This window comes from Nonomuraea ceibae (genome assembly GCF_019396325.1).
In the GTDB taxonomy this organism is placed as follows: Bacteria; Actinomycetota; Actinomycetes; order Streptosporangiales; family Streptosporangiaceae; genus Nonomuraea; species Nonomuraea ceibae.
This window is the reverse complement of the sequence record NZ_JAHKRO010000058.1, coordinates 1-56,273: the sequence shown is the minus strand read 5'-3', so window position 1 is coordinate 56,273 and position 56,273 is coordinate 1. Positions and strand designations below refer to the sequence as shown.

Genomic DNA, 56,273 nt, shown 5'->3' with positions numbered 1-56,273 from the left:
CCGGACCGACCTCGCGTCCCCGAAGCTGCTCGGGCGACATGAATCCAGACGTGCCGACCACGCTGGTACGGGTGGTCTGCATGGTCGCATCGAGCGCGCGGGCGATACCGAAGTCGATGATTCGAGGCCCGTCCTGAGCGAGCAGCACATTGCCGGGCTTGAGGTCCCGGTGGACGACCCCCCGCTCGTGAATCGCCATCAGCCCTTCGGCCAGGCCCGCGCCGAGCCCCGCGACCGCCGCCGCGGAGAACGCGCCGTGCTCGCTGACGACCTCGTACAGCGACGGCCCCGCGATGTACTCGGTGACGAGCCAGGGCGGATCGGCGTCGGCGCGAGCGTCCACCACCTGCGCGGTATGGATACCTCCGACCCGCCGCGCTGCGGCGACCTCCGCCTCGAACCGTCGCCGGAACTGCCTGTCCTCCGCCAGGTACGGATGGATCACCTTGACAGCGACCGGCCGGCCACCCTTCGAGCGGCCGAGGTAGACACGACCCATCCCGCCCGCACCCAGCCGCGCCAGCAGCCGGTACCCATCGACCATCTGGGGGTCGCCCGCCTCAAGCGGCTTCAGTTTCTCGTCGGGCACTCGCAGGTCCTCCCACACCCACTTGTGATCTCGAACGTACCCTTCCACACAGGACGATATGAGATAACTCCTAGAATCTCAGCCGTCTCTACCGCCCTGGTCGCCCGCTGCTGCATCCCGTCAACCGTTGAGACGGTCCGCCACAGCAGCCGGCCTCGTTCCACTGAGCCGGTGTTTGCGCTCTACCCGTCCGAGGCGAGGAGCGCCCACCTGTCCCGGGTCGGCAGCGTTTCCACTGGATCGTGCACACTCTGCGTACGCCCAGTGCCGGAGTACGCCATGAGCAGCGGGGCAGGCCCGGCGGCGCTGTACGAGCGACTGGTGTTTGATCGTGGTGACCGTGCGCACGTGCTCGCTGGTCGGGCTGACGTGCTGGCGCCCGTCTCCCCGGCTGCGGTTGTTGCGCATGAGGAGTGACGGTGGCGGTTCCCACACGGGGGAGGGACACCGCGCCCGTGGTGGAAGCCGCTGGCCATGACCGCGTGCGTGGAAGTCCTCGAAAGCGGGCCGCGACTTGAACTCGTCACCACCGCCTCGGAACGGGAACATGAGCGGCAACCTGCCGTCCTGGAAGTCCGGGTCAGTGGCCCCCTTGGCGCCATCCGAGACGAGGGTCGCCAGCAGGTCCGTGGTCGGGTTCGTGTTGTGCCCGTCGAAGGTTCAGGCAGGCCGGCCCGATCTGGTGTTCTGGTCTGCCCGCGGGACTTGGCGGCGGATGCGCCGGCTTACCAGCCCGGCCGCGGCCAGGACGGCCAGACCGCGCTCAGCTGGGCCGGGTTGTAGGGGCCATACGGTGCGGTGGCGTCGTGGTGGCCGAGCATCTGCCGGCCCGCGTGCAGCGGCAGCAGCGCCTGGCGGGACTCTTCAGCGCGCAGCGCGGAGATCGCCGCCTGGCCGTGGTGGACGGCGCGGACGCTGCGGTGCGCGCTTCGGGAGCGGGTGAAGACCGTGATCACGGTGAGCGGGCGCGGTTCGGTGAGGAACAGGCCGCTGGCGGACAGGGCCAGGTCGTCGTGGTGGGGTTCGATGACCGCGACCGGGCGGCCGGAGGGCGTGCGCTCCTCGATCAGGTAAGGATGATCTCCGTAGGGGGCGATCACTTCTATGAGGGTGCGATCGCTGCCGCGGCGACGCCCGGCCAGCTGGTCTTGGCGGTCGCGATGGGCGGCGGCAGATCGTCGGCGAAGGTGTAGACGCCGGCGGCGTCCGGGAGAGGAAGCTGCACGCGGGCCTCTCCTTCGGATCAGCGGACGGTGGTGTCGTACCAGTTGCGCCAGAAGAGGCGGGACTTCTGGAACAGGTGTGCGGTGATCGGGTTGGCCCACCAGAGCATCTTCAGGCTCGACCACTGCTCGAAGCGGCGGTTGGATGGTCGCACCCGCAGGTGCCTGACGTGAACGACTGGCTTGGTGACGATGCCGGCCGAGCCGGGTCAGGCGGTTGAAGAAGTCCACGTCTTCGCTCATGTACAGATCCGGCTGGTAGCCGGCGAGGGCGAAGAACGCCTCCCGGGTGCAGAACTGGGTGACGCCCTGGGCGCCGCCGAAGTGCCGGCGATACATCGCCCAGGCGGCCACCAGCAGCCGTGTGCCGGTCTTGGTCGGCTCGTACAGAGGTGGGATGGCGCCGCCGACGCACCTGCCTGAGCTCAAGTGCCGCATCGCCTCGGTGATGCCTTCCAGCGGGAAGTCGACGTCGGCGTCGATGAACACCAGGTATTGGCCGACTGGCACCGGCGCCGCTGTTGCGGGCTCGGCCGATGCCGCGTGTCGGCTCGGCGATGACGCGTGCTCCGAGGTCGGCGGCGACCTGGGTGGTAGCGTCGGTGCTGGCGTTGTCCACGACGATCACTTCGCCGTGCAGGCCGCTGGCCTGCTGCCAGTGTGCGAGGGCGGCGCGCACGGTGGGCATGTAGTGCGGCAGGTATTTCTCCTCGTTGAACGCGGGGATCACCACCGATAGCACCGGGTCATCCATCATCAGGGGCGTCCTTTCATCCGTCGTCGGCTCATCCGTCGTCGGCTCATCCGTCGTGGGCGGGGTGGCCGAGCGCGATGCGCAGCCGGGCCCGCCACAGGGCGAGGTGGCGCTGTTCGTGGAGCGCGGCCCACCGCCAGCCGCGCACCGCCTGGAAGGCGATCAGGTCGGCCAGCAGAGGGCGCGACAGGCCCGCCGGGTAGGCGGCCAGGAGCTCGGCCTGGCTGTGGAGATCGAGCAGGTCGGTGGTGACGATGGTCTGCGCCATGTCGTACTCGGCCGCGGCGAGCGTGGCCTGCTCGAGTCGGTCAGGTGCGCGACGCGCCGGCCGCCGGGTTGGGCGGGCATCAGCACGTTGTTCGGATGCAGGTCACCGTGGCACAGCACCCGCGGACGCGCCGGGTACCGCTCGATCGCCCGCTGGAGCGGGGCCCGGGCGATGGCCCACAGGCCGGGCGGCAGGTGCCGGCGCAGGTCGTCGACCTGCCGGCTAGGTCCACTGGCTGGAGCAGGCCCCCTCACCGGATGGCGGGCACGGCAGCCGATGGACTTGGGTCAGGAGTCGGCCGAGCAGGCGCAGCGTGTCGCGGCGCGGGACGTGGCCGTCCTCGGCCAGGTCGTGCAGGGTCGGCGCGAGATCACACATGATCAGCGCTGTGACGTCCGCTCCGGGAACGGGGCCGCCGGCCAGCGCGTCCCCGGAGCGGTTCAGTCACGGACTCCATGTCATGGTGGCGTACACCCGATCGAAGCGTCCCGCCTCCAGGTCCTGCCGAGCGATCGACCAAGAATATTCGGCCCATTCCATGCCGCGGATGTAATGCCACCACTGGGCGAGGCACACCCAGTCCTCGGGGCCTATGCCCGTCTCGGATTGCGGCAGCTCGCCTGGCGCCTTCGCCTGCGTTGCCTCCCGTCCCGCCTTTACGGCGGGGTCCTCGTCGTGGTACTCGTCCCTGGCGTATCCACCCAGCTGAAGCCCCGGATGGAAGACGTCGTTCGCCTCCAGCCAGACGTCAACCAGTTCGGCGGCATAGGGATGCCCCGGGATCCGCTTGCGAGCGTGAGCAGACCCTGGGTCGTGGACCTCCGAGTGGCAGGGAAGGGAGATGTCGCTGCTCAAGCGCAGCTGACCCGCCGGGTACTCCGCCACGCCGTGGTACTCGTAGACCGGATCCCAGCGGATGTGCACCTGGCGTTCCTCGACGGGCGTACCGGCAGGGACGTAGAGCGCACTGCCCAGCGTCTCCTCGCCCATCATGTCAGGGTCGGGGCAGGCGAACAGCAGCAGGTGGCCGTCGGGCGGCAGCGGAAGGTCTGTCGCCTCCTCAGGCAGCGCGGCGAGATCGACGGTGGCGGCGAGTTTGCACCAAGGATCGGGGACATCGGCGGGGAGCAACAGGGCACCGCCGAGCCGGCCCACCACCGGCCCGTCACCTCCCACCGATCTCAGTGTCGCGCACGGTCGCGCGGTGCCCGTCCACCGTTCGACATCGTCCAGAGGAATGCCCTTCGCCAAGGCTCTTTCACGGAACCGGCCGAGCTTGTCCAGCATCTCAGGGGTCATGCGAATCTCCATGAGGTCAAGGCCCGGCTGCGCGGCGTGCTTCGTGTCGGTCGAGCGTACTGGGTAGTTAGATCCCATCAGCTCCGACGTGACGTCACCCTCCATGCCTGGAGATCGATCAGCACGGGTTCGAAGGTTCCTGACACCACCACCTTCGAGGCCGGCCTTGCCCTGCGGGAAGGAGCCGCATCACGGTTCCTGCGGCCCATGCGCGACAGCCATGGCCAACCCACGTGCCTGACAGGTCTTCAAGCAGCTGACCAGCTATTTCGCTTGACTACCCAAGATAACGATCGCGCCGTCCACGGCGGACCGTCATGCCCGTGCCAGTGTGAAGCCGATGCCTGCGCCGTTCGCAGGGTTCAGGCCCGGTTCGGTGATGGCCTGGGTGAGGTCTTGTAGGTGGGTCCTCCGGGGACGGTGTCCGTGTCACCGATGAGCGTCATAGTGGCCTTTGCACCATTCCCGAGTCGGCCGACCGCATCGCCGTCCGGAAGCGGCGGGGCAGCCGCGGTGGCTTCGCGCGGGTCAGCGGGTGCCCGTCGTCTATGGAAGTGCGGATGGCGTATCCGAGTTCTTCGAGGTCGGCTACACCGGGGGGCGGATTGCCGCAGGTAGGCGCTCCGGCAGTGTGGGGTCAGGTAGGGCAGTCCCGGCCGAACTTGTCCAGGTGGCCGAGATCGGGCGGGTGCAGGGAGATGATCTGCTGCGATTGATCCTGGTGTCGGGCAAGATCGCCCTATGGGCCTGCCTCGCAACCGCCGCGCTCTGCTCTTCACCGGGGGGATCGGACTCGCCTCCCTCCTGACGCTCTTTGAGGTGAGCACTCCTGGCCTGTCCGGGTGGGCCTTGGCGTTGGTGCCGTACTGGCTGGCGCTCGCCATTGCCTGGTCGTGGATGTTGGGTCGAGGGCCGGGTCGGCGGGGTTGGGCGCTTTGGATGTTCGTCCCGCTTGCACTGGTGCTGGGCACGGTGCTGCTCGTCAAGATCGACGCCCCCTTGCACGCGCGCTTCGCCTTGTCAGAGCCGAGCCTGGAGCGCTACGCCCGGTCAGTGAGCAGCGACTATGCCAGCAGTCGATGGTGGGGCCTGTATTGGGTGGACGAGGTGGAGAAGATCCCCGGGGGAGCGAGGTTCATGGTCACCTCGCTCACGATGGATTGGAAGAGGTACGGCTTCGCCTACATCCCGGATCGGGCACCGGATCCAGAAGAGGGGAGGTATGAGCACTTCAAGGGCCCCTGGTACATCTGGTCTGACGGCCCATGAACCTCACGTGGTGCATGACCTCCCGATCCATGCCGATGTGTGCCGCACGCAGAGCGCTGTCAGTACCTGAAGGCACCGAACAGCTGGGAAGCGATCATCACCGTGACCGACTCGGTGCAGGTCACGCTCATTCGTGAACACCCCAGGTGGGGCCGATCGCTGCATCTGTCCGGCCGGGCGGCGTCTTCTCCCGTACGGCCATCAGCATCATGACGGGTCCTGGTTCGTCTTGTCCGGGTGGTCGTTCGTCGGCCGCTCGCCAAGGCCCCCGCCAACTGATTCAAAAGCGCGCTGGCGTACCTGACCGAGGAACTGCACGGCGCGGCCAACACGCTCAGGCCGAACGCCGCCGCGCCGACATCCCAGCCACCTGCTGGCAAGCCCTGACCAACCATCTCACCGACGCCACAGAGCGAACCGGAGTTGGCGACGCCGCCCGATGCCGGATTCTGTATCGCTACGCCGACCAGCTTTGGCGCAGCGCTGCTCAGTTGGGGAGCTCGGGCGCCGACTTTCTGTGGGTCGAGCTGCTGGCGGCGCTGATGCCGCCGCTCCTCGGTTGATCACGGCGTTCTTCGACCGAGGACAGGTGGACGAGGCTGAGCGGTTGCGGCGAGATGGACTGGAGGCGGACTGATCGGGGGGGGCAGACCAGACAGTGCCTCGCTGCTGTCTGATCAATGCTTCGGCGCGGCCCATGTCCGTCGTATTCCGGTGGCACCCCTGTACCGTGCAGGAGCAGCACGACCTCGAGTGCGAACAGACGCTCACCGTACGCGTCCAGAACCAGCTTTGTGGGCGTCCGGTAGCAAGCGGCGAAAATCCAACGGATATGCCCCTGATCTGTGGTGATTGAGTCCTCTGGTGGAGCAGACGGGATAACTGACTATCGCAGGGTTCGCATCCGACGCGGGAATCGAGCGCGAGCGTCGGATGCGAACTGGAGCTCTCCTGAGCGTCAGTTCGCCTGGCCGGGGAGGGTCAGGCGGAAGAGATCGCCGTGGTCGGCGAGCAGCCGGGCCTTGCCAGTCGTGATGTCCAGCGCATACGTCTGCCCACCCTTGGCGCCGTTCCTGACGGTGACTTCCGTCTCGCTGAGCCACACGGTGGCCATGAGGTCCCCGGGCAAGGCAGGAGTAGGCACCTTCCGCAGGGCCTTGCCGGTCTTGACGTCGAGCACGGTGAGCACTGGCTTCTTCTTCGGGGTCCCGGTCATGTCGAGCGCCACCACCGTCCGGCCGTCCGGCGCGACCTCGCTGAACCCGACGAACACGCCGTCGAAGCGCACCGGCTCGCCGCCACCGGTCACGGGCATCAGCCACAGATCGGTCTCGAGATACCTGACCAGTCCGAGCACTCCGTCCTTGATGGTGACCGGCTCGAAGTCGCGCTTCAACATCGTCCGCTCGCCGGTCCGCATGTCGATGAGCATGCCGGGGTAGTCGTCGAACTCCTGCGGATCGTCGAAGACCAGGTAGCGGCCGTCGTCGGAGACCAGGAGAATCGCGCCGCGTGGGATCTTCTTCTCCGGCACCTTGACCGGCGAGACCGCCTCGGCCCCGGTCTCCATGTCGCGTACCACGTGCGCCTGCGCCTTGCGGCTGTAGTAGGCCAGCACGCGCCCGCTCCGGCTGATCGCCACGGGCACGGTCGACCGGTCAGCGGTACGCGGAAGCGCCCCGGGCACGCGGTATGCCGTACCGTCGGAGGTCACCACCCGCCACTCCGCGTCGTCACAGTCCGTCTCGCACTTCGCCTGGTACGCGTGGCTGAGCCTCCCCACCGGCCCCTCAGGCAGATCGGGTACCACGACGGCCCGATCCACGGCCGGCGTGGTCGGCGCCACCGTCTGCACGGCCGGCTCGGTGACCATCCGCCACGGCGTCGCCAAGACCACGCCGCCGACGCCTATCACCACGGTGGTCGCGACCGCGGCCAGCGATGCCGTGACGAGTCGCCTGCGCCGGTGGCGGGCGATGGCCGCGTCGGCCAGATTCACCAGAGGCGCCTCGGCGGCGATGCCGTCCAGCGCCCGATGCAGTCGCGTCATTGAGCCGCCTCCTCGATCTCAGCGTCTGATAGCAGGTGTGCCAGCTCGGGCGCGATCGTCCGCAGGCGGGTCAGCGCGTGATGGGTCTGGCTCTTGATGTTGCCGATGGAGCAGCGGAGCACCTCGGCCGTCTGCGCTTCGGTCAGGTCCTCCCAGAAACGCAGCACAATCACCGCGCGCTGCCTCGGGGTGAGCCTGGCCAGCGCTTGGCGCAACACAATGCGGTCGAGCGTGGCGTCATCGTAGGAAGCGCCGTGCTGAGGCACATCGGCGCTAGGCAGCTCGGGACGCGACCGACGTCTCCAGGATATGTACTGGTTGATCAGCGACTTGCGGATGTACGCCTCGGGGCTGCCGCCCCTGGACAACTTGCCCCACTGTCCCACAACCTTGGCCAGGACGCTCTGCAGCAAGTCCTCGGCGAGATGGGCGTCTCCCGTGAGCAGGTACGCGGTCCGCATCAGCGCTTGCTGGCGGGCGAGCACGAACTCACGGAAGCCGTCGTGACGGTCCAATGTGATCTCCTCTCGCCTGTTCCCAACGCCATCCGCCGGACGAAAGGTTGCACCCGAAGCCTCGCCATCTGTGGCGAATCCGTAGGTGAAGGCCGCAAGCAGATGTCCCGTAGCTGACGACGGAACCCACGGATGCAGGTCTGAGCTGAGGTTTCTCACGCTCCATGACACTTGTTGATCATCTCCGCGGCGGGAGACCGGGCGAAACCACGGAAAGTGAAGTGCTTCCGGTGGCTCCCAGTGCGGTTTCGACCCGCCGCCTGTCAGCCGGGTGCTTGCCGATGCTCGGCGCAGTGGATAGGCGGGCGCGATCGGTCGCCGTCACACGAGGGCGAGGTGCCGCGCCCCCGGGACGCCGCTCCGCCATTCGGCGTCCGTCATGCGCAGTACGCGCCATCCGATCCAGCCGTAGGCGGCCAGGTGCAGCAGGGCGCCGGTGGACTGGACGACGGGCGTCTGGTCCATGGTCAGGAACGGCACGAGGGTGCCGGCCAGCGCGGCGGCCGGGACCCACCAGGGCACGGACTTGACCTTGGCCAGGGTCACCAGCAGCGCGAGGAGGGCGAGGTGCAGCGCGAACCCGGGCAGGAGCATCCCGTACACGAAGCCCGGCAGGCCGTTGGCCTGCTGGATGACCGCCTCGGCCTGGGCGTCGGGCAGCGTCTGGGCCAGGGCCAGGTCGTAGAAGTCGGTGGTGAACAAGGTCAGGCCGAGGCCCGCGCCGATCAGCCCGGCCGCGGTCGCGATCCCGCTCGTCACGGGGGCGCGCCGGCGCAGGAGGTGTCCCAGGGCCAGGACGACCGGGATGAGGCTGAGCGCCGCCCAGATGTAGAGCAGGGCGCTGACCTGGACCGCCGTCGCGCTCGCGCGGAAGACGGCCGGATCGTGCTCGGCCCCCGGCGGGGAGGTGAGGAAGGCCAGGAACTCCAGCACCGGCCAGGCGAACAGGGCGATTCCCGCGGCCACCCGCCGGAACGCGTCAGGATCCTTCATCATGCGCCGGCCAACCGTCAACCGGTCCCGGACCGCGCGGGGCCCTGGCCTCGATGCCCGGGAGGAATGTCCCGGGCGCCGGGTCCGGCGTGGGCAGCCTGCGGCCGCACCGACAGGGTGCCCGAGGTGAGCAGGGCGCCCACGGCGAGCCAGTACACGCCGGCGATCAGCCCGCCGCCGAGCTGAGCCAGGATGATCTCGCACAGCCACAGCACCGGTAGTGCGGCGGCAACGAGCCGGGGCACCGTCCCGGCTCGCCACAGCGACACCGCCATGGTGATGGAGCCGGCGAGCATGGCCAGGTTCGCCGGGACGGCCACGTACGCGAACCATGCGTAGTCCTCGCCGTTCAGGTTCGACGCGGTGGCGCCGAACGCCAGCAGGAGGTGGCCGGCCGAGACGACGCCGGCGGCCATGCGGGCGGCACGGGCGCCGCGACGGGCCAGCGCGAACAGGCCGGGGATGAGCAGAAGAAGAGAGGCCGCGAATAAGGCGAGGATGAGGTGTTCCTCGCCGAGCACTCGTGGATCGGTGTCGGTGGGCCGTACCGCCTGCATCACGCCGGTGGCAGCCATGGCCAGCCCTCCGAGGGAAGCCAGCAGGCCCGCTGCGGTGCGCCTTCGCGCCGTCTCCTGAGATGTCATGGCATAACGGTAGAAATCATCCGGTTTCGGGCGCGTCCGACTGGAGGCGCGATCGCCTACCACCGGAAGCTGACCCGGCTACCTCAACCGGCTGACGCTCATGGCCCGGTCCGGCAGTACCGTTCTGCGTGTGGACCCCCTCGCACGGCTGGCCCAGGTGCCCCGGCGCCCGCCCCGCTCGGACCTGGCGCTCGCCGTACTGCTGGCCGTCTGGGCCGTCGCCGAGGTGCTGCCACCGGGCCCGGACCCGCTCTGGGCCGGGATCGCCTTCGCCCTGGTGACGACGGTTCCCCTGGCGGTACGGCGGCACGTACCGCTGCTCGTTCTCGCTGTCATCGTGGCCGCGCTGCTGCTGCGGGCGGCCACTGCCGACGGCCCGCCCGCCACGGTCGCGCCGTTCCCGGCGATGCTGGTGGCCGCCTTCTCCGCCGCGCTGCACACACGGTCTCTGCCGGTGGCGTTCGGGGCGTGGTGCGGCGCTGTCGGGGGCATGGCCGGCGCGATCGTCCTGCAGTTCTACGACACCCGGCCGGACGTCGGCTCCGCCGTGGTCATGGTCTTCTTCGTCACCGGCGCGTGGATGGCCGGGCGGCTGCTGCGTCGCCGGGAGGTCCAGTTGCGCGACGCGCACGAACGTACCCGAGAGCAGGCTCAGGAGGCGGTCGCCGCCGAGCGGCTGCGGATCGCGCGGGAGCTGCACGACGTGGTCGCGCACTCCCTGTCGATCATTGCGGTGAACGCCGGAGCCGCGCGTGAGCTGGCCGTGGCCGAACCGGAACGGGCACGCGACCACATGGACGCGGTGGCCGACATGGCCCGCGAAGCGCTGACCGAGATGCGCCACCTGCTGGAGGCTCTGCGCGACGACGGCGACGACGCCCTTACGCCGCAGCCCACCCTCGACCGGCTCCCCGAGCTCGTGGAACAGGCACGCACAGGCGGGCTACCGGTGCGACTGATCGAGCAAGGAGGGCGACGCACGCTGCCTGCCGGGCTGGAACTGGCCGCCTACCGGATCATCCAGGAGGCGCTCACCAACGTCCGGCGCCATGCCGGTCCGGCCGACACTGAAGTCCGCGTCACGTACGGAATCGGGCAGCTCGACCTGGAGGTCGTCAACGCGCCGCCCGGAACCGGACACGCGCCGCCGGCCTCGGCTCCGCCCGGGCACGGCCTGGTCGGAATGCGGGAGCGTGCCCGCCTCTACGGTGGAACACTTGAATCCGGTCCCGCCGCGGACGGCGGCTACGCCGTCCGCCTGCACCTGCCTGTGGAGCCCCCATGATCCGGATCCTGATCGCCGACGACCACGCATTGGCGCGCTCCGGACTGTCGGCCATGCTCGGCGTCCAGCCCGACATCGAGGTGGCGGGCATGGCCGCGGATGGAGCCGAAGCGGTCACCGAGGCCTCTCGCCTACGGCCCGACGTGGTGCTGATGGACATCCGGATGCCCATGTTGGACGGCATCGAGGCCACCCGGCGCATCCGCGCCCAGGCCGATGCCCCCACGGTGCTGGTGCTCACGACGTTCGATCTCGACCAGTACGTCTACGAGGCGCTGCGGGCGGGCGCCGGCGGCTTCCTGCTGAAGGACGCCCCGCCCGGCCAGCTCGCCGAGGCCGTACGAACGGTCGCCGCCGGGCAGGCGCTGCTCGCGCCGGCGGTGACCCGGCGGCTCATCGAGCGCTTCCTGACGGTGCCGCCCGGAGGCGGGCGGGCCCTGGAACGCCTCACCGACCGTGAGCGGGAGGTGCTGGCCCACGTCGGGCGCGGTCGCTCGAACGCGGAGATCGCCCAGGCGCTGCACCTGTCCGAGGCCACGGTGAAGACACACCTGTCCCGGGTGCTGACCAAGGCAGGGTTACGTGATCGGGTGGCCGCGGTGGTCTTCGCCTACGAGCAGGGCCTGGTCAGGCCCGGCGAGACGAGGCGCTGACTGCCATCCTGCAGCGGACGGTCCGTCCCCCAGCTGCCCGAACCATCACGACAAGGGCCTGGCAGAAACAGCGACATCATCCGTGGCGCGTCACAGACCAGGCGCGGGCGCTGCGGCCGCGCTCGGCAGTGGCCACGCCGATGGACTGCGACATTGCAAGAGGGCCCCGTCGGTTCGGGGACCTCGCAGCGGTGCCGATGCTGGAACGCGTACCAGGTGGCCGGTTCCCGGTTCTCCTGGCGGGCGGGCCGGCGCCATCGCCCAGGGGCTGCCATTCACGGTGTCGCACGCCACCGGCCGCCGCCGGATGAATCCCGTGCCTCCCAAGCTCCAGGCCGTCCTGCGCGGAGTTCGACGATTTTCTGTCAGTGGTGGCGTGGAGCGTCCCGTCCCGTAGTTGGCAAAGGGCCCGCCCTCGCTTCCAGGGGCGGGCCCGCGTCCTTCCGTAGCGCCGAGCTCGCCGCCGCGCTCCCCGCGTTGACCACTGCGGGGAGCGCGGCTCCGGCATCTATCCCCGGGGTCGCGCTGCCCTTGGATGTCACTGGCGCGCCAGATGGTGGAGTTTGTCGGGGTTGAGGATTCCGTAGATCTCGCGGACACGTTGTCCACCGGGATCGGGGACGGCGACCAACACGGCGAACGGCGAACCGTCGGCCAGCAGCAGAGCCGTGGGCGGCCCGGCATCTGTCACCCACCGGGCGCGCACGAGCCGGTCGGTCGGCGCGACCTGGGCCATCAACCGGCTCACCTTGTCGCTGCCGTGGACCGCGCGCAGCGCTGCCGGAACACGGCCGCCGCCGTCGGTCCACAGGGTGACGTCGGGAGCCAGGACGTCCATCAATGCGCTGACGCTGCCTCCCAGAGCGGCGGCGAGGAAACGTTCGGCGGCGGCTTGCGCCGTCGTCTGGTGGGCGGCGAAACGGGGGCGGCGGGCCTCGACGTGCTCGCGCGCGCGGTGGACGAGCTGCCGAACGGCCGCGGGGGATCGGTCCATGATCTGGGCTATCTCCGCGTGCTCGTACCCGAACGCCTCACGCAGCACGAATGCGACCCGCTCCAGAGGACTGAGCGACTCCAAGACCACCATCAGCCCGAAGGCGATCGCATGCGAACGATCCACGTCCTCAGCCGGGTCGGATCCCAGCACCATCGGTTCAGGCAACCACGGACCGACGTAGTCCTCGCGCAAGGACCGAGAACGGTTCAACTGGTTGAGAGCGAGCCGGGCGGTGACCCGAACCAGGTAGGCCCGGGGATTCTCCACCTTGGCATGGTCCGCGCCCGACCACGCCAGCCAGGCCTCCTGCACCACATCTTCCGCGTCCGCCACCTTGCCGAGGATGTCGTACGCGAGAGTGAACAGCAGGTTCCTATGCGCCTGGAAGGAGCGGACAACCTGCGCCTGCGACTGCGCGTGCCCGCTGCTCACAGCCCGGTCCGTCCCGTGCCGGACAGCGCGCGAACAGCACCCTTCGCTGCGAGGATCGCGCTGTTGATGGAGATCTCTCCACGCATCCCCGGCGCGGCGACCATGTCCCCGGCCAAGAAGACCCCGTCCCCGCGGTCGATCGCGGGCCGGTCACGCCAGGTGTGACCAGGCAGGTCGAGCGCTCCGGTACGGCCCTTGGCCGCTCCCGTCCGCTGCCACGTCACCCGCTCCCGCCAGCCGGGCACGGCGAGATCGGCGAAAGCCTCCACCCGCGAGATGGCCGCACGCCTGCTCTCCTCGCGCCGTATGGGCATGTCGATCTGGAACAAGGTCTCGCCGCGTGGGGCGACTGTTGGATCCTGCATCGAGTAGCTCTCGTGAAAACCGCCACCGTCGAGGTCCCAGCAGATAAACCGGTCGTGTGGGCCCTCGCGGACCGCCAGGTCGAGCATCACGCAGTTGCCGCTCTCCCAGCGCAGCGAGTCGTCACCGAGCAGTGCCCGCGTCGACGACAACTCGGTGGCCACGATCGTGGGACGGTTCGGCAATTCGGTGACCCGGGAGCTCTTCTCGATACGCACGCCCACTTCTGCCGCACGCGCGGCCAGGCGATCGATGACCGCCTGCCAACCGCCGATGACCCAGCGCACGGCCGGCGGCTTGGGCGCGAACACGCGCCGCAACAGGTCCCACACGAAAGCCGCCGACAGCCGGCCGGTGTCCGCGTCAAGAGTCACCACGCTGATCGCGTTGGCCGCGACCCGTGCGGTGTCCTCCCCGTACATGCCGGCCGCCCAGCTGAAGAAGTCCTGATCGACAGGCGCCTTCTTGCCTCGTCCCAGCAGCATCATTCGGACGAAGTTCGCGGGAGGAAGGTGCCGTAGACGTCCATGCCGGACGAAACCGACACGCGCCGCGTCCCGGATGGACGGTCTCCCAAGCGGCTCGGTCAGCCCGCGCTCGGCAAGCCAGGTCCAGTGCGGCCCGTCGGCGTAGAAGACGTGTGCGCCTTCATGGGCGATGTACGGCCTGGCTGTCGCACGGCCCCGCCCGCCGAGAGTCGAGTGGGCCTCGTGCAACGTCACCCTGGCTCCCGCCTCCGCACACTCGATGGCCGCCACCAGCCCAGCCAGACCGCCACCCACAATCGTGATAGTCCCCAGCATGTCCCTGCCTTCCTTGTCCTCTCCTCATGAAGAGGCGAATCCACGGGGCATATGTGACATGAGACTGATTATCCCCGCCGACCTGCACCAGGCCGGGCCCTCTGACCGGTGAGCGACGAGGGCCCCGGCCGCACCGCCTACCGACAATGCCGTCCGGCCGGGTCATGGCCTCGCGAAGCCGAGACTGGCATAGCGGTCTCCACCCGTCCACGCAGGAAGCTTTGTGCGGCATGATGATCGAGGCATTTCCACCCTGATCGCGCAGATCAGCAGAGGCAGTGCTGGGCCCCGGTCGGCATGGGAAGAGGCACTCGGGTGTCCAATCACACCCTGATCCGCCTGGCCGAGCTGATCCGCATCCGGCGTGCCGAGCGCCGCTGCCGGTGGCGGCGCCTGGATGCGTCCCGGCAAGCCCTGCTGGTCCTGGCTCACCTGCGCAACGGCGACACCTATGCGCGGCTGGCCGTGGGCTTCCACGTCGGCACCAGCACCGTCTGGCGCCACGTCTGCGAGGCGGTCGACCTGACCACGGCACGTTCCACCGGCCTGATCGACGTGCTGACCGCCGCAGAGGTGAAGACCTTTGCCGACAAGGGATAGCAAGGCGCGGGCGGCAGCATCCGCACGCCGTTCAAGGGCCATCGGCTGCGGCCGCCGCTGTCGCGCCATCAGCGCTCTGTCGACCACGCGCACGCTCGCATCCGCACCCGCGGGGAACGCGCCAGGGCCACCTCGAAGCGGGACCTGGAAGGTGCTGACCCAGCCGCGCTGCTGCCCGCACCGCGCCACCACGATCGTGCAGGCCATCCTCGTCCTGCAGTTCATCGAAGAAGGCTGCCGCTCAGGATGAAAAGTGCTCGATGTAGCGCGCCGGTGTGGCCGAGCAGCGCGGCGTGCTCTTCTGGGAGTGGTCATCCAATTCCGCCCCGCCCGTGAAATCGCCTGGTCGGATAGCGGGATTCAACTGATGCGCTAATGAGCTTTTCCTGTACCCAGTAGACGAGTGGCAGAAGCGTCCGCAGTGACAGGATTGCGGGACCGATCCACACCAGCACGGGAGCGCGCGATGGGTAGCAATTCCAAAGGAGCTGGCTGCCTGGCCATATTGGACGTCCTGGTCATCGTGGGTGGCTGTATGCAGATGTTCGGCTACGAGAGCGAGCCTGAAAAGCCATCAAGGCGGCCGAAACCGCCCGCACAGCCGGTCTGCCCCGACCTGGTGGGCAAGACACTCGTAGAAGCGGAGAACGCGGCCAGGGCGATGGACATTCAACTCGATGACGAGGGCATCGGCCCCGCTACCTCTTGTGATGACAAGACCGATTGCGCCGTCTTCCGCATGTCACCCCAGCCCGGCACAGTGGTGGAAAAGCACGGGGAAGTCGCCGTTACTTGGATTACAGGTGATGAGTCTGCCTGGTACAACCGCGGAGGTCGACAGCCTGCGTTTCGGCGATACGCGCCCCGGTTCGGGCCTCGGTAAGTTGCCCGCCCAGTTCCTCGGCGCGCGTCCGCTCGGAGGCCAGCGCCGTGACGGCTTGGTCGCGCTCTACGGCCAGGCGGTCCCGCTCCCGGGCGTGCCCGGTGAGCAGCCTGTGCCGTATGCGGGGAGAGACCCGCCCGGACAGGCACTGCGGGTCGACCTGGCATCAGCTGCGCCTGAGATGCGCTCCGCGTCCGAAGGGCGCTAGAGGCCGCCATGTTCGACAAGGCGATTCGATCAGGCGGAGCGGACTCGGGAGCGTGGCGCCGCCAGGTGCCCCGGGGCCGTCGGCGCTCGCCGCCGACCCTGGGGCACGGGCGCATCGGCCGGTTCCGTCCTCGAGGACACCTGACGGCGGTCGATCAGCTGCGCTGTACCTGATAGGAACTCTCAGGTGCCGTGTGTGATGAGGCGGGCGGTTTCGTTCTGCTGAGTCTTGTGCCAGCTGTACTTGACCTTGTGGCCGCGGGGCACTACCGCACCGGCCTGGAACCGCCCGTGCCGCCAGCCGCTCTTCCAGCCGCGGTTGCTTTGGACGTAGGTCCAGCTATGGCCTGTGCACCCTCCCTGTATTTTCCGGGTGTGGGCACCTGAGTGGCTGCTGTAGAACAGCCAGGTGCAGCCGCTGCGGCGCTTGGTGATGATCTTTCTATGGGCCGCGGTGCTGTCCACCGACGCACCCGCCGCCACAGTGGCCGGCTGTACCTGAACGTGCGCCTGCACAGGTGGGATGGCAGGCAGGCCCGCCCCACAGGCGAGCGCTGCGATTCCCAGGATTGCATACTTGGCGATTCGCATTCCTCAGAACTCCTCTCTGCGGGAAATGTGCCAGTTCTCGTACGGCAGGCCACAGAACGGAGCCAAACGAGCCACGAGCGTAACGGCCAACGATGAAAGGTTGAGCGAGGCTCATGAATTCGCTCCTCACTCCTTTCCATTGAGGGGATTCGCCGCCTGCGGACCCACAGTCAGTTTCTACACCGGGCAGGATTATTCGGCAAGACCCCTCGCCTGGACAAGCGAATGCAGCACCCAGTCCCGATACTCGGGCGGTGTCGGCGATGCGCATAATCGTCGATGATTCTCCAGGAGTACGCATCACAGGGCCGGAGCAGGCGAGCTGCATGAATACCAACTACAGCTGGGGCCCCCAAGCGCAGTTGACCTGCGATGACCAGATCAAGCTTGCTCAATTCCGCCCGCCTTTACAGACAGTAAATTCCAACGAGCCAACAGAGGTAACCTGCGACACACATCACTCAGCGAGCAAGATCAAGAAGTTTCTGCGGTTGCAACAGAATCGCCGCGACCAACAACACCTCGCCGCCACTAAGATCAACTTCGTTTTTGAGCAGCCGCGACAGCCCCTATGCCGACCCACTATTCACCGATACAGACAGGCGGTCGCACGACCCCAACCCAAGAACGCCGGGCCGCCGGAGCACGTTTCCCCGAATTGCGGCAAGAGCGTATTTGCTCCTCTCGATTGATGAACCAAAAGGACCGCTCCGCCAGAATCATCGAGCAGGCTGCCCGCCCAATTGTCCTTTCAGAAAAATTTTAAGGGGCGAAGTGCGAAACCCGCCGCTTCGCGTCCACCGATCAACTCACCTGCTTTCCGATCACAAGCGCGCTTCTGGCTACGCGCCTCGCTTTGACCGCAAGAACACGGAGCACTGCTAGCCACCGGCGGAGGAAACGACGGCCGCGACTGAACGACGGGCCAGGTCCGCGTGGTGATGAGGACCCGCTGGTTGGATCACCGAACTCTTGAACATCTGGTACGCCTTCACCTTCCGGCGGATCGGACACTTCTCGTAGCTGGTCCCCTTGAGGCCGCTAGCGATCGACGTCGGTGAACGCTCTGTGCCGGCCTACGAACCAGGCTGCACCAGCTCCGAACGGGCCTCTGCGCAGCCCCGCAGCCTTCTTCCTCGCACGTTCCTGGCGTTCCGATGGCGGCGCGCCTATGCGAGAGACCATCGAAGATGTCCGCTCCCGGTGAAGGAGACTCCGTATGGTCGAAGTGGCCGATTGGATCGCTGACCGCTACCACGCCCTGCAGCAGTGGTCGCGAGAGCGGTTCGCCGACGATCCACGCAAGGCTGAGATCGCCAAGTACTCCACTCTGGCCGTCTGTGTCGCCGGCGTGGCTCTCGTTGTGATCGCGCTGTTGTGGCTGACCCTCACTGTTCTTGGCGCCATCCTCCAAGGCGTGTTCCATGCGCTGACGACCGGCGGTACGTGGGCCCTGGAACGGGGGCCGAATGGCAGCTAACCGAGGTCATCACCCCACCGGTTCACACCTACATCACCACCCACGCCACCGGACTGCCCACAAGTGCGGAGGTGATCTGGTCGGCCTGGGCACTGACCGGGCCGATCCTGTGGCTGCTCTGCTGGCTGACGGGGTCTTCCTGAAGCGCCCGCCTAGCCTGGCTGCTGTACGGGGCCGGCACCGTCGCGATGGTCTACAGTGCCAGCCCACCCCATGGACGTATGCTCGCTGCCGGTATCGCCGTTCTGTACTGGGGTGTGCTGTCCGTGTTCGCCTTGCGAGGCATTCGCCTCCGACCGCCGGTGCACGTCCACCCGGCTCCGGCGCCCACCGCAGCCCTGGAACAGCTGCGCGCGCACCTGGATGACCAGTTCGGCGAACTGCACGCGCGCCTGACCGGCATGGAGGCGGCAGCCAACGATGAACTCGCCACGCGCCGGGCAGACCAGCGCGATCGCTGATCGAGTGGGTGTGCCCTGCTACAAGACGTCGACGGCGGAGGCTGCGGCAGGCTCTACGGCAGACCGCGCAGGCTGCCGGCTCGGCCGACATCAACGACTCAGCCGATGCAGTATCGGCCGGGAGAGCTGACCTGTTTAGAAGAGGTACGGGCAAGCTCGTTGCCGAAGGGCGCAGGAGAGCTTTGAGCTCGTACGATTGCCTTTTCAGTGTCGCTTGCTGTGAGGCAGGGGGCGCTGAGCCTTTTGCCAGAAACCGGTCTACTCGAGCGCTCGAGCACGTCCGTCAGGGTAGAAGCCACATTGTGTGATGAGTTCAGCGTGCGGCTGGACAGCTTCCGTGGTGACCGGCCGCACGACACCCTGTGCGAAGCGGCCCCGCGGGCCGGGCCACAGTGTGTCGTGCGGCCGCTTCGACGAGCGCTCACAGGACGAACACCATAGAGGCGTACGCATCGCCACCGTCGGCTGCCATGCGATTCTCTTGTCGCGCTCCTGATCCCGCGCGCTCGCGAGGAATCGGCCGTGAGCAACCTCTCTTGCTGCGCTCCTGGAACGGGACCGGTTCTCCACTGCCGCAGCTGCTCCCGAGCCAGCAGCGATGTTGTGAGAACGCTGGCCAACGGACCGGCCGGCGACCAGCATGAAGGACATGTAGGACGAGTATCGGGTGGTCCCTCTGGCACCCGGGTTCATTCCCGAGGAGTTCGGCAGTGACTACACCGACGCGTGTGAGGCCTGACACTGGACCCGCGTCCCAGCGGCTACGCCCATCTGACGTACGCGACCTGACAACAAACTTGGCGAGCAATAACAGAAACCTGCATCGGAGATATCAGGTCCCGAACACGAATTATGGCTGAGGAGCCACCGGCATGTCTCACCTCTCATCGCGCTGGGCCCCGAAGCCGCGATGAAGGGGCTACCGCGTCCGCTACACGCTGGCCACCGAGCTCTCAGCTGCGCGGGCGTGCGGAACCGAGGGGCAGCGGACGTGCGCCCTGAACGTTTCGCGTCCGTCACCGAAGCCGCGCGACGGACCGGGATCAGCGAGGCCGCAGATCCCGGTTCCCACACCGCTCACCTGGACGTACGCACCGCCCAGTTCAACCACGCCGCCGCGTATATGGTCACCGGGCCGGGCGCTGGCTTGGTGTCCCTGATCATCTGGTGGACTGTCCCGATCATGGCGGTTCGGTCCTCGGCGAACGGCGCGAGCCCCAGCCATCCCGCCACGATCTGCCGGTATCCGGTCGTCACCCCGGAGCCGTCCACCCAGGTGCTGGTCACCGGCCTGCCGTCCTGCGTCTTGAACACCTTGCGCGTCAGCGTGTTCGCCAGCATGCGCAGGTCGGGCGTGCTGAACAGCACCCCCGCCTGGTGCGCCGTCACCGCCATGGTCACCTCGATGTGCCCGTGGGAGATGTCCTCGCCCCGCGTCCCGGCACCGATGGCCGGCATGTTCTCCGAGATTCCGCTCTCTCGGGTCCACCCGCGGTAGCAGTCGCCGCCGGTCCAGTAGTAGGTCCATGATCCGGTGCCATCCGGCAGCCGCCGGATGTCGTCGCGGAAGTTGCGCACCAGTGCCTCCGCCCGCACCCGCGGATGCGGATCACGCCCGGCCATGGCAAGCTCCAGCCATCCGCGCGCCATGCTGGTGGAGTAGTTGTGCGGCAGGTCAGAGCCGTCGAGGTTGACCGGGTCGCCCTTGTGGTAGCCGTACAGCGCGCCAGCGGTGGAGGTGGTGCGGATTTCGTCGTCGTGGATGTGCAGGGCCGTGCTTGCGGCCTCGTAGTAGTCGGCCGCCCGCGCCCGCAGAGTCCGGCTGCGGCGCAGCTGCGGGGAACGCGCGACCAGCCGGGCGTACTTCGCGATGGGATAGGTGATCTGCCCGGTGTGGACCGAGGAGTGGAAGTACGGTGCGGCCATGGTGGCGGCCAGCGGTGCCGGGTTCGGCCCCGGGCCCGGCTGTGGCCGCAGATCCTTGGCGGTAAGCCCCACGTCGCTGACGCTGAACTCGTCCCACAGCCTGCGGATCACGTAGTCGGGACTGGACGGGTCCATCGACAGGTTGTCGTGCGTCTCCTCGCACGGGTCGCCCGGCTTGTTGAAGCTGGGCAGCGGGTGCTTGGCGTACAGTTTGAACGTTCCGGGGGCGGTGCCCTCGCCGACCGTGACCTGGATGAGCGTGGAGTAGGCGCGCGGCGAGCGCAGCCGCAGGATCCGGTCGCCAGAGGCGTCGGTGAGGAAGAGCTCGCCGCACGAATACGGATGGCCGAGGCGCCAGCCCGGCAGCGAGCGGTCCTTCCAGTCGGTGACGCCTCGCAGGTGATCGCGATTGGCGAGCACGCTGTCGATGTGGTCGGCCGCCTTGTCCAGGTAGTGGGTGTCGCCGTGCGCCTCGTACATCAGCAGATAGGCCTGCAGGATGTAGGACTCGCCCCAGCCGAGCTGGCCGAAGCTCTCGTTGGTCTCGTTCTTGAGCCCGTCACCGCCGTTGAAGCCTAGATCGAGGGCGTCGAACGCTGCCCGGGTCGTGTAGTCGGCGGTGTCGGCTCGCGCCGGGGCCGCGCCGAGCAGGGGTAATCCGGCCAGCCCGGCTCCGGTCAGTACGGCTCCGCGCAGCACCTGCCGCCTGCCGAAGATCTTGTTCGTCACGTGGTCCTCCTTGGTGTGTGGGACGGGTTCACGGTCCGGGTTCACAGCGCCTCCAGCAGTGCCCGCAGGCGATGGAGGGGCTCGGCCGACTTGACGGCGGCCACGTGGTCGGCCGCTGCGGGCACGTAACAGGTGCGCAGCTCGCGCGCGAACTCCGCCCGCCAGGCCAGCCACTCCGCCACCAGCGCCGAGCAGCGGCCGGCCACCTCGGCACGCGCCCAGGCGAGCGCGGGGGAGTGCGCGTCGGGCTTCGGTCCGGTCGCGTGGACGTGGAAGGCCGCGGCGCGGGCGGCCTCGGTGGTGCGGACCTCGATGCTCGCGTACCTGGCCAGCAGCACCCACAGGGCACCGTCCGGCCGTCTTTGGAACGCGCGCTCGGCCGCCGTCCAGTGGTGCGGCTCGTCGCCGTCGAGCAGGCCGAGCAGGCGCGGCAGCCCGTCGAGCGCGGCGTCGAGGTCGCTGTCGCTGAGGTCGCAGTTCCAGTACAGCAGCCCGGACGCCGCGAAGCCTGGCTCGGCTGTGGCGAGTGGTTCGCAGGGGGCGGTGACGGCGGTGTAGGCCGACCAGGCGGTGGTGACCACGCCCAGCGCGCCGGCCGCGCGTGCCTGCCGCGCCCACTGTGTGATGTTGCCGATACGGCGGCGCCACCGCGGCGCGCTGACATCCTCGCCATCGGCGCCCCTCGCGGCGGCTGCCCCGAGCACCGGCACGCCGAACGCGGTGAGCCCGCGCAGCCAGGCCAGCGAGCGCGAGCCGTGGTCGTACTTGACCGCGCGCAAGACTTGCTGCTCGTGCTCCGGCAGCGTTTCGAGGTCGTGCAGCACGCCGTTGCCGGGGAACCCGGGGCACGCATCCGGGTCGGCCTCCAGCGCCGCGGGGGCGACCATGCTGGGCGGCGTGCCCCACCTGACGTGTCCGGTGCGCTCGGTGTGCTCCCAGTATTCCCATGGCATCACGACGGTCTCGGCCGGGAGGAGGTCGACGACGGACAGGTCGCGTTGTCCGTGCAGGACGTCGTCCCACACCACGGGGGTACGGCCGGCGTCGATGACGAGTCTGGCCACCCGGGCCACGTAGTCCGCCCACAGCCGGGCCTTGCCGTCGTGCCCGGCCGTGCTGTACTGCTCCGCCGCGGAACGGCAGCGGCGACAGCGGCCGAGCGACCACGGCTCGTCACCGCCGATGTGCACGAGCCGTGACTCCGGGTGCGCGGCGATCACCTCCGCCACCTGCGCGGCGACGACCTCCAGCGATCCGGGCAGCGACGGGCACAGGTCGCTGTGCCGGTCGTCCTCGGCCAGTGTCTGGTAGCGCTCGCGGGCGAGGAGGTGCTCGTTGTGGCCCAGGCACTGCACGAGCGGGATCACCTCGACGTCGTGCTCGCGCGCGGCGCCGAGCAGGTCGCGCAACTGGGCGTGGCTGAGCGCGTCGGGACAGGCCAGGCCAAGGCGGGCGCTGTAGGGGAACTTGTCCTCGTACTCCACCAGCACGGCGTTGACGCGGCACCGCGAGAGATCTGCCAGCAGCCCGATCAGGTAGCCGGGCGCGGGCATCGGGCCCTTGAGGTCGAGGTGGACAGCTCGCACGGCGAGGTCCGCGAAGTCGACGACACGCCCGCAGCCAAGGCCCCGCTCGGCGAGCAGGGTCGCGGCGTACCCGAGGGCGCGGGGGTCGGTGGCTGCCAACTCGATCCGATCCGGCGCGATCCGGATCGCGAAGCCGTCAGGGCGGTCGGGTGCGTCGAGGCGGCCGGGCTCGGGACCGGCGGCGACCACGATCCGTGGCTCCTGCCCCGCTTGGCGGAGTGGGAGCCCGGTGAGCTGGGCCACGACGCGTCCCGCGCGTTCAGCGCCCAGCGGGCAGTGAACGGCGGCACCCGGCGGCGGCTCGAAGGCGCCGGCCTCGGGGTAGGAGGCACGCGGCGAGGGAACGGGAAAACGTAGGAGGGTCATGGGGATCCTTCGTGATCGTCTGCGGTGCGTGCGCTCGCGGCTCGATCTGCTCCGATCCGCATCAGCCTTTGATCGCGCCCTTCATGCCCTCGACGAAGTGGCGCTGCATGGCGATGAAGAAGATCACTACCGGCAGCGCGGCCATCACCGTGCCGGCCGCCATGCTGCGCTGGTCGTCGCCGAATGTGCCTGCTAGGTAGGCCAGGCCGAGTGCGAGCGGGTACTTGTCCTCGCTCGACAGCACCACCAGTGGCCAGATGAAGTTGTTCCACACGTTGATGAAGCCGAAGATCGCCAGAGTGGCCAGCGTGGGGCGGACCTGTGGCAGCGCGACGCGCCAGAAGGTCTGCCAGTGGCCGGCTCCGTCGATCCTGGCCGCGTCGAACAGCTCTCGCGGCACCTGCTCGAACGCCTGGCGGGCCAGAAAGATCCCGAACGCCGACATCAGACCGGGCAGCACGACACCGGCGAAGGTGTCGACCATGCCGAGCTGCGAGACCACGAGGAAGCGAGGGACCAGCATGACCTCGCCGGGCAGGAACATCGTGGAGACGATCAGGTAGAAGACGAACTGGCGGCCGCGGAAGTCGTAGCGGGCCAGCGCGTATCCGGCGAAGGCCGAGATCAGCAGGTAGGCGGGGAGGGTGAGAAGTTCGAGCAGGATCGAGTTCCACAGGTAGACCGGAAAGTCGATCTTCGTCCAGGCCTCGGCGACCCAGTCGAGCACCGGGGGCAGCGGAAGGAACTGCGGCGGGAACTCGTGCAACGGCTGGGTGGCAGGCTTAAGGCTGGAGGACAACAGGATGAGGAAGGGCAGCACGAAGAGCGCCGCGATGAGCGACAGCGCCGCGTACAGGCCGATCCGGCGGGCGAGTCGCATCACGCGCTCACCATCCTTCCCCTGGTTGTGCGGTAGCTGACCACGGAGAACACCACGAGGATCACCCACAGGACGATGCCCATGGCGTTGGCGTAGCCGACGTCGAACCGGCGGAAGGCTGAGTCGTAGATGTAGTAGCCGAGCGTCATCGTGGTGTCCTGCGGCCCGCCCTGGGTCATGACGAACACCGAGGTGAAGACCTGCATTGCGTCCATGGAGCCGAGCACGAGCACCACGGCGACATACGGCCGCAGCAGCGGGGTGGTGATCCGTGACAGCCGCTGCCAGGCGCCCGCACCGTCGACCTCGGCAGCCTCGTGCAGTTCGCGCGGGATCGACTGCAGCCCGGCCAGGTAGATCATCATGTAGTACCCCATCGACTTCCAGCTCTCCACGAGCACCAGCGCGGGCAGCGCCCAGCCCGGTTCGAGGAGGTACTGCACCGGCTCGTCGAGCAGGCCCAGCGAGGTGAGCACCCAGTTGAGCGCGCCGCGCTGGTGGAAGACGTAGTTCCAGGCGATCGCCACGACGACCATCGAGGTGACCACCGGCAGGTAGTACATGACGCGGAAGGCCTTGATCCCGCGTAACGGCATGTTCACCAGGACAGCCAGGAGCAGCGGGACGAACACCAGCACAGGCAGCATCAGCAGCAGGAACAGCCCTGAGTTGGCCAGCGCCGTCCAGAAGCGGGGGTCGTCGGCCATGCGCCCGAAGTTGGCCAGGCCCACCCATTCCGGGGTGCTGACCACGTCGTAGGAGAAGAATGCCAGCTGCACGGCGGTGACCGCGGGCCAGAGGAAGAACACCGCGAGCAGCACCAGCGCGGGGGCGAGGAACAGGATCGGGACGCCCAGCGGGCGGCGGGCGCGCCGGGCTCCGGAGGGGCCCAGGGCGCCGTCCGGCGCCGTGTGTCGTGGCAGGTCCGTCGTGACCATGCACCACACCCTTCTGTTGTCGGGGCTCGGGATCGACCGCCGGCGACTCTTGACACCCACACCGGTCGCTATAACCTTGGTCCGGAACAACATTTAAGGACCGTAGAAATTAAGGCGAAGCTAACCCCCCAGTCAGCAGGGTGTCAACCACCCCACCGATCCCTCGGAGGCCATCGGTGTCCGTGCGCACACGCACCGGAACTCGCACACACAGAACCCTCGGAGTCCTCACCGCCTGCACGGCGATCGCCCTAGGGATGACGGCCTGCGTCGCCGGAACCTCGAGCGGCCACTCGGCGGCGAGCGGCGGCAGCGATCAGGTCAACCTGACGTTCTGGACCATCAACCTGAAGAAGAACTTCGGCGGCTACGTCCAGGGCCTGATCAACGGCTACCGCAAGGCCCACCCCGACGTCACCCTCACCTGGGTCGACGTGCCCGGCAACGACGTGGTGCCCAAGCTGCTCGCGGCGGTCGCCAGCGGCGAGGTGCCCGACGTGGTCAACTTGACCAACCTCAACCTCGAACAGTTCGTGCCCGCGCTGGCCGACCTGGGCCCCCACCTCACGCCCGAACAGCGCAAGAGCTACCAGCCCACGCTGCTCGCGCCACTGGAGCGCGACGGCAAGCTCGTCGGCCTGCCCTGGTACAACGGCGGCTCCCCGGTGTCGATCATCAACACCGAGCTCGTCAAGAAGGCCGGCCTCGACCCCGCTGACCCGCCGGAGACCTTCACCGAGGCCATGGAGTGGGGCGAGCGCGTGCACACCGCCGACTCCACCGTCTACGGCATGAACGGCATCCCCAACGACATCATCCTGGAGATGGAAGGGGTACGGCTGCTGGCGCCCGACAAGAAGAAAGCGGCCTTCAACACCCCCGCGGCGCGAGCCGTGCTCGAGCAGTGGGCCAAGGGCATGAAGGACGGCGCGATCGCCCCAGGCGCCACCGTCAAGGACGAACGCCAGTATCCCCAGACGCTCACCAACCAGCAGGTCGCCTTCGCGGCCCTGAGCTTCCCCGCCGTGCTGGTCGGAATGGAGAAGAACAACCCCGACGTCTTCGCCAAGATGGCCATCGGGCCCGGCGCACTCGGCAAGGCCGGCAGCTACGTGGTGCCCGACCAGCAGACCTTCGTCGTGCCGGCCAGGAGCAAGAACGTCAAGGCCGCCGCCGACTTCGCGCTTTACCTCACCAACGCCGAGAACCAGACCGCCTTCTGCAAGCTCGCGCCGATCTACCCCTCGACGGTCGAGTCGCTGAAGGATCCGCTGTTCAGCCGGCCCGAGACCGACAGCATCATCGACGAGGCCCGGACGCAGATCGCCAAGCAACTGCCCAGGACCACCCTGTCGTCGATGGGCACCGGCAAGGACGAGGAACTGCGCGAACGGCTGCGCGAGCAGGTGCGTGCCTTCATGTCCGGGAGCAAGTCGGCCGAGCAGGCGCTCGCCGATGCCGAGCGCGAGTGGAACGAGCTGCTCGCCGCCACTGATTAGGGAGTCGATCGATCATGAACGTTGTGCGGGTCGGCATCGTCGGCGCGGGCATCATGGGCCGCGCGCACGCCGAGGCCGTGGCCGACCATCATGCGGCGGTGCTCACGGCCGTGTCGAGCCGGACGGAGGCCGGTGCGCGGGCGCTCGCTGAGCAGGCGGGAGCCCGGGTGCACCCGCACCACGAGGCGCTCGTGCGCGACCCCGACGTCGACCTGGTGGTGGTCGCCACGCCCGACCACCACCACGCCGACGTGGTGGTGGCCGCCGCGCAGGCGGGCAAGCACGTGCTGGTGGAAAAGCCGTTCACCACATCGCTCGCCGACGCGCGGCGTGCGCTCGCGGCCGTACGGCAGGCCGGGGCCAAGGGCATGACGCTGTTCAACCACCGCTGGGTCCCGGCCTACGCCCAGGCCAAGAGCCGGATCGAGGCGGGTGACCTCGGCGCCCCGGCCATGGGCTACGCACGCAAGAACGACACCGTCCATGTGCCGACAGAGATGCTGCCGTGGGCGGCGGGCACCACCCCGGCCTGGTTTCTGTCCAGCCACGACATCGACCTCATGTGCTGGCTGTTCGACGACACCGTCGTCGAGGTCTACGCCAACGCGGTCTGGGGAGTGCTGCGGGGCAGGGGCATCGACACCCCCGACGCCATCCAGGCGCAGGCACGATTCGCACGGGGAGGTGTCGCCACCTTCGAAGCCTGCTGGACCTACCCCGACACCTTCCCCACCATGACCGACTCCTTCGTGGAGGTGATCGGCACCGACGGGGTGATCCACCTCGACCGCAAGCGCGAGCAGATCGAGATCGCCACGCAGAAGGACTTCACCTACCCGCGCAACCTGCTGCTGCGCACCGTGCACGGCCGCGCGGCGGGCGCGGCGCGCGACGCCGTCTGGCACATGATCGACTGCGTGATGCTCGACCGGGAACCGCTGATCACGCTGGAGAGCTCGCTGCACGTCACCGCTGTGCTGCAAGCGATTCACGCCTCGATCGGCAGCGGCCGGCCGGAGCCGGTGGCCTCGTGAACGCCTACGTCGAGAACCCGCCGCACGTCGACGAGCGCCGCATGCGGCACATCGCCGACGCGGACCTGCTGGCGGCCTTCGGGGACGCGAGCATCGCCGAGCTGCGCGAACGGCTGACCAAGCGCGGCGTCGCCCCCGCGACGGACGCGCTGCGCTGGGCCGGCCGCGCCGGCCCGCAGACCAGGCAGGCGACTCTCGCGCGAGCCGACACGCTGGTGGGCGCGCCGGTCGACTTCCTGGACCCCGCGCACGGCCGGTCTGGTCTCTACGGCTTCCACTACCTCCACTGGGCACAACCCCTCACCCGCGCCTACGCCCTGAACGGCGACGAACGCTACCTCGCCACGTTCGCCTCCGTCGTGGACGCCTGGTATGCCTCCCGCGACGAGGTCAAGGGCGAATGGCCCGGGCTGGAGGTCGTCTGGTACACGCTCGGCGTCGCCGGACGGGCGCAGGTCTTCATGGAGGCACTGCACGTCTTCGGCGCCGCCATGCCGGAGGCGAGCTGGGCCCGCATGCTCAAGACCGTGTTGGGCGGTTCGCGCTGGCTGGCCGAGGAGCACACCGCGTTCCGCCACGGCAACTGGCAGCTCGCCGGCTGCTCGGTGCTGGCCCAGGTCGCGGCGTTCCTGCCCGAGGCGGCCGAGTCGGCCGGATGGGCGCGGCTGGCCCACCGGCGGCTCCTCGAACACCTGGAGCTGGACGTGTACGCCGACGGCGGTCACTACGAACGCGCGCCGTCCTACCACACGATGTGCCTGGGCGCGCTGCAGTTCGCGGCGATCGCGGGCGAGCAGCGGCTCGGCTGGGACCTGGCCGCGCATCCCCGGTTCGCCGCGATGCACGACTGGCTGCTGTCGATGACCTCGCCGGCCGGCTGGGTGCCGCCGTTCAACGACTCGCACCTGGTCCACAGCGCCGAGCTGCTGCTGCGCGGCCACTACCTGCTGGGCAGTCCCCACTACAAGGACGCGGCGCTGCGGCGGCTGCCGTCCGCGCGGATCGCGGACGTGCTGGCGTGGCTGCCACCCCGGCCAGGACGAGGCGACCCGCTCGAGGAGTTCGAGGCTGCTCCGAGCGCGGCCCTTCCGCAGCGGTCGGCCTGGCTGGCGCACAGCAAGTTCGCCGTGCAACGCGCGGCTCGCGACGACCTGTTCGCCGTGGTGAACTGCGGGCCGCTGATCGAGCACGAGCTGGAGACCCACAGCCACCGTGCGGTGCTCGACTTTGTGCTGGCGGGCTTCGGACAGCCGCTGGCGTGGGAGGCGGGCGGCCCCGGCTCCTACGACGACCCGGCCTACCAGAGCTGGTACCGGGCAGGGCGGGCACACAACGCGGTGCTGCCGCCGGGCAGCGAACTGGCTGACGAGCACGACGCCACCATCGAGCACGTCCTGCACACGCCGGTCGCCGACGTGCTGGTCGCGGTGCACCAGGGGCTGGGCGTACGGCACCGCCGCCGGATCGTGCTGGTTCATCCCGACACCCGGACCCCGGGCTTCTGGATCATCACCGACGAGGTGCCGCAGCCGTTCGACTGGACGCTCAACGGCCTGTCGCCCTGGCGCAAGACGCCAGGCGGCTTCCAATCCTCCGGTTCGCCCGGCCTGCTCGTGCTCTGCCTCGCGACACCCGCCGAGGCTGGCTTCACCGATGGGCCGACCACGCGGCCGACCGAGAGCGGCGCCGAGGCCGGCACCCTGCACGGGCTCAGGCTCCTCTATCCAGCCGGCACTGTCGCCCACGTTCTCGTGCCCTACGCGGCCGACCCGCCGGACCTTGCCGCCGGCCCTGGGGCGGCCAGCGGGTCCGCAGAAGCAAACCCTGCCCTCAGCGTCCATTTCGGCCGCTCCACGGTCACTCTGCGCGACGGCTTCCTGGCGCGCACCCACGACTCCACCCTCGCCTCGGCCGTGTTGTGGAGCGGCACCCGTATCGAGCACAGCGGGCGCGATGTGCTCGCCGCCGACGGCGGCTCGCTCCGCCGAGCCGTACTGACCAGCGCCGGCAGCCGGACCAGCGCGGAGCTGACATGCGATGGCCGCACCCGGGTACGCCTGGCGGCCCAGCCGGGCTCGACAGTCCGGCTGAACCACGTCGTACTGCCTTTGACCACTGGTGACGGCTGGGCGCACGTGGTGCTGCCCGCCGCCGGCACCTGGACGGTCGACATCGAGCCCGCAGGCATCGGGTCGCCCGACAGCGAAAGGAAGAACTGAATGCCCACCAGCAACCCCGTCCGGGTCAAGCCGTGGCCATCGTGGCCGCTGCACGACACGGCAGAGGCCGAGGCGCTGCGCCAGGTCGTCGAGTCCGGCGAGTGGAACGGGGTCGACGCGTCGGCGGTGCTCGCCTTCGAGCGAGCCTACGCCGGATTCCTCGATGCCGAGCACGTCATCACCTGCACCAACGGCACGGTGAGCCTGGAGATCGCCATGACGGCGATGGGCATCGGCAGCGGTGACGAGGTGATCGTGCCGCCCTACACGTTCCTGGCCACCGCCTCGGCCGTTCTGAAGGTCAACGCGCTACCGGTGTTCGCCGACATCGACCCCGGCACCTACAACCTCGACCCGGACGCGGTGGTCGCCGCCATCGGCCCGCGGACCAGCGCGGTGATCGCCGTCCATTTCGCCGGCCAGCCCGCCGACCTCGACCGCCTGCGCGACATCTGCGCGCGCCAGGGCCTCGCGCTCATCGAGGACAGCGCACACGCGCACGGCGCCGCCTGGAACGGGCAGCTCGTCGGCACCTTCGGCCAGTTCGGCTCCTGGTCGTTCCAAGGGTCCAAGAACCTCACCGGCGGCGAGGGCGGCGCTCTGAGCACCGACGACGCGCTCCTGGCCGCGACCGCGCGCGAGCTGCGCAACTGCGGCCGCCGTCCGGGATTCGACTGGTATGACCATTTCTCCCTCGGCGGCAACTGGCGGCTCACCGCCTTCCAAGCGGCGGTGCTGTCGGCGGGGCTCGCCCGCCTGCCCGAGCAGCTCGCCCGCCGCGAGGCGTGCGCCGAGGTGCTGGACCGGGAGCTGGCCGCCCTGCCGGGCATCGCACCGCTGGCCCGCGACGCCCGCACGACCGTGCACGCCCACCACCTGTACGCCTTCAGATACCGGCCCGAAGAGTCCGGCGGCCCGCCGCTGGAGGAGTTCTGCACGGCGCTGCAACGGCTCGGCGTCCCCGCCACGCCTGGCTACCCCCGCCCCCTGCCGCGCCAGCCGCTGTTCGCCGAGCGCAATTTCGATGTGAAAGCCACCGCCTGGCGGCCTGAGCACCAGCCGACCCGCTACGACGAGCTCAACCTGCCGGTGTGCGAACGAGCGTGCGCGGAGACGGTGTGGCTGCCGCACAACCTGCTGCTGGCCGACCCCGAGGAGATGTGGGACGTGGTCAACGCGGTCGCGCTGGCCGGAAATGCGGAGGCGTCCGCATGAGGCGAGCCGACCTGCTGGACGTCAACGCCATGATCGGCCGCCTGCCCGACGACGCCGGCGACGGCAGCGTCGGCGAGCTGCGCCGGACCATGGATCGGCTCGGCATCGGCAGCGCGCTGGTCACGCATTCCGCGGCGTGGCGGCACGACCCGCCGCAGGGCAACCGGCTGCTGCTGGAGGAGGTCGACGACGACGAGCGGCTCCTGCCGTGCTGGGTGGGCCTGCCCGACACCTGCGGCGAGATGGGGCCCGGCTTCGTGGCCGACGCGGTCGCGAGCGGAGTGCGGGCGATCCGCCTCTACCCGAACGACCACGGATTCCGGCTGGCCGGACCGGACGTGGCGGCGCTGCTGGACGAGATGGCCGAGGCCGGCTTGCCGCTGCTGCTCGACCTGGACCAGGCGTCATGGCCGGAGATCGAGCAGGTGGCCGGTGCGCGGCCCGGTCTGCACATGGTGGTGTGCCGGGCGGGCTACCGGCTGCTGAGAGAGTTGGCCGGGGTGCTCGGCCGCCACTCCAACGTCCACGTCGACCTGTCCTACCTGGGCAGCCACCTCGGCCTAGAGTGGCTGGTCGACCGGTTCGGCACCCGCAGCGTGCTGTTCGGCACCGGGATGCCGGTGCGCGACCCCGCCGACGCCGTCACCCGGCTGCTCTGGTCGGAACTCGACGACGACATCGTGCGCGCTGTCGGTGCGGAATCGGCGCGCGAGATCCTGCGGGCTGCCGCATGACCGGTGACCCCCTGACCAAGCCCGTGCTGGAGCGCGAGCCGCTGCGCGACGTCGACGTCATTGACGCCCACGCCCACCTCGGTCCCTACAGCCGCTTCTTCACGCCCGATCCCAGCGCCGAGGCGATGGTGCGGGTGATGGACCGCTGCGGCGTGCGGCGTGCCGTGTTCTCCTCGACGTACGGCATCGAACTGGACGCGTCGCGCGGCAACGAGGCGGCAGCTGCGGCGGTGCGCGCCTTTCCCGACCGGCTCAGCGCCTACATCGTGGTCAACCCACACCAGGACCCGGAGACCGAGCTGGCCAGGTGGGCCGGCACGCCCGGCATGATCGGCGTCAAGCTCCACCCCGATCTGCACCGCTACCCGCTCGACGGGCCGCGCTACCGACCGGTCTGGGAGTGGGCGGAGCGCGCCGGCGCACCCGTGCTCACCCACACCTGGAGCTGGTCGCGGGTCGACGACCCCGCGTTGCTCGGCGCCGTATTCGAGCGCCACCCCGACGTGAAAGTGCTGGCCGGGCATGCCGGTGCGGTGGCCGAGGGCTTTTCTCGGGCCATCGAGCTGGCAGCCCGCTTTCCCAACCTCTACCTGGAGATCTGCGGCTCATACTTCACCGGCCGCTGGCTCGTGCGCATGGTCGGCGAGCTCGGAGCGCACCGCGTGATCTACGGCTCCGACTTCCCGTTCATCGATCTTCGCTATTCCATCGGCCGCGTGCTCTTCGCAGAGCTGCCTCTGGCCGATCGGCGCACCGTACTCGGCGGCGCCTACCAATCCCTGTTGAAGGAGCAGTTGTGAGGCTTTGCCGCATCGACGCGCCCGGCGGCGCGCGCCTGGCCATCGGATGCCCCGAGGGCAACGGCTTCCGGGTGGTGCCGATCGACCTGGTCGATCCGTCCGCGCCGCACGACCCGCTCGATGTGCTGGAGCGGCCCGACCGCGCCGAACTGGCCGCAAAGGCCGCCGAGCTGGCCGCCACACGGTCTGCGGAGACCTTCGCCGAGAACGAGGTCGCCTTCGCCCCGCCTGTGCACGGCATGTCGAAGATCGTCTGCCTGGCGCTCAACTATCGGGCACACGCCCAGGAGGGCGGCTTCACTCTGCCGGACCGACCAGTGATCTTCCTCAAGGGCCCGAACACGCTGACCGGGCACGAGGCGGAGATCACCGTACCGCCCGTCACCCACCGGATCGACCATGAGGGGGAACTGGCGGTGGTGGTCGGGCGGCGGATCAGGAACCTGGGCGCGGGGGAGGACTGGCGCGGCGCGGTCGCGGGCTATTCGATCATGAACGACCTGACTGCGCGCGACCTCCAGCTCGCCGATATCGGGGCCAGGCATCCGTGGGACCTCAGCAAGAGCATCGACGGCTACGGCCCGATCGGACCCTGGCTGGTCAGCCCCGACGAGGTGCCCGACCCGCAGGACCTCGACCTGGAGGTGCGCGTCGACGGCGAGATCAGGCAGCGCTCCAGCACCGGCAAGATGATCTTCGGGGTGGGGGAGTTGCTGCGGCGGCTGTCCGCGCTCATGACCCTGGAACGCGGCGACGTGATCGCCACCGGCACGCCTGACGGCATCGGGCCGGTGCCCGACGGCGGCACAGTCGAGGTGCGCATCGGCACTCTCGGCAATCTGCGCAACCGAGTGCGCTTCCAGCGCGAGGAGGGCTGATGCTTGCGCTCCACGGTGGCACACCCGTGGGTACCTTCCGCTGCCTGGCCGACCGAAGCAGCCGGCTGTGCGCACCGCGCTCGACGGCATCCACCTGCGCGCCACCGCCGATGGGATCATCACCCCGCCGGGCAGATCGGCGGTCTCCTGCCGCGGGTCGACCGGGAGTCGTCTGGCCGCGCGTCCGGTCAGATCAGGCGGAAACGCCCGGCGCTGAAGGCGTCCCGGTCTCCGCCGGATACCTCGGCATGCCCGCCTACCGATATCCTGTGACGGCAGAGCCCGATCTCTACGGCGCTTCCGCATTACCGCTCACCGTGCCGCCCGCGCGAGAGGAATGACATTACCCGGTCGGATCATGTCCGAAGGCCGAGCGGCTCATCGAACGTACCTGGCTGGTGGCGGCGTGGAATGAGGCATACACCGATTTCGACGCCGACGCCATCACCGAGGGGTTTGCAAAGGCGCACGCCGAATTCGTGCCGACGTGACGCCAGGGGGCTACACTTGGCGGCCGATCAGAGGGGGGAGGAGCGGAGAATCGTTGGCGACGCTCAGCGAGGAGACCACACCGCGCAGGCCCGTGGTGGGGGTCGTCGCACCCGACGACCTGATCGAGCGTATTCTCCAGGTCGGCGCGGAAATGGCCGCGGCCGGGGTGCTGGATTTCGAGCTGGCCGGCATTTCCTACGCCGACGAGCACGCGATTCCACAGGTGCTCCAAAGAGTCCAGAACGACCTCGACGCCTGCCTTTTCGCCGGCCCCCTGCCCCACGATCTCGCCCAGGAATCCGGCGTTCTCGACCTGCCATCCACGTCGATTCCGCTGTCGGGTTCCGCCCTTTTCGGCACCCTGCTGCGCGCCAAGCTCGAACTCGGTGCCGACGTGGGCCGGGTGAGTATCGACTCAGTGCCCGAGCGAGAGGTGCGTGAGGCCTACGCCGACGTCCGGCTGCCCATCGACGGGGTGCGCGTCTACGAGTATCGCGACCCCGGCTCGCCGGCCGAGTTCCTCGCCTTCCACCGTGAGCAGTTCCGCAGTGGCGCCACCTCGCTGGCGCTGACCAGCGTCCGCACCGTGGCCCAGCGCCTGGCCGCCGAGGGAGTACCGGTCCAGCTGATGCGTCCGACCTCCGCTACGATCCGTCAGGCCGTGCGCACCGCCGCGCTGCTCGGCATCGGCAGCCGGCTGGAGGAGGCGCAGATCGTCGTCGGCATCGTGAAGTTGCCGTCCGGCACCCCGGCCGGGCCCGGCCGCAACGAGCTTCGGCTGGCAGCCCACACAGTGCTGCTTCAGGAGGCCAGGCGGATGGGCGCGACCGTGCTACCCGACGGCGAGCAGGGCTTCTACGTGATCGCGACCTACGGGGCGCTGATGGCGGCCACCACCGACCTCGCCGAACAGCCATTCGTCCGCCGGGTGCGCCAAGAACTCGGACTGGAGATCGAGATCGGCATCGGCCTAGGCAGCACCGCTCAGGAGGCCGAGAGCAACGCGCGCAAGGCGCTGACCCGGCCGGGCGCCTGGCCGCCGCGAAGCGCGCTGCTCCGCTCTGGTCGGCTGGATGCCCGCCAGGTGCAAAGGAAGGACAAGCGGGACAAGGCGCTGGCCACCCTGGCCAAGCTGGCCCGGGCCGCCGACGCAGGGACGGCAGGGCCGCTCGTGGTCGACGCGGGCACCGTCGCTGAGCTGCTCGACATGACGCCACGGGCAGCCCGCCGCGTCCTGCTCAACCTCATCGACCAGGGCCTGGCCTGGCAGCTCCCGCCCGTGCGCTCGACCGGCCCCGGCCGGCCGCGCCAGACCTACCGCCTGCTGGTCGAGCAGCTCCACGCCTGATGATCAGAGGGATTACCTGCGGTCCGAAATAGCCGACGCCGGGTCCGACTGCTCGGTGCTCAGCGAATTGCGCGATCGTGACATCTAGCCTCATCGCGCCCAGCGCATGCACGGCGACGGCATCCACCTCGCGCCTGCTCCAGAGCGCCGGCGAACTTCGCGGGGTCTTTGGAGAAGTAGGAGAAGGCGGGGCCGAACCCGTCGACGAAGACCTCGGCTATGGCCAGCGGTGGTGTCTCCTGGTTCGGTGGCGCGTACTACTTTGATCATCGGTTCTCCTTGGCTTGCCGGGTGATGATGCGTCGATGCCGTCGAGCCGCAGCCCGCCTGACATGGCCTACAGGCGCGGCCGCTGTCCACCTGCCTCTCGGCATTCTTGAGCACTGCCAAACGCGTCTGCGTCGAGGCCGCCGACAGGCCCCGGCGGCGCTCCGGATAGGCAGGTGAGCGACTGTGGCATTTCATGCCGCGCGTAACGCGTGCTTTCAGGCGTCCGGGATCCAGTTGCCGTGGAAGCCGAGCGGTACGCGTGCGGGCAGGTGGACGCGGGCCACGGGCGGTCCGGTGAAGTCCTGCGCGGGCAGGATCAGCAGGTCGGAGGCGCCGCGCTCGGGGTGTTCTGCTGCTGTCCATCGCCGCCACGGGCACCTTCGTCTTCGGCTGCCTGCGCATCGCCACGGTCGCCTCGGCCAGCGCCTTCGGCGCGGCCGCCTCGGCGGGTGTCTTGATGGGCCTGTTGTCGGCGGGCGCCTTCCTGGGCACCTTCGGCTACGGCGCCCGGCCTGGCCAGTGGCCGCAGGTCGCCTGCTCGTCCTCTTCTCCCTGGTCGAGGCCGTCGTCCTCGTCGGCGCGGGCTGGGCGTCGAGGTTCGCGACGCTCGCGATCCTGTGCGGCGCCGTCGAGCTGGCGACCGAGCCAGGCCGCTACCGCACCGAGGTCTTTGCCTGGCTTAGCACCTTCATGTGGGCCGGTTAGGGGCTGGGCGCCGTCGCTTTCGTCACGGCAGCGGGCGCAGCCGTGTCGGGAGTGATCCTGGCGGCCGTGGCCGGTCGGATCGTTCTGCGTCCGGGTGCGTCCGCCGTGACTGATCAGGCGGCGGGCGGCTGAGTCGTGCCCACCTGTCGGCGTTCACGGGGCTGGGCCGGGTCCGTGGGGTGGGCCGTGCGCGCAGCCCACCGTGCGATGCCCCACAGTCTGTCGTCCGCCCGTTCCACGGGCGCGTCGTTCGCCGGAGCCCGTCCTAGGAGGAGTTCGGTGAGCCCGATGACGGCGGCAAGGTGTCTCATCCTTCGACGGTAGGGAGCATCTGGCCCGGAGCTATAGTCCAGTTCCATGGAGAATCAGTGGGCCAGGTGGGGGTTGGATCTCCACCTTCACCTGCGCCGTCATGGAGGGCTGAGGGCCGGGATCGAGCACGCTCTGCGTGACGCCGTACGAAGCGGCCGACTTCCCGCCGGAACACGCCTTCCCTCGTCCCGTGCCCTCGCCGGTGATCTCGGGGTCGCCCGCGGCACCGTCACCCAGGCGCTGGAGCAGCTCGTCGCCGAGGGGTACCTGGAGTCCAGACCGAGGTCGGGCATCCGCGTGGCCCCCCAGCCCGCCGCCCCGCCCGCGAAGATCAAACCGTCGCCGCAACCCACGTTGCCGCCTCTGCGAGGCATCGACCTGCGATCCGGCTTCCCCGACCTGGCGGCATTCCCGCGACGCGCATGGCTGGCGGCCACGCGGCAGGTCATGCAGACGGCCCCCAACGCCGCCCTCGGCTACCGCGACCGGGCGGGTGCCGCCGAACTCCGCCACGCGTTGGTGGAGTACCTCGGCCGGACCCGCGGCGTGGTGACCACTCCAGCTCACATCGTGATCTGCGCCGGTTACGCGCACGCGCTGCGACTGGTGTGCCGACTGCTCCGGCACCGCGCCGCCGCCCCCGGCACGATCGCCTTCGAAGATCCGACCGAGCCAGACTACCCTGCGCTCGTCGCACAACTGGGACACCGGGCGCACCACATTCCCGTCGACGGGGAAGGGATGCTCGTCGAGGCGCTCACGAACGAGGCGGTCGCTGTCGTCACGCCCGCCCATCAGTATCCGCTCGGGATCACGCTGAGCCCCGCCCGGCGGCTGGAGCTCGTGTCCTGGGCCAGGAGAACCGGCGGGTTCATCGTGGAGGACGACTACGACGGCGAGTTCCGCTACGACCGGCAGCCCATCGGCGCGCTGCAGGGCATGGCGCCCGAACGGGTCGTCTACGCGGGAACCACCAGCAAGACCATGGCCCCCGGCCTGCGTCTGGCCTGGCTCGCCCTGCCTGATGATCTGCTCACCATCCTGCACGAGAGCACCCGCTGGGACGAGTCGTACGTCAACGTCATCGATCAGCTCATCCTCGCCCACCTCATCGAGAACGGCGAACTGGACCGCCACGTACGCCGCTGCAGGACCCGCTACCGCCGTCGCCGCGACCTCCTCGGCCAGGCCGTCGCCCGGCACCTGCCGCACGTACGACTGTCGGGCGTCGCCGCCGGGTTGCACGCCGTCCTGCGCTTTCCCCCGGTAGCGGATCAGGAGGGGGCGCTGCTCGCTCATCTCGTCGCACGTGACGTTCACGTGGAGGGTCTCTCGGCCTTCTACCACCGACCGGAGGAGTCCCCGCTGGGCATTCTGATCGGGTACGGGACTCCGGCCGACCATGCCTTCGGCCCCGCGCTCAACGCCCTCATCGAGGCTCTGTGCGACCGCCGGCAGCTCGTCCCGCCGCCCCAGAGAGATCGACTGTAGTCATACTACGAAAACATATTTGTAGCGTGACTACAAATATTCTCGTCCTGGGTGGTTATGGCACGGTCGGCCGTGAAGCCGCGCAGGCGCTCACCTGCCATTCCGGCGCCGATGTGATCGTTGCCGGAGGCAAGCTGGACAAACGCCACCTATCCCCGGAACTGCCGCCAGACGCCTGAACGTCACCCGCCAGTCGAGGCGGCGAAGGAGTTGCTCTCGCGCTGGGAGTTGCTCCAGGTCGTGGGCCCACCATGACTTGTTGTCCGTCGATGAGGATCAGGCCGTCGCCGGAGTGGGAGCGGCCGAGCAGGGCCTGATTGGTCGGGCAGGTGACTGCGGTGCCGTCCGATTCCTTCACCGTCTGGGTGAACCGTCGATGATGATGATGTCGGCCGCGTGGGCAGGGTTGGCCGGCGAGAGTCCGGCGCGGACGGGGCGGATGTGTCGCGTCTCCTGGGGCCGATCTGGTCGTATCCACGACCAGAATTGCAAAATGTGACCAGTCGATTACGTGGCTGGCGGGTGGATCGCGGATAGTGCGTTCGTCGGGTTGGGGTGGGGGGTGGCTGGCGGTTGTCGCCGCGTGGGGTCGGTGGCCTTGCGGCGTTTCCTGCCAGCGGTTGTGTTCCCCGGTGGCGCCGGGGGCGAGGTCGGCGAGCGTGCACGGTGGCATCCTCCTCCTCGCTCGTCGCCGTGACTTCGGCGGGGTCTCGGCGGAGGGCTTTGTGGCGTCGCCGGGGCCGATTGGGGGGCTGTGCGGTGAGCAGGTCGGTGAGCCGATAGGCGGCGTGGCCGTCCAGTGCGCTCTGCCCGCGGTCGTAGCGCTGGGTGGTGACCGAAGAGGCGTGCCCGAGCAGTTCCTGGACGTCCTCGACGGCGACGCCCGCGGCCCGGAGCAGGGTGGCGGCGGTGGCGGCGGTGGCGTGCAGCATGTGCAGGGTCAGCTTCGCCACGTCCAAGCCTGCGGCGCGGGCGGCCCGGCGCAGCACGGCCTGCTGCCGCCACCGGTCGAAGCTGGAAGGCGTCGAGCTGGGTCCAGGTGTTGACGGACGGCGAAGGCGCGGGGATGCCCGATGCTTACGTGCCCGGCTGGCTCGGCACCCGCCGTGACAGGGCGGAACAGCTCGTTCCAGAGCACGCCCGGCTTGCTGAGGGCCGGGTGGCCACGGTGAGCGCCTTGGCGAGCGCGGGCTCGAGCCGGAAGCGGGCAGTGTGGCACCGGACGGAACCTTGCCCGTGCCAGTCCGGCGGGGCGAACCGGCCGGGGCTGGCGCAGCCGCCGTCGATGCCGAGGAGAACCCGGTGCGTTCTGGTCGCCCAGCGGACACCCGACAGGCGATCGCGGAATTCGCTGAGCACCGAGCAGTCGGACCCGGCGTCGGCAATTTCGGACCGCAGGTAATCCCTCTGATCATCAGGCGTGGAGCTGCTCGACCAGCAGGCGGTAGGTCTGGCGCGGCCGGCCGGGGCCGGTCCAGCGCACGGGCGGGAGCTGCCAGGCCAGGCCCTGGTCGATGAGGGTGAGCAGGACGCGGCGGGCTGCCCGTGGCGTCATGTCGAGCAGCTCAGCGACGGTGCCCGACGTCGGCCACCAGCGGCCCGGCCGTCCCTGCGTCGGCAGCCGACACGGCACAAATTCCATCAGGCCTTGCACGGATGGCACGACACCCCACCCCTACGGTGGCGTTATGGAGTCAAGTCGGAGGACATGCCTGATGCTCCTGATATGCCTGTTGGTGTGGGCTGCCGCCGCTGTTTGGATGATCCACTGGGTACTCGACGAGCTATCCCAGCCTGGCTGGTAGGGGTCGGGGTGGATCATATGCTCGCGCGTTCATATGCGCGGCTGCAAGGGGTGACATACGTGAAGGCCTCCCGGGAAACTGGATTGAGGGCCCGGGAGCCTTCGTCATCCAGGCAGGTTGGCTGGCCATGGACAACAAACAGTCGTAAAACCGACCCGCCTGGTCGCAGGGGAGGCCTGTCACGTTCCGCCAGAAGAGGTGTCAGGTGACGGGGCAGAGTACGCTTTCGATGGACTTGATAAGGGCCGGACTGGTGCTGACGGTGTCACGGATGCTCAGGGTGACCGACATGGCGAACTGGACGCGGCCGTCGTGCGAGGCATAGGTCATGGTGTTGTAGCCGGCGATGGAGCCGCCACTCGCGCCGCCCTTGAGCTTACCTCCGCACAGTCCGCCGGCCTGTCCGCCTGTCTGACCTGGCAAGGGGTCGGTCATCACGCGGCGCAGGTGCGGTGGCAGCAGTTCGCCCTGGGCGAGGGCGCGCTTGAACGCGCTTAGGTCCTGCGTGGTGGAGATAACACCGCCGGCGCCCGCGCCGTAGCTGCCGTTGAACCGGTCGACGTCGCGCAGCTTGCCCTGGCCGTCGGGATAGTAGCCGTGGCCATGCGGCCCCTTGATGCCGTCGCCGGGCTTGGTGGCCAGATAGGTCTTCGTCATCTTGAGCGGGCCGAAGATGCGCTGGTGAAGTTCGGTGGCCAGCGGATGTCCGGTCACCTTCTGGATGATCATTTCAATGAGGGTGTAGTTGGTGTTGGAGTAAGAGAACTTTTCTCCTGGCTCGTTGGTGCGTGCCCGCGCCCGGGAGATCGTGACGAGATCGATCGGGCGATAGTGGGTCGTGAAGTCGAAAACATCGACCAGCGGTTTCGCCCGGCCGCCCGCAGTTCTGTCGGTGTACCAGTCAGGGATGCCGGAGGTGTGCCGGAGCAATTGGTGGACGGTGATTTCGTTGGCGCGTTCCACCAGGTCCTTGTCGACCAGTTCCGGGAGCAGGTCACCGAGCTTGTCATCGAGGCTCAGCAGGCCCTTGTCGACCAGTTGGAGCAGTACCGTTGCCACCATCTCCTTGGTCTGAGAGCCGATCCGGTAGCGGGCGTTCGCCGGGATTGCCCCGCCCTTTCCGTCGAGGAGCCGGGATCCTGCGGAGCCCTGGCCCGCAGGTTTGCCGTCGACGTACACGCCGCCGATCGCCCCAACGACTCCGGGCATCATGGCCAGGTCCTCCATCGCTTTCTGGACCTGTGTCTTCCGCCCGGCGGTGCTCGCCGTGGCCGCGGTCACCGGCTGCGGAAGGGTAGCAGCAAAGACGGCTACGGCGGCGCAGGCAGTCAGCAGACTTCGATACGACATAGACAACTCCTCGGTTGATCACAACGGGGTGTGGGAGCGATCCAACTCCACGGCATGTTTCCGCACCGTTTCCGTCCACCCGCGTGCCATTAGTGAGAAATGACCAGTCAGCGCGGGGGCAGCTGCCGTGGTTGCGTTCGGACCGACCCTCCTGCCGGCAGCTCAGCTCCCTTGAGCTCCTTGGCGCGGTTGGCTTCCGCTGTGCTGATGGAGTGCCGTCATGGTCGGCTGCTCAGGTCAGCGCTGGGAACGCGATGCTGCCCAGGGAGGGAACGCCCGGGGGACCATCAGTGCGGTTGCGTCGGCAGCTGGTGCAGCGAACGCGCTGACGGTGGAAACCGTGAGGAAACACCGGCTGGTGTTCGCTGGCCTCTCATGATGGAACATCAAGCGGCCTCGTCGTCGCGTTGGTCAAGAAGATCCGTTCTGGGGGTGCTTGCAGCGGCACCTTTCGTGACAGGCGGGGTGCTCGCCGCTCCGGGAGCGGCCCATGTCGGGACGGGCGGCACCGCGCGGCTGGAAACCCGAATCAGGGAAATCATGGGGCGGGCGGACTTTCAGGGCTGCCGGTGGGGCCTGACGTTCCGCCCGCTGGGATCGGACAAAGCCGTGTTCGCGTTGAACAGTGATCAGTTGTTCATCCCCGGGTCCACGTACAAGATCTTCCCTGGAGCGACCGTATTCTCCGCCTTCGGGGCCGGCCACCGTTTCCGTACGCGGATCTTCCGCACCGGCCCGATCATCAAGGGCGTGGTCAAGGGCGACCTCATCGTGGTGGCAAGCGGGGATCTGCTGATGGGCGGCCGCATCCAGCGCGATGGCAGCCTGGCCCTGCCTGACCTGGACCACACCTTCAGCGAAGGCAATCCGCTGCCCGGCGACCCGCTGAGAACCCTGAAGGATCTCGCCAGACGGGTCAAAGCCCGGGGGGTGCGCCGCGTCGAGGGCCGGATACGCGTGGACGCCTCCCTGTTCCGCGAGGGTGAAGAGGATCTGTTCGACAACGGCATCCACATCCCGGTCACCCCGATGATGCTCAACGACAACGTCGTCGACGTGACCGTGACGCCCGGCCCGCGGGCCGGCGCGACGGCAGGACTGCGCCTGTCGCCCGATGTGGGCTACGTACGCATCACCAACGAGGTGGTCACTGTCGCCGAGGGTGCCACGGCCCGTCCGCTACGCTTCGTCGACGACGTGGCCGCGGCCGACGGCACGCGGCGGGTGCGGCTGACGGGCGACATCCCGGTGACCACGCGGCAACGCTTCGTCCCGTACCACGTTCGCGGACCGGCGCGCTTCGCCGAGATGGCCTTCGCCATGGCGCTCGCCGACGCAGGGATCACCGCCGAGGCAGGCCGGAGCAGGCCCGGCAAGGCGCGGCACCTGCTGGCCGAGTACGTGTCACCGCCGATGTCAGAGCAGGTCAAACCCATGCTGAAGGTGAGCTCGAACGTACACACCCTGCATTTCCCCTACCTGACGGGCGGGATCGCCGAAGGCGACACCGAGCATCCGGAACGGCGGGGCGAGCAACTCCAAGCCGAACTGCTGCGCAAGGCCGGGCTGCGGGGCGACCTGCCCGACCAGGCACGAGGGCTGTACACCCCCGACTTCTTCGTCGCCTTCCTGGAGTACGTCTCACGGCGGCGCTACTTCTCCCCGTTCGTACACGCGCTACCCATATTGGGCCGAGACGGAAGCCTGCAGGAAGTCCAGCCCGACGCGTCCGCCGCCGGTCATGTGTTCGCCAAGACCGGCACCGCAGGCACGATGAACCCCGCCACCGGCAAGCCCGTCCTGTCCAAGGGCCTAGCCGGATACATCCGGCTGCCCGGTGGCCGCTGGCTGGGTTTCGCCGAGTTCGTGGAGAAACCTGAGGCACCTTTCACCTGGCAGTACGCCGCCGGGGATGTCCTGGGTGAGATCGCCGCCGTTGTCTATGAGGAGTTGTCATGAACCTGAACCACCGCATCGCACCGGATGAGGCGCCGTCCCGCAGAATCGTGCTGGGATGGATGGGCGGAGCCGCACTGGCCGGCGCCGGCATGCTGGTCTCCGCAACACCCGCGCACGCCAGCCCTCGGGTGCCGAAGGATCTGCGGCCAGACGGGGAGTTCGACCGGTACGTGGCAGGCCAGGCCGCTCAGGATCAGTTCTCCGGCGGCGTACTGCTGGCATACCGTGGCAGGCCGGTGCTGCGCCGCTGGTACGGCATGGCCGAGAAGGATCCTGATGTCCGCAACGGGCCGCGTACCCGCTTCGACCTGGCCTCGGTGACCAAGACGTGCACCGCAGTGGCGATCGCGCAGCTGGCCCGCCGCGGCAAGCTGTCCTACCACGACACACTGGACAAGCACCTGGACGGATACCGGAGCAAGGCCGCCAAGGTCACCATCGCTCAGCTGCTCAGCCACACCTCCGGCGTGGGCACGCCGCCCACCGGCACTGGCCCGCTGCCGCAAACGCACTCGGCCCGGCAGGTGTGGGACCTGCGCGCTGAGACCGTGCGTGGCTTGGAGCCGGAGTTCACTCCCGGCAGCGGCTTCAGCTACAGCAACGACGGCTACTTCATCCTGGGCGAGATCGTGGCCGCGGTATCGGGCAAGAGTTACTACGACTACATCCGCGACCACATCTTCGCCCCCGCCCGGATGACTCGGTCCGGCTTCTTCACCAGACCCCACGTGCATGCCGCCGCCGACATCGCCAACCCGTACGCCACCCAGCGCTCCGGCGGGCGGGCCAATGCCAGCGCGCAGGCCACATTCCCCTACGTCGGCACGCCGGATCGGGGCGCCTACTGCACGGCGGACGACCTGCTGGCATATGCTTGCGCGTTGCAGGACGGCACGCTGCTCGACCGCCGCTCCGTCAAGCTGATCACCACCGGCAAGGTCACATTGGGAGCCAAGGAGTATCAGGGCCTCACTTACGACTCCTTGTCCTATGGCTACGGGTTCCAAGTCGGGATGGTCAACGGTCAGCGGGTCGTCGGACACTCCGGCAGCGGCCCGGGCGCTCGCAACCGCCTGGACATCTACCCTGAGCTGGGGTGGGTAGCGATCGTGCTCGGCAACTACGACACGCCCAACACCTCCATCGTCGAGATGCAGCGTCAACTGATCACCAGAATGGCTTGACGTCCTGCGACGGGCATCAGAAGTCAGGGCGCAGCAGGCGGCATCTGCCCACAGGGGTCGGCCCCGCTGCTGTACGGACTGGCATCGGCGCCGACTCCTCCGCTCGCACGCGGGGAGTCGGCGCCCAGAGGCGCTCGGGTGCGGGTCGCCGGAGCGCCTCTGCCAGGCATGCGACTCAGATCCTCTACGGGACCGGCTCTGCTTTTACCGGTGGCATGCCTGCCAGGCAAGAGGTGTCACCGAGTCTGCCGTGCCGGATGAAGTCGGCGGTGATGCCGGTGACACAGCCGCTGGGATCGTACTCGGCCACGTGCCCCATATTGGGCACCCTGAGGAATGAGGCACTGCGGTACTGACGGGCGGCCTGCCGGGTGGAGTGCACGGTGGTGGTGGCGTCGAGGTCGGCGGCGACTCCGAGGACCGGCACATCAGGAAATCTCCCGGTCGAGGTGTGAGGCTGGTGGGCCGGCCACTTCAAGCAGGCAGAAGTCATGGTCGCGGCGCCGTAGCCGAGGGGGCTGAACGCGCCGAACCGGCCGCGCGCCTTACGGAAGGCCCGCGTGAACTGCCGCTCGCGTTCGGCGGCCGATGCCTGCACCGCCCATGGACGCGGGAAATCGTTGCACATCACGGCGATATGGAGGGCGGCGTCGGCGGCGGGCGGGAGGAACACCGACGCTGCGAGTTCCTTGAGCCGGGCGTGATTGCCGCGGGCGGACTCGTGCAAGGCGCGGGGCAGCTTGCCCAGCAGCGGGACGGCCTGGGGCTGCGCGCCGGCCATGGAGGAAGCTCCGCTGCCGGCCATGATGGCCAGTTCCGTCTCGCCGAAGGCGATGCTCCTGCCGTCGGCGGTAACGGTAATCGGTCGGGCGCGCAGGCGCTTGGCAGTGGCGGAGAGATCGCGCACTGCAGCATCGCCGTCGCAGGCCGCGCTACGGGCGCATACCCGGCGCAGGGTGGCTGATGTGGTGTGGGCGCTGTCTCGCCAGAGCGGGTCATGGCTGATCGCCAGGCCACCGGACAAGACGATCGAACGCACAGCCGCAGGGTGGCGCTGAGCGTAGATGGACATCAGGTAGGAGCCGTAGGACAGTCCGTACAGGGAGACCTTCCCGATGCTGAGCTTGGCGCGCACGGCCTCGAAGTCGTCGGCGATGGTTGCGCTGGTGTAGGCGGCTGCTGCCGGGCCGAGCGCCGCGGCGCAGGCGGCCACGGCGTCGGCCGAAGCGCGGCCGTAGGGCTGGCCGGTCCCGCAGGTGATGGGGCCGGACCGGCCGGTGCCCCGGGTGTCGATGAGCAGCAGGTCGTGGTCGGGCAACAGGGAAGCCAGGGCTGCGGTGAACAGCGGGGCCATGGCGATCGTGCTGGCACCCGGCCCGCCGGGGTTGACCATCACGGTGCCGGCGGCGGGCTGGGTGATGCGGGCACGCCGTACCAGGGCATAGCCGACAGGGGTGGTGCCCAGGTCGGGGCGGCTCGACAGCAGGGGCCGGTCGAGGGTGCCGCACGAGACGGTGTGGCCGGGCACGACAGGGCACCACGCGGGTGCCGCGCTGGCAGGCAGCGGGGCGAGCAGCCCGAGTCCGGTCACGGACGCGCTCAGCACGCCGGCAAGAAGCTTGAACATGCGTCCAGCGTGGACAAGCGTTCGGCGGCGCGGTATCTCCCGATCGGGTCGCGCGTGTCAACGATCGGACAGGATTCCGGCGTCGTGGGCGAGGATCGCGGCCTGGACGCGGTTGCTGCATCGCAGTTTGGCGAGGATGCGGCTGATGTGGGTCTTGACCGTGCCCTCGCCCATGAACAGGTCGCGGGCGATCTCGGCGTTGGACAGGCCGGCGCCGACGAGGACGAGCACGTCCCGTTCCCGCTGGGAAAGGCTGCTGATCAGCTCGCTCGCCCGCCGGTCCCCGGTGCGCACGTAGCGGTCGAGGATGTGCCGGGTGAGCTGAGGGGCGAGGACGGCGTGCCCGCCGGCAACGGTGCGGACGGCTTGGATGAGCTCCTGCGGCCCGGTGTCTTTGAGCAGGAACCCGGCTGCGCCGGCTTGCAGCGCGGTGGCGAGGTTCTCGTACTCACCGAACGTGGTCAGCACGAGAGACTTGACGGCGGGAGCGATCCGGGACAGTTCGGCGACAGCGGCCAGACCGTCGACGCCGGGCATGCGGATGTCCAGGAGAGCCACGTCGGCCCGATGTTCGACGGCCGCTGCGACAGCTTCGGCTCCGTCAGCGGCCTCGGCGACCACTACGAGGTCGTCAGCGTGTTCCAGGATGAGGCGCACTCCGGTGCGCAGCAGGCTCTCGTCGTCGGCGATCAGGACGCGGATCGGCGTGGCCCTCATCTTTCTCGGCCCATGTGCACGGTGATGAGCCGTTTGTCGGCGATCCGCTCGCCGACCAGACAGTAACGGACCACGCGGACGGGGTCGGCGGTGATGTCGTAGCCGGCGTAGAAGTACCAGCAGCGGCTGCCCTCAGGGCGGGGAGGCTCGTGCGCGGCCACGGCCAGTTCCGCGATCGGTTCTGAAACTCCCAGCGCACGGCGCAGCGCGCCGTCGGCCATCCCGATGTCGATCATGGCGGCGCGCGACGGCAAGGGCAGGAAGGTCAGTGCGGCGCCCATCAGTCCGACCACGGTTGCCAGCCCGGCTGCTTGCACCAGCGCCATTGGCAACCGTGCCATCTGGCCAGAGACAGGACGAGCAGGGGGCGCGTCATCTGCCACGCTGTTGGACGAAATGGGGGGTGGTGCGGGCTGCCAGGGAAGCGTGGCCTTGACCTGGAACGAGCCGTCAGGCATGCGCCCGGACGAGAAGGAGCCTCCCAGCAGCCGCACCCGCTCTCCGAGCCCCGCCAGTCCGCTCCCGGATCCCTCCGTCGTGCTGCTGCGGGTGATGCCGTTCTCCACCATCACGACCAGTTCGCCGGGCCCGTTCCGCACGTCGACTCGGCAGGCGGCTCCGGGCGCGTGTCGATGCAGGTTCGTCAGGCTCGCACCAGCCGGTGCGCCGCAGCGCGTACGGCCTCATGGTCTGGTCCGGTGTCCTGGCCGGACCAGGTCAGGTCCACCCGGGCGCCCGCCGCTCGTGACTCCTCGACCAGTCGCTCCATGTCGGTGCGGGTGCCGGTGATCTCGGTGGGCTTGCCCGTCAGCTCGCCGCAGCCGCTCCGCAGCACTCTCAGCACGGCACGCAATTCGTTCATCGCTGTCGTCGCCGCCTCACGCACCAGCTGGGCCCGCTCGGCCAGCGGGGGAGCGGCACTGAGCTCCAGCCCTCCGGCATAAAGACAGATGAGGCTGAGACGGTGGCCGATCAGGTCATGCATCTCCTGGGCGATACGGGAACGCTCCAGCAGCCGGGCGCGCGAGGAGGTCAGCTCCTGGGCGTGCTCCAGCACGGTGTTGCGTTCCTGCAGCGCGCTCACCAGCCTCTCCCGCTGAATCAGCACCAGCCCCAGCAGCGCCGGTACGGCCAGGCAGATGAGTGAGGTCGTCACCATGACGACGGCGACCTGGTGCCTGGCCGTCTGAGGGGCGAGGAGCAGAGCAACGGAAAGCGGAGCGATCCCGGCCAGGACCCAGACCACCGGCCGGGTCGAGGCCCGGGCGGTGCCGTAGGCGATGACGGCAAGTACCACCCCGGTCTCCAGGAAACGCCCGAACAGCAGCGCCGCCGCGACCAGCGCGAGCGCGGGCCACCGCCGCCGGACGAGCAGCAGCGCGACGGCGAGCGCGCATGCGGCCGCCAGCATCCCCGGATCCCCCATGGTGATCATGGATGGCCATGCCAGCCAGGTGACGGTCTCCGCCAGTACAACGACCAGCAGAATCACGACAATCAGCATGACCACATTCAAGGGGCCGGTCCCGGTGCCTCCCGGACCGGGGTGGCAATCGAGCGCGTCCGGCCGGATGCTGGCTCAAGCGGATCGATCATGTTCGGGTGGCGGTGTGACGGTTCCCTCGCCGGGGAGAGCCTCGGCATCAGGTTCATGGGCGGTGTGGGCACGGGCGGCGGCGATAGTGGCCCGGCCGGAGGGCACGCGGATGGCCATCGTGATCACGACAATGGAGGCCAGCCCAGCGGCGATGAGCAGCGCCTGCACGCTGACCACGTCGGCCAGCGGACCGAAGACCGTCATGCCGATCGGGGTCGCCAAGGCCATCACGATGCCGACGTAACTGAACACCCGCCCGTGCATGGCCGGTTCGACGCTCTCCTGGATCAGCGTCATGAAGGGCGTGGAGAACGGCGGCACCAGCAGTCCGAACACGAACATGAAGCCGTAGAAGACCCACAGGTTGCCGCTGAGCCCGAGCGCCACGGTGACAAGCCCGAAGCCGTAGACGGCCACGAGAATCAGCCCAATCCGGCTGCGCCTGGCCAGCACAGTGGACATCAGGATGCCGCCCAGGATCATTCCCAAGCTGGCCGCGACCTCCAGCGCCGCCAGCATCCACTCCTCGTTGCCGAAGGTGCGGGCCACCATCAGCGGCGTGACGAACGAGGGCGCCACCGTGAGCACGAAGATGATCGCGTACACGATGAGCAGCCAGCGCACGATCGGGTGGCTGCGGATGTAACGCATCCCCTCGGTGAGGTCCTGCCGATAGGAGGCCTTGGAGTCTGCCACCCGCTCCAGGGTCGGGACGGCGACCAGGGCGAGCAGGCCGATCCCGATCGCCGCGGTGACTGCATCCAGGAAGAAGACCGGGACGAGTCCGAAGGCGGCGAAGATCGCGCCAGCGGCCGCGGGTGCGAGCAGAGCCATCGCTGATTGGATGGTCTGGAAGATCCCGTTGACGCGCATGAGCTGCTCGCCAGGCACGATCTGCGGGATCATCGCCTGCACGGCGGGAGTCTGGACGCCGGCTCCCAGCGACCGGACCGCCACGGCCAGCAAGACGATCCACAGATCGTCCACACCGTTGGCCATCAGCAGCGCGAGCGCCAGCGTCGCCACGACGATGGCGGCGTCGGCGGCCATGACCAGCACCCGCCGGTTCATGCGGTCGGCGAGCACACCCCCAAAGATCGACACCAAGCCTTGAGGCAGAAACGCGGCCACCGCATAGAGAGCCACCGCGAGCCCGGAACGGGTCTGCAGCGTCACCCACCACATCACCGCGTACTGCACAATCATCGAACCGAGCAACGACACCGTTTGCCCGGTCAGGAACAGGGCAACGTTTCGCCGCCAGCGGGTGCTCGTGGTCATATGGTCTTCTCCGCTCGTATGGACATGGTTTCCTACAAGGCGCAGGGCTGAGCTTTCGTCGTGGTCATGGCGGGTCAGCCCGACCGAGCCGTACGGGCAGAGACAGACGTCTGGGACGCCCTGCCGGTCGAGCCATACCTGCGGCGTGGCCGACTTCGCCGGCAGAGGTTGCACCGCGGCGGCCGCTCCCTGACAGCGGAGGAGAGGAACCCTGGGTCTGCCGCAGTCGTTCATCCGCCCCGCTGCTTCCCCAGCTCACGGGTGCGGAGTGATCAGGGGCCAGGTGTCACTCGGCAGATTCCCCAGGGGGTGGCTTCGTCCGCGTGGCAGGCGTCTGGCTGTCATGGTTGCCGAGAGCGGAGCCGGCGGTGCCTCACGTGTGGGTGCAAGCCCTGGCCAGGAGATGCGGGCTTTCTTCAGCTCCATCCCCGCAGGATCTCTGCCAGGGATGCCCACGGTAGCCGCATACGTCCAGCCGCCGTTCGACGCCGTAGCGGCCTGCTGGTCACGACCGCTCAACCTTGATTCTCCCCCAACGATTCGATGCCTTGGCGACCACCGAACTCTACCTAGCGATCGGTTGGGTGCCCGACTGGGGTCCTGCCTCGTGCGGACAGGCCTCCGTCGGCTTCCTGGATCCGCGCACCGGACCGGGGAGCAGGCACTTGGCCGTCTCCGCCGGGCTCATGACGATGTGCAGGCATCCGGTGATGGGATGTTGCCCCAATGCACGGCTTGCCGGATGGCCGTGCTCGCGCCTGTCGAGTAGTCCGAAGCCGCCCACCGGCCTTGCGTCTCTGCAGGGCGTCAGTGAGCGCTCATGACCCTGTTTCGCGAGGCCCTCAAGGCCGGCGCCCTCACGGTGGGACGGAGCATCAAGATCAGAGTGTGGCCGGTATCCTCGTCTGCCCGGCGACCGCGCTCTACGCAACCCATGAGGTCGTAGAAGTGACGAGCCCGTGTGTTGTCTTCGTACACCTCGAGCGTCACCTCGCCGTGAAGAGCTGCGGCGTGCTCCACCAGCGCCCGGCTGACGCCTCGCCCCTGCGCTTCGGGACCCACGAACAAGCCGCCGATCTCGGCTTTCAGCATGCCGAGCAGTCCCACAACGGCACCCGACATCTCGGCCACCCAGTTGTCCGCCACGACGAGGTAGACCTCGCAAGGCTTCTGTGCCCCGTTCGCCTTCGACTTCCCCTTCGACAAGGGAGGGATGGACGAGCTTCGCGCACGCGATCACAGGTCGATAACCGATGCCTCATCCGACGCCTGGTACGGGCGAATAAGAATTGGTCTCGGGCAAAGTGACACGACCGCCGAAATGCGTAGATCGTACGGTTTTCGGCTCTGGCCCGCTGTCGGTGGTGGCGGAACGTGGTAGGCCGAGCAGGATGCCGTAGCGGAGGAGTGTAGAGCCTGCTCTCCCGCACATCTGCTTTGTGATCATTGTTGTCCTGGCGTCGACGCCGTCGGTGCCGCCGTCCTGGAAGGGGAGGATGAGAGCGGTGTTGACGGTGCCCCGGCGCATCTGGCCGCCCGAGCAATGCGTTCACGCGCCGGTCGGCGGACGGGGCCCGGGGCGGACGCGGGTGAGGAGGGCGGCTACCGCCAACACGGCCAGTGCGGCCACGTCGGCGCGAGCGACTGTAGTCAGTTCCGGGTGCGCGCCTGTGGTCGTCGCCACCAGCGTGATGAAGGACGTCTTGCCGATCATGGCGACGACCAGCACCGGCTTGCGCCACCGCGGCACGGCGGCCGCAGCCACCAGGGCGCTACCGAGCAAGGCCAGCATCACCGCGCGATGGCGCAGCAGCAGCGTCGTGGTCACGTCGGCATCGACGACTCCGTAGGCGGTGGCGAGCTGAGACGGGGCCAGCGCGATGATTCCCGGTGCGAGGTTGAGCAGGCCCACGGCGGCCAGCAGCAGACTCCCCGCGATACGGGCGGCAGAGCGCACCATATCCTCCTTTACACGTTCTCGGCTTTCCGTTCAGCCTGCAGGAGACCCTGATGCCAGCGCTTTCACGAACCCGTCGCTCCGGCGGCGGGGCCACGGTGTGGTTGTGGCCGGGCCGCGCCCTGTACGCAGGCCCGTCCCTGCGGCTGGGACCGCACTCCGGCGCGGTCGGGTGCCTGGCCGTGGGCGTGGACGCGCCCTTCAGAGTTCAGCCGGCGCTCGGTGGCGAGCTGCGGGCGCGCACCGCGCTCGTGGCCCCTCGGGTACGCCACCGGCTCATGGCATCCGGCGAGCGCATGGTGTTTCTCTACCTCGACCCCGGCTCGGCGGACGACCGGGCGTGCCGCACCTGTTTCAGTGCCGACGAGGGGGAGATCCTGACCGGGCACTGGCAGGAGGAGAGCCTGGTCTCCAAGGCGGCGCGCTTGTCCCAAGACACCGCCCTCTCGCAGGTCACCGCCTGGGTCGCTCAGGCCACCGGCCGCGCCGGCGCCTCGCGCCCCGATCCGAGGATCATGGCCGCGACCCGGCGGCTCGTCGACGCCGACCGGCCGCTGCCTGCCGCGCTGCTGGCGGCCGAGCTGGGATTGTCGGAGTCGCGTTTCCTCCGGCTGTTCAGGGACGGCACCGGTACCTCCTACCGGCGTCTGCGGTTGTGGGCCCAGATGCACCGGGCCGCACGGGCGCTGGCGGCTGGCCACAACCTCACCCGGGCGGCGGCCGATGGCTCGTTCGCCAGCCCGTCCCATCTGAGCACCGCGTTCCACTCGATGTTCGGCCTCACGCCCAGCGGCCTGTTCTCCCAGGACCTGACGATCCACTGCCTGGAGCCATCGCTGGAGGTCATCACCTGAGGCTCGCCAGCAACGCGCCCGCGGCGATGATCTCCACCCAGAAGTAGCACCAGACGGGATAGAACCCCGCGGGCCGCTCCACCGCCCGTCCCACCAGCCGTCCGACGGCCATGCCCAGCAGGCATACGGCGGTGGTGACGACCACCCCCGTGCGCGTGCCGCCCAGGTCGGCGAGTGCCGTCAGCAGCAGTCCGCCGACGGCTATACCGAAACCGCCATATACCGCCCGGATTTCGCTGCGCGCCTGCGCCGAGTCGGCAACCATCCCGAAGGGTCTGATCAGCGCGGCGGGTGCGAACAGGCCGTACGTTCCCATCCCAAGGAAGAAGAGCGCCACCACGATGATCGACACAGCCTGCACGACAACCCCTGGAATCTGACGACTGCTGACGAGGCTGCCCAGCATGCCTTCGACGCTTCGCGTCGCGCTTCCACGAACCTGCCGCCATAACCGGTAGCCAGGACGGGCATGACCCGCGCTCCCCGCCTACCAGCAGCCACCCTGCGTCGGAGGCCTGTAGGCGCCTGCCGCACATACAAGGGTGTCTGTCTTCTCTTCGTCGGGCGCGCCACCGTCTACCGCGTGCTCGAACGCGCGCCACCGTCGATCCTGCGGGCGCAGCGGACACCCAATCGCTTCCTGATCAAGCTTTCCGCAGTCGAGGGTCCGGGACACGGTACTCAATCCTCGAACGCGCTCAGCAGCTTCTGGACCCGAACGAAGACCTTCCTTGCCTTGATCCATCGACCATTCCTCGCGAGCGCGATCCTCAGGTTGTTCATCGCCTCGCCTTCGCTGTGCCGGTCGCCTGATTCTCGGAAGATGGCCGCCGCCTGACCCCGATCACCCGATACGAATCAAGATCGAGAAACGCCGTTATCTAGACAGTCCCGGCGCTCTTAGTGCCTGTCTTTGAGCCCGAGCTGGATCTTGCTGTCGGTCACTACATGTGCGGGCCGAGGAAGCAACCGCCGGAGGCGTCGATGACCTGCCCGGTGACCCAGCGGCCCGCGTCAGAGGCCAGGAAGCCGACCACGTCGGCGATGTCCTCGGGCTGGCCGACCCGGGGGATTGCGTTGCTGCTTGCGACCATCTTCTGGGCTTGAGGGTTGCCGCGCATCCATGGGTTGGCGTCGGTCTCGGTGGGGCCTGGGGTGACGGTGTTCACGGTGATGCCGCGGACTCCCACCGCGTTGGCCAGGGTGCGGCCGAGGACGTTCACGGCTGCCTTGCTCATGGCGTAGGCCAGTTCCGGTAGTGCGATCCGGGTCGCCGCCGAAGACACGTTGATGATGCGACCGCCGTCGTTCATCAGAGGAAGCGCTCGCTGAGCGATGAACAACGGCGCCTTGGTGTTGACGGCGAACACCTGGTCGAAGGCTTCGGGCGTGATCGACTCGATCGTCCCCGGCGCGCCGGTGGCGGCGTTGTTGACCAGGATGTCCAGCCGCACCTTCCCTGTCCGTTTGCGCAGCCCGGCTTCCATCCCCGCGAACAGCGTGTCCACGTCTGCGGGAACACCCAGCTCCGCCCGTATGGCGAAGGCGTTGCCGCCGGCTTTCTCGATCAGGGAGACGGTTTCTTGGGCGGCTGTCTCGTTGGACCCGTAATGCACGATCACCAGCGCGCCGTCGGCCGCCAAGCGCCGCGCGATGGCCCGGCCGATGCCCCGCGAAGCCCCTGTCACCAGCGCCGTCCTGCTGTTGAGAGTCACTGCTTCCTGCCCTTCTTCACGTCCGTCACGTGCTCGTGCTTCATGGCGTGAAGCATGGCCAAGCGCGCTGACAACACAGTGACAACCCACTGACAGTTCGGAGCCTGTTCAGCAAGGGGGCCCGGCGTAATCCAGGTGCAGGCTGCCGGGTAGGGCGTGTGGAAGTAGGGGGACATTTCCATTTGTGGGCGCTGGGCGGCGGTGCGTGGTGTGTCGGGCTCGGCTGGCGGCGGAGGCGTCGGGACGGCGGCGGTATTGCTCGGATGCGTGCCGGTCGAAGGCGCGTCGGTTGCGTGAGCGAGTTGTGCGTCGTGAGGTGCTGGCGGCCGTGGTCATCTCCGCCGGGGCTGAGGTGCTGTTGGAGTCGCTGTCGACGCGGCAGGCGAGGATCGCGGCGCGGACGCGGTGCCCGGGATGTGGCGTGGTGGTGTGGGTGGGGGTGAAGCGCCGGGCGGACGCGGTCCATTGCTCGGCGCGGTGCCGGACGAGGGCCTGGTGGTCGCGGCGCGGCAGCGAAGCCGGGGACCCGGCTGGCGATCGTGACGCGTAGCCGTCACATCAAGGCGGCGGGTGAGGGCGTTGGTGACGGCTGCGCGTCACGCTGCGGCGGCCGGGAGCATGGTGACGGTGGGGCCGCTTGCGGGCGAGGCGTCGGGTCATGAGGGGGATCGAGGTCCAGAGGATGTGCGCTTCGGCGTGGCGGGCCAGGCGTTCGTAGTCGCGGCAGTTGCGCCGGGCGCGCATGATCCACGCGAGGTGCGTTCGACGGCCCAGCGGTGTGGCAGGACGATGAAGCCCTTCTGCCCCGGGCGGCCGGTTCACGGTCTTGAGGTCAGGCGTAAAACGTGTCTGGCCCATTCGACCAGGGCGCCGGAGCAGGCGAAGCCGGCCCAGATCAGGGTGAGCTGCGGACGCAGCAGGCGCAGTCTCACCAGCAGGTCGCGGGCGGTGTTGCGGTCGGACAGGTTGGCGGGGGTGACCATGACCATCATCAGCAGACCGCGGGTGTCGACGACCAGATGCCGCTTGCGGCCGTTGATCTTCTTGGCCGCGTCGTAGCCGCGGGTGAGTTTGGCGGCGGTCTCGGCGGGCTTGACCGATTGGGAGTCGACCACGACCGCCACCGCGGCGCGACAACGGCCGGCGTTGACCCGGAGATGCTCGCGCAGCGCGGTGTTGGCGTGGCTGAGCACGCTGGTGGCGGGCCCAGCGGGCGAAGAATCCATAGATGGTGGGCCAGGGCGGGAAGTCGGCGGGCAGCGCCCGCCACTTGCAAACGTAGTCACTCCGCTTGCCCGCCAAGCACTCCCACAGTGGCTGCACACCTCCCATCACCACCGCGGCCACACCGCACTGGACGGCCACCCGCGTACCTGACCTCTCAGGTCAGTACACCTAGCCGTCGCCGCGGCGCAGGCACCCTCGTGCACAACACGAAGCCGTGGCGATTCGCCGCACCGGAAGAGGACGTCTTCGAATTATTCGCGGACTGGATCGCTGGCTACCGGTCACCGATCCGTGTGGTAGGTCGGTGCCTATCAGCTGCGGCGCCGCGCTGTTCAATCTGCGCTCGCCGTCAAGCTGGCCGGGCGCTGCCCGCCGATCTGGCTGCTGCCGCAGGATGAGGACGAGCGCCGCCTGGTAGTGGCGCTACGCGTGCCGCAGGACGGCCCGCCACAGCGACGGGCACGTGACCTGTATCAGGCGATCCCCGTCAGGCGCACCAACAGGCAACCGTTCGGCAACTGTCGCATCTCTTCCGGCGTGCTGGACGACCTCCGGCTGGCCGGGGCGCGTTAGGGAGCCGTCCTGGTGACACCGGAGCAGCACATCCTGGACTTCGTCGCGAATGCCGTGGACGAGCTGTCACACGATCGCGACTATCTGACCGCGCTGGCCGGCTGTGATGTGCCCGGCTACACGGGGTGTGACCCGGATACGCGCCAAGGGACAATGAGATGATCTTGGAGTCCAGGTGACCCCTCAGCCCATCTGCTCATCCTCGGCAAGGATGCGATAGACGGTGGCGACCGAGGGCCGCTTGCCCTGGTTCTTGCCCAAGGTGACGACCAGCTTGCGGGCGGTCTCGGGGGAGGGGCAGACCGTTGGCCCGCAGACTGCGGGCGTAGGCGGCCACATCGCCGTCGACCACCTTCGGGCGCCCGCCGTGACGGCCGCCCCGGTATCACCTGGATGATCAACATCGCCCAGCACCAGCCTTGAGGACGGCTGGGTGGCAGTCCTTGGTCTCGCGACCATAGACCATGGCCGGATGCACAGACCGTGCCCGTGAGCTTACGTTCAGGGACGTGCATCCAACCACAGCAGTGTCCAAGACCTCCCTGTGGCGTCGCCTGGCGCCGGTGGCCGGGTTGTTCGTGTTGTCGCCCATCGGCGCCGAGTACCTGAGCGGCTACCACGGCCAGCGCATCGGGGACCTGCCGGG

At 68.8% G+C, this 56,273-nt stretch carries 56 protein-coding genes and 3 pseudogenes (1 of these 59 running past the window's edge); 24 read left to right on the top strand and 35 right to left on the bottom strand.

The window, feature by feature from the left end; translation table 11 throughout:
- From KME80_RS29785 to KME80_RS29755, 9 genes are all read right to left on the bottom strand, one after another.
- On the bottom strand, positions 1-589 hold the 5' end (the start) of the coding sequence (locus KME80_RS29785) for a serine/threonine-protein kinase (RefSeq protein WP_219509717.1). 1,034 nt of this gene lie to the left of the window's left edge; only the first 589 of its 1,623 coding nucleotides appear in the window; it begins with the start codon at positions 587-589; its stop codon lies off the left edge, out of view.
- A 725-nt stretch (positions 590-1,314) separates the two neighbouring features.
- Complete coding sequence (locus KME80_RS29780; RefSeq protein WP_219509716.1) at positions 1,315-1,689, bottom strand: hypothetical protein; 375 nt, start codon at positions 1,687-1,689, stop codon at positions 1,315-1,317.
- 2 nt (positions 1,690-1,691) lie between these two features.
- Positions 1,692-1,814, bottom strand: a complete 123-nt coding sequence (locus tag KME80_RS52080) for a hypothetical protein (protein ID WP_281427228.1) — start codon at positions 1,812-1,814, stop codon at positions 1,692-1,694.
- 18 nt (positions 1,815-1,832) lie between these two features.
- Entirely contained in the window at positions 1,833-1,967 is a 135-nt protein-coding gene (locus KME80_RS52075; protein ID WP_281427227.1) for a hypothetical protein, read from the bottom strand.
- Positions 1,925-2,500 carry a glycosyltransferase gene (locus KME80_RS53355; protein ID WP_372455401.1) on the bottom strand — a complete coding sequence of 192 codons (576 nt, stop codon included), beginning with the start codon at positions 2,498-2,500 and terminating at the stop codon, positions 1,925-1,927. The genes KME80_RS52075 and KME80_RS53355 overlap by 43 nt, the downstream gene beginning before the upstream one ends.
- 112 nt (positions 2,501-2,612) lie before the next feature.
- Entirely contained in the window at positions 2,613-2,834 is a 222-nt protein-coding gene (locus tag KME80_RS29770) for a hypothetical protein (RefSeq protein WP_219509720.1), read from the bottom strand.
- The gene (locus tag KME80_RS53350; RefSeq protein ID WP_219509714.1) at positions 2,729-3,088 is read right to left on the bottom strand and encodes a phosphotransferase; all 360 of its coding nucleotides are present in this window, start codon (positions 3,086-3,088) and stop codon (positions 2,729-2,731) included. Before KME80_RS53350 ends, KME80_RS29770 begins: the two co-directional genes overlap by 106 nt.
- Positions 3,057-3,212: a hypothetical protein gene (locus KME80_RS29760; RefSeq protein WP_219509713.1), complete on the bottom strand. Its 156-nt coding sequence runs from the start codon at positions 3,210-3,212 to the stop codon at positions 3,057-3,059. The genes KME80_RS53350 and KME80_RS29760 overlap by 32 nt, the downstream gene beginning before the upstream one ends.
- A 66-nt stretch (positions 3,213-3,278) precedes the next feature.
- Positions 3,279-4,238 (bottom strand): DUF1963 domain-containing protein, encoded by a 960-nt coding sequence (locus KME80_RS29755; RefSeq protein ID WP_219509712.1) that lies wholly within the window; start codon positions 4,236-4,238, stop codon positions 3,279-3,281.
- A 636-nt stretch (positions 4,239-4,874) separates the two neighbouring features.
- Here KME80_RS29755 and KME80_RS29750 point away from each other — a divergent pair.
- Positions 4,875-5,402 (top strand): hypothetical protein, encoded by a 528-nt coding sequence (locus tag KME80_RS29750; RefSeq protein ID WP_219509711.1) that lies wholly within the window; start codon positions 4,875-4,877, stop codon positions 5,400-5,402.
- A gap of 958 nt (positions 5,403-6,360) precedes the next feature.
- Here the strand turns inward: KME80_RS29750 and KME80_RS29745 are convergent.
- The 4 genes from KME80_RS29745 to KME80_RS29730 all read right to left on the bottom strand — a co-directional run bounded on the left by KME80_RS29745 (position 6,361) and on the right by KME80_RS29730 (position 9,604).
- Positions 6,361-7,452, bottom strand: a complete 1,092-nt coding sequence (locus KME80_RS29745; protein WP_219509709.1) for a hypothetical protein — start codon at positions 7,450-7,452, stop codon at positions 6,361-6,363.
- Positions 7,449-7,967: a SigE family RNA polymerase sigma factor gene (locus KME80_RS29740; RefSeq protein ID WP_219509708.1), complete on the bottom strand. Its 519-nt coding sequence runs from the start codon at positions 7,965-7,967 to the stop codon at positions 7,449-7,451. The genes KME80_RS29745 and KME80_RS29740 overlap by 4 nt, the downstream gene beginning before the upstream one ends.
- A gap of 321 nt (positions 7,968-8,288) precedes the next feature.
- The gene (locus tag KME80_RS29735; RefSeq protein ID WP_219509707.1) at positions 8,289-8,963 is read right to left on the bottom strand and encodes a hypothetical protein; all 675 of its coding nucleotides are present in this window, start codon (positions 8,961-8,963) and stop codon (positions 8,289-8,291) included.
- Between the two features lie 14 nt (positions 8,964-8,977).
- Positions 8,978-9,604: a hypothetical protein gene (locus KME80_RS29730; protein WP_219509706.1), complete on the bottom strand. Its 627-nt coding sequence runs from the start codon at positions 9,602-9,604 to the stop codon at positions 8,978-8,980.
- Between the two features lie 130 nt (positions 9,605-9,734).
- Between KME80_RS29730 and KME80_RS52895 the strand changes: the two genes are divergently transcribed.
- Together KME80_RS52895 and KME80_RS29720 are read left to right on the top strand one after the other, a co-directional pair.
- Entirely contained in the window at positions 9,735-10,889 is a 1,155-nt protein-coding gene (locus KME80_RS52895; RefSeq protein WP_219509705.1) for a sensor histidine kinase, read from the top strand.
- Entirely contained in the window at positions 10,886-11,542 is a 657-nt protein-coding gene (locus KME80_RS29720) for a response regulator (RefSeq protein WP_219509703.1), read from the top strand. Before KME80_RS52895 ends, KME80_RS29720 begins: the two co-directional genes overlap by 4 nt.
- Positions 11,543-12,080: 538 nt before the next feature.
- On the opposite strand, the gene sigJ is transcribed toward KME80_RS29720, so the two are convergent.
- Together sigJ and KME80_RS29710 are read right to left on the bottom strand one after the other, a co-directional pair.
- Positions 12,081-12,971, bottom strand: a complete 891-nt coding sequence (sigJ, locus tag KME80_RS29715; RefSeq protein WP_219509702.1) for an RNA polymerase sigma factor SigJ — start codon at positions 12,969-12,971, stop codon at positions 12,081-12,083.
- Positions 12,968-14,137 (bottom strand): FAD-dependent oxidoreductase, encoded by a 1,170-nt coding sequence (locus KME80_RS29710; RefSeq protein ID WP_219509701.1) that lies wholly within the window; start codon positions 14,135-14,137, stop codon positions 12,968-12,970. Before KME80_RS29710 ends, sigJ begins: the two co-directional genes overlap by 4 nt.
- 297 nt (positions 14,138-14,434) lie before the next feature.
- On the opposite strand from KME80_RS29710, the pseudogene KME80_RS29705 reads away from it, so the two are divergent.
- Positions 14,435-14,987, top strand: a pseudogene (locus KME80_RS29705) (transposase).
- A 216-nt stretch (positions 14,988-15,203) separates the two neighbouring features.
- Entirely contained in the window at positions 15,204-15,620 is a 417-nt protein-coding gene (locus tag KME80_RS53345; protein WP_219509700.1) for a PASTA domain-containing protein, read from the top strand.
- Between the two features lie 390 nt (positions 15,621-16,010).
- Here the strand turns inward: KME80_RS53345 and KME80_RS29695 are convergent, their stop codons facing one another.
- Complete coding sequence (locus tag KME80_RS29695) at positions 16,011-16,418, bottom strand: hypothetical protein (RefSeq protein ID WP_219509699.1); 408 nt, start codon at positions 16,416-16,418, stop codon at positions 16,011-16,013.
- A gap of 1,219 nt (positions 16,419-17,637) precedes the next feature.
- On the opposite strand from KME80_RS29695, the gene KME80_RS29690 reads away from it, so the two are divergent.
- A complete protein-coding gene (locus KME80_RS29690) occupies positions 17,638-17,898 on the top strand; it encodes a hypothetical protein (protein ID WP_219509698.1) in 261 nt (86 codons plus the stop codon).
- Between the two features lie 221 nt (positions 17,899-18,119).
- A complete protein-coding gene (locus KME80_RS29685; RefSeq protein ID WP_219509697.1) occupies positions 18,120-18,359 on the top strand; it encodes a hypothetical protein in 240 nt (79 codons plus the stop codon).
- A gap of 1,077 nt (positions 18,360-19,436) precedes the next feature.
- On the opposite strand, the gene KME80_RS29680 is transcribed toward KME80_RS29685, so the two are convergent.
- From KME80_RS29680 to KME80_RS29665, 4 genes are all read right to left on the bottom strand, one after another.
- Positions 19,437-21,014 (bottom strand): hypothetical protein, encoded by a 1,578-nt coding sequence (locus tag KME80_RS29680; RefSeq protein WP_219509696.1) that lies wholly within the window; start codon positions 21,012-21,014, stop codon positions 19,437-19,439.
- Between the two features lie 41 nt (positions 21,015-21,055).
- Entirely contained in the window at positions 21,056-22,966 is a 1,911-nt protein-coding gene (locus KME80_RS29675) for a family 20 glycosylhydrolase (protein ID WP_219509695.1), read from the bottom strand.
- 61 nt (positions 22,967-23,027) lie between these two features.
- Entirely contained in the window at positions 23,028-23,846 is an 819-nt protein-coding gene (locus KME80_RS29670; protein ID WP_219509718.1) for a carbohydrate ABC transporter permease, read from the bottom strand.
- Complete coding sequence (locus tag KME80_RS29665; RefSeq protein WP_219509693.1) at positions 23,846-24,784, bottom strand: carbohydrate ABC transporter permease; 939 nt, start codon at positions 24,782-24,784, stop codon at positions 23,846-23,848. Before KME80_RS29665 ends, KME80_RS29670 begins: the two co-directional genes overlap by 1 nt.
- Positions 24,785-25,041: 257 nt before the next feature.
- Between KME80_RS29665 and KME80_RS29660 the strand changes: the two genes are divergently transcribed.
- The 8 genes from KME80_RS29660 (at position 25,042) to KME80_RS29625 (ending at position 35,003) form a co-directional block, all read left to right on the top strand.
- Positions 25,042-26,283 (top strand): ABC transporter substrate-binding protein, encoded by a 1,242-nt coding sequence (locus KME80_RS29660; RefSeq protein ID WP_219509691.1) that lies wholly within the window; start codon positions 25,042-25,044, stop codon positions 26,281-26,283.
- Between the two features lie 14 nt (positions 26,284-26,297).
- Positions 26,298-27,317, top strand: coding sequence for a Gfo/Idh/MocA family protein (locus tag KME80_RS29655; RefSeq protein ID WP_219509689.1), 1,020 nt, complete (start codon positions 26,298-26,300; stop codon positions 27,315-27,317).
- Positions 27,314-29,536, top strand: a complete 2,223-nt coding sequence (locus KME80_RS29650; protein ID WP_219509688.1) for a heparinase II/III family protein — start codon at positions 27,314-27,316, stop codon at positions 29,534-29,536. The genes KME80_RS29655 and KME80_RS29650 overlap by 4 nt, the downstream gene beginning before the upstream one ends.
- A complete protein-coding gene (locus KME80_RS29645; protein WP_219509687.1) occupies positions 29,537-30,751 on the top strand; it encodes a DegT/DnrJ/EryC1/StrS family aminotransferase in 1,215 nt (404 codons plus the stop codon).
- Positions 30,748-31,485, top strand: coding sequence for an amidohydrolase family protein (locus tag KME80_RS29640; protein WP_219509686.1), 738 nt, complete (start codon positions 30,748-30,750; stop codon positions 31,483-31,485). Before KME80_RS29645 ends, KME80_RS29640 begins: the two co-directional genes overlap by 4 nt.
- A gap of 23 nt (positions 31,486-31,508) precedes the next feature.
- Positions 31,509-32,285, top strand: a complete 777-nt coding sequence (locus KME80_RS29635; protein WP_219509685.1) for an amidohydrolase family protein — start codon at positions 31,509-31,511, stop codon at positions 32,283-32,285.
- Positions 32,282-33,163, top strand: a complete 882-nt coding sequence (locus tag KME80_RS29630; protein WP_219509684.1) for a fumarylacetoacetate hydrolase family protein — start codon at positions 32,282-32,284, stop codon at positions 33,161-33,163. The genes KME80_RS29635 and KME80_RS29630 overlap by 4 nt, the downstream gene beginning before the upstream one ends.
- Positions 33,164-33,707: 544 nt before the next feature.
- Positions 33,708-35,003 (top strand): transcriptional regulator, encoded by a 1,296-nt coding sequence (locus tag KME80_RS29625; protein WP_219509683.1) that lies wholly within the window; start codon positions 33,708-33,710, stop codon positions 35,001-35,003.
- A gap of 485 nt (positions 35,004-35,488) precedes the next feature.
- Here the strand turns inward: KME80_RS29625 and KME80_RS29620 are convergent.
- Positions 35,489-35,605: pseudogene (locus KME80_RS29620) on the bottom strand (carotenoid oxygenase family protein); the annotation flags it as partial.
- Between the two features lie 187 nt (positions 35,606-35,792).
- On the opposite strand from KME80_RS29620, the gene KME80_RS29615 reads away from it, so the two are divergent.
- The 3 genes from KME80_RS29615 to KME80_RS29605 all read left to right on the top strand — a co-directional run bounded on the left by KME80_RS29615 (position 35,793) and on the right by KME80_RS29605 (position 37,960).
- Complete coding sequence (locus KME80_RS29615; protein ID WP_219509682.1) at positions 35,793-35,978, top strand: hypothetical protein; 186 nt, start codon at positions 35,793-35,795, stop codon at positions 35,976-35,978.
- 357 nt (positions 35,979-36,335) lie between these two features.
- A complete protein-coding gene (pdxR, locus tag KME80_RS29610; protein ID WP_219509681.1) occupies positions 36,336-37,781 on the top strand; it encodes a MocR-like pyridoxine biosynthesis transcription factor PdxR in 1,446 nt (481 codons plus the stop codon).
- 26 nt (positions 37,782-37,807) lie between these two features.
- Complete coding sequence (locus tag KME80_RS29605) at positions 37,808-37,960, top strand: hypothetical protein (protein WP_219509680.1); 153 nt, start codon at positions 37,808-37,810, stop codon at positions 37,958-37,960.
- Between the two features lie 3 nt (positions 37,961-37,963).
- Here the strand turns inward: KME80_RS29605 and KME80_RS53340 are convergent, their stop codons facing one another.
- The 3 genes from KME80_RS53340 to KME80_RS29590 form a co-directional block, all read right to left on the bottom strand.
- On the bottom strand, positions 37,964-39,196 hold the full coding sequence (locus KME80_RS53340; protein ID WP_372455400.1) for a tyrosine-type recombinase/integrase: 1,233 nt from the start codon (positions 39,194-39,196) through the stop codon (positions 37,964-37,966).
- Complete coding sequence (locus KME80_RS29595) at positions 39,196-39,336, bottom strand: hypothetical protein (RefSeq protein ID WP_219509677.1); 141 nt, start codon at positions 39,334-39,336, stop codon at positions 39,196-39,198. The genes KME80_RS53340 and KME80_RS29595 overlap by 1 nt, the downstream gene beginning before the upstream one ends.
- Before the next feature lie 451 nt (positions 39,337-39,787).
- Complete coding sequence (locus tag KME80_RS29590; RefSeq protein WP_219509676.1) at positions 39,788-40,936, bottom strand: serine hydrolase domain-containing protein; 1,149 nt, start codon at positions 40,934-40,936, stop codon at positions 39,788-39,790.
- 375 nt (positions 40,937-41,311) lie between these two features.
- On the opposite strand from KME80_RS29590, the gene dacB reads away from it, so the two are divergent.
- On the top strand, positions 41,312-42,895 hold the full coding sequence (dacB, locus tag KME80_RS29585) for a D-alanyl-D-alanine carboxypeptidase/D-alanyl-D-alanine endopeptidase (RefSeq protein ID WP_219509672.1): 1,584 nt from the start codon (positions 41,312-41,314) through the stop codon (positions 42,893-42,895).
- On the top strand, positions 42,892-44,079 hold the full coding sequence (locus tag KME80_RS29580; RefSeq protein ID WP_219509663.1) for a serine hydrolase domain-containing protein: 1,188 nt from the start codon (positions 42,892-42,894) through the stop codon (positions 44,077-44,079). The genes dacB and KME80_RS29580 overlap by 4 nt, the downstream gene beginning before the upstream one ends.
- A 184-nt stretch (positions 44,080-44,263) precedes the next feature.
- On the opposite strand, the gene KME80_RS29575 is transcribed toward KME80_RS29580, so the two are convergent.
- The 7 genes from KME80_RS29575 to KME80_RS29545 form a co-directional block, all read right to left on the bottom strand.
- A complete protein-coding gene (locus KME80_RS29575; RefSeq protein ID WP_219509662.1) occupies positions 44,264-45,706 on the bottom strand; it encodes an alpha/beta fold hydrolase in 1,443 nt (480 codons plus the stop codon).
- A gap of 57 nt (positions 45,707-45,763) precedes the next feature.
- Positions 45,764-46,423: a response regulator gene (locus KME80_RS29570; RefSeq protein WP_219509661.1), complete on the bottom strand. Its 660-nt coding sequence runs from the start codon at positions 46,421-46,423 to the stop codon at positions 45,764-45,766.
- Positions 46,420-46,992 (bottom strand): ATP-binding protein, encoded by a 573-nt coding sequence (locus KME80_RS29565; protein ID WP_219509660.1) that lies wholly within the window; start codon positions 46,990-46,992, stop codon positions 46,420-46,422. The genes KME80_RS29570 and KME80_RS29565 overlap by 4 nt, the downstream gene beginning before the upstream one ends.
- Before the next feature lie 74 nt (positions 46,993-47,066).
- Entirely contained in the window at positions 47,067-47,927 is an 861-nt protein-coding gene (locus KME80_RS29560; protein ID WP_219509659.1) for a sensor histidine kinase, read from the bottom strand.
- Between the two features lie 75 nt (positions 47,928-48,002).
- On the bottom strand, positions 48,003-49,301 hold the full coding sequence (locus KME80_RS29555) for an MFS transporter (RefSeq protein ID WP_219509658.1): 1,299 nt from the start codon (positions 49,299-49,301) through the stop codon (positions 48,003-48,005).
- Positions 49,302-50,108: 807 nt separating this feature from the next.
- Positions 50,109-50,507, bottom strand: coding sequence for a GNAT family N-acetyltransferase (locus KME80_RS29550; RefSeq protein WP_219509657.1), 399 nt, complete (start codon positions 50,505-50,507; stop codon positions 50,109-50,111).
- A gap of 343 nt (positions 50,508-50,850) precedes the next feature.
- Complete coding sequence (locus KME80_RS29545; RefSeq protein ID WP_219509656.1) at positions 50,851-51,261, bottom strand: hypothetical protein; 411 nt, start codon at positions 51,259-51,261, stop codon at positions 50,851-50,853.
- Between the two features lie 50 nt (positions 51,262-51,311).
- Between KME80_RS29545 and KME80_RS29540 the strand changes: the two genes are divergently transcribed.
- Entirely contained in the window at positions 51,312-52,112 is an 801-nt protein-coding gene (locus tag KME80_RS29540; protein ID WP_219509655.1) for a helix-turn-helix domain-containing protein, read from the top strand.
- Here KME80_RS29540 and KME80_RS29535 read toward each other — a convergent pair.
- Complete coding sequence (locus KME80_RS29535) at positions 52,105-52,518, bottom strand: DUF4345 domain-containing protein (protein ID WP_219509654.1); 414 nt, start codon at positions 52,516-52,518, stop codon at positions 52,105-52,107. The genes KME80_RS29540 and KME80_RS29535 overlap by 8 nt on opposite strands.
- 177 nt (positions 52,519-52,695) lie before the next feature.
- Between KME80_RS29535 and KME80_RS29530 the strand changes: the two genes are divergently transcribed.
- Positions 52,696-52,950 (top strand): hypothetical protein, encoded by a 255-nt coding sequence (locus tag KME80_RS29530; protein WP_219509653.1) that lies wholly within the window; start codon positions 52,696-52,698, stop codon positions 52,948-52,950.
- Positions 52,951-53,056: 106 nt separating this feature from the next.
- Here the strand turns inward: KME80_RS29530 and KME80_RS29525 are convergent, their stop codons facing one another.
- Both KME80_RS29525 and KME80_RS29520 read right to left on the bottom strand, forming a co-directional pair.
- Positions 53,057-53,827 (bottom strand): SDR family oxidoreductase, encoded by a 771-nt coding sequence (locus tag KME80_RS29525; protein WP_219509652.1) that lies wholly within the window; start codon positions 53,825-53,827, stop codon positions 53,057-53,059.
- A gap of 818 nt (positions 53,828-54,645) precedes the next feature.
- Positions 54,646-55,053, bottom strand: coding sequence for a transposase (locus tag KME80_RS29520; protein WP_246645982.1), 408 nt, complete (start codon positions 55,051-55,053; stop codon positions 54,646-54,648).
- 73 nt (positions 55,054-55,126) lie between these two features.
- On the opposite strand from KME80_RS29520, the pseudogene KME80_RS53335 reads away from it, so the two are divergent.
- Both KME80_RS53335 and KME80_RS29515 read left to right on the top strand, forming a co-directional pair.
- A pseudogene (locus tag KME80_RS53335) lies at positions 55,127-55,226 on the top strand (IS481 family transposase); the annotation flags it as partial.
- A 413-nt stretch (positions 55,227-55,639) separates the two neighbouring features.
- Entirely contained in the window at positions 55,640-55,789 is a 150-nt protein-coding gene (locus KME80_RS29515; protein WP_219509650.1) for a hypothetical protein, read from the top strand.
- A 21-nt stretch (positions 55,790-55,810) separates the two neighbouring features.
- Here the strand turns inward: KME80_RS29515 and KME80_RS29510 are convergent, their stop codons facing one another.
- Positions 55,811-55,966 carry a hypothetical protein gene (locus tag KME80_RS29510; protein WP_219509649.1) on the bottom strand — a complete coding sequence of 52 codons (156 nt, stop codon included), beginning with the start codon at positions 55,964-55,966 and terminating at the stop codon, positions 55,811-55,813.
- Positions 55,967-56,273: the final 307 nt, after the last annotated feature.

Excerpts from the sequence above, each read along its gene's own strand:
- KME80_RS53355 (WP_372455401.1), bottom strand. The coding sequence starts at position 2,500 with ATGCCCACCGTGCGCGCCGCCCTCGCACACTGGCAGCAGGCCAGCGGC.
- KME80_RS29770 (WP_219509720.1), bottom strand. The coding sequence starts at position 2,834 with ATGGCGCAGACCATCGTCACCACCGACCTGCTCGATCTCCACAGCCAG.
- KME80_RS29760 (WP_219509713.1), bottom strand. The coding sequence starts at position 3,212 with ATGTGTGATCTCGCGCCGACCCTGCACGACCTGGCCGAGGACGGCCAC.
- KME80_RS29755 (WP_219509712.1), bottom strand. The coding sequence starts at position 4,238 with ATGGAGGGTGACGTCACGTCGGAGCTGATGGGATCTAACTACCCAGTA.
- KME80_RS29750 (WP_219509711.1), top strand. The coding sequence starts at position 4,875 with ATGGGCCTGCCTCGCAACCGCCGCGCTCTGCTCTTCACCGGGGGGATC.
- KME80_RS29745 (WP_219509709.1), bottom strand. The coding sequence starts at position 7,452 with ATGACGCGACTGCATCGGGCGCTGGACGGCATCGCCGCCGAGGCGCCT.
- KME80_RS29735 (WP_219509707.1), bottom strand. The coding sequence starts at position 8,963 with ATGATGAAGGATCCTGACGCGTTCCGGCGGGTGGCCGCGGGAATCGCC.
- KME80_RS29730 (WP_219509706.1), bottom strand. The coding sequence starts at position 9,604 with ATGACATCTCAGGAGACGGCGCGAAGGCGCACCGCAGCGGGCCTGCTG.
- KME80_RS29720 (WP_219509703.1), top strand. The coding sequence starts at position 10,886 with ATGATCCGGATCCTGATCGCCGACGACCACGCATTGGCGCGCTCCGGA.
- KME80_RS29710 (WP_219509701.1), bottom strand. The coding sequence starts at position 14,137 with ATGCTGGGGACTATCACGATTGTGGGTGGCGGTCTGGCTGGGCTGGTG.
- KME80_RS53345 (WP_219509700.1), top strand. The coding sequence starts at position 15,204 with ATGGGTAGCAATTCCAAAGGAGCTGGCTGCCTGGCCATATTGGACGTC.
- KME80_RS29695 (WP_219509699.1), bottom strand. The coding sequence starts at position 16,418 with ATGCGAATCGCCAAGTATGCAATCCTGGGAATCGCAGCGCTCGCCTGT.
- KME80_RS29690 (WP_219509698.1), top strand. The coding sequence starts at position 17,638 with ATGGTCGAAGTGGCCGATTGGATCGCTGACCGCTACCACGCCCTGCAG.
- KME80_RS29685 (WP_219509697.1), top strand. The coding sequence starts at position 18,120 with ATGCTCGCTGCCGGTATCGCCGTTCTGTACTGGGGTGTGCTGTCCGTG.
- KME80_RS29675 (WP_219509695.1), bottom strand. The coding sequence starts at position 22,966 with ATGACCCTCCTACGTTTTCCCGTTCCCTCGCCGCGTGCCTCCTACCCC.
- KME80_RS29670 (WP_219509718.1), bottom strand. The coding sequence starts at position 23,846 with ATGCGACTCGCCCGCCGGATCGGCCTGTACGCGGCGCTGTCGCTCATC.
- KME80_RS29665 (WP_219509693.1), bottom strand. The coding sequence starts at position 24,784 with ATGGTCACGACGGACCTGCCACGACACACGGCGCCGGACGGCGCCCTG.
- KME80_RS29660 (WP_219509691.1), top strand. The coding sequence starts at position 25,042 with ATGACGGCCTGCGTCGCCGGAACCTCGAGCGGCCACTCGGCGGCGAGC.
- KME80_RS29655 (WP_219509689.1), top strand. The coding sequence starts at position 26,298 with ATGAACGTTGTGCGGGTCGGCATCGTCGGCGCGGGCATCATGGGCCGC.
- KME80_RS29645 (WP_219509687.1), top strand. The coding sequence starts at position 29,537 with ATGCCCACCAGCAACCCCGTCCGGGTCAAGCCGTGGCCATCGTGGCCG.
- KME80_RS29640 (WP_219509686.1), top strand. The coding sequence starts at position 30,748 with ATGAGGCGAGCCGACCTGCTGGACGTCAACGCCATGATCGGCCGCCTG.
- pdxR (WP_219509681.1), top strand. The coding sequence starts at position 36,336 with ATGGAGAATCAGTGGGCCAGGTGGGGGTTGGATCTCCACCTTCACCTG.
- KME80_RS53340 (WP_372455400.1), bottom strand. The coding sequence starts at position 39,196 with ATGATCAGAGGGATTACCTGCGGTCCGAAATTGCCGACGCCGGGTCCG.
- KME80_RS29595 (WP_219509677.1), bottom strand. The coding sequence starts at position 39,336 with ATGACGCCACGGGCAGCCCGCCGCGTCCTGCTCACCCTCATCGACCAG.
- KME80_RS29590 (WP_219509676.1), bottom strand. The coding sequence starts at position 40,936 with ATGTCGTATCGAAGTCTGCTGACTGCCTGCGCCGCCGTAGCCGTCTTT.
- dacB (WP_219509672.1), top strand. The coding sequence starts at position 41,312 with ATGATGGAACATCAAGCGGCCTCGTCGTCGCGTTGGTCAAGAAGATCC.
- KME80_RS29580 (WP_219509663.1), top strand. The coding sequence starts at position 42,892 with ATGAACCTGAACCACCGCATCGCACCGGATGAGGCGCCGTCCCGCAGA.
- KME80_RS29575 (WP_219509662.1), bottom strand. The coding sequence starts at position 45,706 with ATGTTCAAGCTTCTTGCCGGCGTGCTGAGCGCGTCCGTGACCGGACTC.
- KME80_RS29570 (WP_219509661.1), bottom strand. The coding sequence starts at position 46,423 with ATGAGGGCCACGCCGATCCGCGTCCTGATCGCCGACGACGAGAGCCTG.
- KME80_RS29565 (WP_219509660.1), bottom strand. The coding sequence starts at position 46,992 with ATGGTGGAGAACGGCATCACCCGCAGCAGCACGACGGAGGGATCCGGG.
- KME80_RS29560 (WP_219509659.1), bottom strand. The coding sequence starts at position 47,927 with ATGCTGATTGTCGTGATTCTGCTGGTCGTTGTACTGGCGGAGACCGTC.
- KME80_RS29555 (WP_219509658.1), bottom strand. The coding sequence starts at position 49,301 with ATGACCACGAGCACCCGCTGGCGGCGAAACGTTGCCCTGTTCCTGACC.
- KME80_RS29545 (WP_219509656.1), bottom strand. The coding sequence starts at position 51,261 with ATGGTGCGCTCTGCCGCCCGTATCGCGGGGAGTCTGCTGCTGGCCGCC.
- KME80_RS29540 (WP_219509655.1), top strand. The coding sequence starts at position 51,312 with ATGCCAGCGCTTTCACGAACCCGTCGCTCCGGCGGCGGGGCCACGGTG.
- KME80_RS29535 (WP_219509654.1), bottom strand. The coding sequence starts at position 52,518 with ATGCTGGGCAGCCTCGTCAGCAGTCGTCAGATTCCAGGGGTTGTCGTG.
- KME80_RS29520 (WP_246645982.1), bottom strand. The coding sequence starts at position 55,053 with ATGGATTCTTCGCCCGCTGGGCCCGCCACCAGCGTGCTCAGCCACGCC.
- KME80_RS29510 (WP_219509649.1), bottom strand. The coding sequence starts at position 55,966 with ATGTGGCCGCCTACGCCCGCAGTCTGCGGGCCAACGGTCTGCCCCTCC.